We start from the raw sequence: 57,671 nt of genomic DNA, 5'->3' as shown, positions 1-57,671 counted from the left end.
CCTTTAGAAAGAGTACAGGAAATACACGTATGCGGACCGGAGTATAACGAGGAAGAAGGATTAGTCGACAGACATCTCGAAATGTCAGAGCAAGACTACCAGCTGTTAGCCTACACACTCGAGAAAACCTCACCACAGTTTTTAACACTAGAGTATGGTGGCACTGGCAGCAAAATGGAATGGCGTACGGATAAAGAAACAATAAAAAGACAGCTACAGCGACTAGTGAAGCTTTTGGATAGTTAAGGAGTGGAACAAGTGTTCTTGTAAAGGGGAAAGGGTTAACAGTAGGCGTTAACATATAAAAAATGAAGTTGAGAAATACGTAGTATTAATAAACGAATCATAACATTATGTTATGTACGAATGGATGCTAAACATTCTTGGCTGTGTTAGGTGCTAATAGATTATTCTAGAGAATCTATACTATTATAAAAAAGGATACACATGGTTCATTTGAATACATGAATAACCAAGGAAAATACTAAGCAAGAAATAATTAGCAGCAATGGATCAAGAAAGTTCTATCATATCTCAATATCACAAGTATACTTAGGTATTGAGATATGATGGGTTGTTTTTGAATGACTTCCTATAATATATATTATGTAAACTAGAAAATGAAATCGAATATATAGGATCTAATATTAGTTTCTTAATCCTGTTTCTTCTTCCATTACTCTTTCTCTTAAAACTGCATGTTGAGTGGATTCTCCAGGTCCCCTTTGGGATTTGAATCCCTGCTTTAGCAATAGGATGTCGAAATACTAATACCTGTGTCATACCTTCTTTTTGCCTTGTTACGTATCCATTATGCTTTTTTAATAGGTGTCACTTTTTATCTCTCCTCTCAGAAGCTACCAAACCATTTTCATAAAAAAAGCTGCGATAGTGAAAAAAACAACAGTTTATACTGAACAATCGCCCCGTTTCTTTAAGACCTGATTTAGAGATTTCATTGGAAGGCTTTAACTTCCCCCCTTATTTAAACAACACATCTCAATAATGTATCTTGTTGTTTTTCTTGCATAGTTCATTTGCGACACAAGGTGACCAATTTGTGGAGTAAATCCTTTTAATGGCTCTATTTTTACTTCCAATTGTAACAATTCCTTTCCTAGTAGATAATTTCTAGCAAAAGATAACTAATACTTGATTAATTTAACTATTGCCCCCGCTTCTGTAGAACTTAGCTTCAAGATGACTCAATGCTGTGTCATATAAAAGGCTCTTAAATCACCTCAACGGGTACACTAACTGAATGCCATCAATTTTCTTTAGTGATTGTTTATACCAATAATTATGATCGGCACCATGAATACAAAGAATTCTCTTATCTGGATACTCTTTAATTGTATTCTTTACCCTAGCAAGCATAATATAGTGCCTGGAGTTCCAGACGATATTCTGAACATCAGGATTAATAGTCTGAAGCCACGTGTACATCTCGTTAGTAATAATGTCATATTCAGGTGAGTTCAAAGGGATATTACCGTTATTCCAAGTAGAAAGTTGCTTATCATTCCATTTGCTTAATTCATTTTCTAACCTTTTCCTAGTTTCGTAATCGAACTTATCAAACGGTTCTTCTTCAAAGACATCCTCTTCAAACCAATTTATTGGGACGAATTCACAGCCCCGCTCTTCACATAATGGGTAAATCAAATTAGGATATTCATTTTGCGTTTCTCCTAAGATTCCAAAGGGCTCGCCTTCATTTAAATAAAGTTTCCAACTTTCCGGATGTACTTCTCCGCAAATCACATCAGGATTAAATTCTTTAATTAACTCCTCGACCAGAGATAAGGGGTAATTATACTTCTTCTGCAATTCTTTATCATGTGTCATTCCTAAGATACCTACTACTACCAACACAAACACTCCCAGGTTATAGTTGTTTTCAAAACACTCATAATTCCAAAAAAATAAGTCTTCTCAATTATTAATCTTCTTAACAATAAAAGAACCTATATTTTTATAGATAAGCCCGCGTTACTTGAAGACTTGAGATCGAGATAATATAAAGGTTTTATCGATCGTTATCTTTTAAAGCAAAACCTAAGGGGAACAATTGGGATACAAGTCCACACATCCATCCAACTAGTATTGAGTACTCAAAATATTGCTTAAAACCTATTCCACCTGCAATAAAAGCAGCCCCCAGTATAGCAAAAACGACTGCTACCTTTTGATATTTATTAATAATCTTCCTCCAATTCATTAGTTTCGTTCAAAATTATTAAAATAACGCGGACAATAAACTTATTCCCCCTTAGCTATAAATTCTTCAGAAGCTTATATGCATTAACTAATTTGACCCTTTATAAGGAGGATCCCTCAACTTCTCCTAATGTTGTATCTTTATAAAGCTCATGTACATGAATTAATTCGACACCTTTATGAGCACCTGCTGTACCTTGAACTTCAACCTCTCCAAATGCCTTAACTTCAATTTCTATTTTCAAATTCTTCATCTCCTCTAAACCATTTAGGAATTGAATTCTAAAATGTCTCACTACTTGTTTTGTTAGTACAAAGAGCTATAGCCACTGTTCAACTATCGCCCCCCGTTTATGTAAGACTGGGCTTCGAGATATCTAACTGTTCATTTACTTTATCAACTTTTAAATCAAGAATAGATGAGTTAGATTTTTCAATCTTTTTAAGCTGTATTTGTATCAATTGCTGTTCCAACTGTTATTCCAAGAACTAAACCTATACCAGCTCCTATTGCTAGATCATCAAATATAGTTAATCCTACCAACGCTCCTAAAGGTAACCCTATACCAATTCCAACTGCTAGATAAGTATCTTCTGTTTTTTTTAATTTTTGCCCATCTTTTATATTCTCCTCTAATATCTTTAATTACATTTATTCTTACACAATCTTGCTCAGTCAGTTTATAAGCTGTCCTCATGCTTTAGTAATTAGCGATGGTCCTCACTAAAGCATTACCCCCATTAATGGATTTACAACAGGCTTTGAATAAGCACAATGGATATAAATAAAGTAGATAAAGAACCAACAGACAGTAATGTTATCATCTTCCCCCGGCTTATTTCATTTGAAGACTTTGCAGCTTCTTTAGACACCATCACCCATATAGCCATAGATACTATAACTAAGAAAAATATAAATACTTGAGACATATATCACACCACCTTTATAGATATATTACGAACAAGACACTATCAAGTTTCAAAATTATCCATATGTAGCAATTACCTTAAATCTCGTCCTTCAACAAATCTGTCCAAAACATTAAAAAGGAGCCAATTCTTCATTGAAAGAATCGCTCCCTTTACTGAAAGACTCGAATTTGAGGAATCTTAACTCTATATCTTATATTAGCCCTCAATCACCTATAAAATTTTAGTATTCCAGCTTTATAATTCTTTCTTTAATCCCATATTGAATTAAAGCTTCATAAGGGTCCCCAGCAATACCTAATAGCTTACAGAACGCTGGTTCAGTCTTATATCCCTGTTTCTTAAGTTCAATAACTTTTTCTCTAAGCGTTGGATTATCTTTTAATAGTTCATATTCAATAATCATATGCAAATAGGCGTTCTGAAAATAAGTGGATTGGTCTTGGCCAAATAACTCTAAATCAAAGTTGTGAGACGAAAAATTTGCCTTAACAACCTCACGACCTCTTATGGTTGTTCTTTTCATGGTAAAGCCTGGCTTATTACCGTAGAGATTGTCTAGCTTTTTTTCAAAGAATGTTAAATTTTTTACATCCATAACTATATCTAAATCTGAATTATCCAAATCAATGCCAATGGGAATAGTTCCACAAAGCACAGGATTATATATACTCAATTCGTCATATATACAGAGTTCTTTTATAGTTGTATAAGCATCTCTTTGCTTTTTATTACCTATTTTCATCCTCTCGAAAAGATCAAACAACTTATCACCCCTTAAGAATGTACATGTACTCTAGAATATATTATTGAGATATAAGGGCTGGATCTATATCTTGACTATTTAACTAAAGCCCCCTTATACGGAATATTTGAATTTGATTATAATCTTATTTAAAGCACTCTCGGTTACTTTAAGATGAATTTTATTTTTCAGGCATTTTAAAAGTTGTAAAACTACTATTACCCTCTCGAATCTTTATGTATATTTCATTAAGAATTTCTGTTGCTCGTTCGCTCGATTCGTACTTTCCTAGGGTTCTGCTCCACTCGGTAAAGAAACTTCTACCTATAACACCTTGAATGTACTTCCCCTTAACCGAAACCTCTTTTACATTGATTAAACTGTTTTCATTCTGTGTAATAACCCATAGCATGAAAGCCCCACTCCTGTTTGAAAAATTTTAGACTGCTCAGTGGAAATACATCAATATGCTAACCTGCTAACTCCATTAGCAGAGAAATTTGATAGTCTCTTGTTCAAATATGTCCCCTTATATTGAAGCCTCGAAATCAAGGCATTTGCCGGCTGTACTTCCAATAAAATTATTTGTTCATCATACTCTCTATTTTCCCTTTTATTGATGTGTTGTTGGTGAAAAGGATATAATTCTGCTTATTTGTCCTTATAAAAATTCTTTCAGTCGTGGCATATGGATATCCCATTCTTACTGCAGTTTGCTCTTCGCCACCATAAGTATCATCATCAATGACTTCTATAATGTCACTTTTAGTTATTTCCACTTTGCTAAACTGCCACGAAATAATAACATATCCATCTTTCTCTTTTACATTAATTCCAATCATAAATAATCCTCCAGAACATAGACAATATTTGGTTTAAGAACTCATAGTACACGTACGATTTTGTTTCAATTAAGTTTCAAAAGCTAACTATCTCGAAACGGAGTTTTCAACTAACCTCCCTCTATATAGAAGACTCCGCTTGAAGATAAATCAAAAAATCGGTTCCTTTACAACGTTTAGGAACCGATTTTTTGATTTATTCAACTAAAGCCCCCTTGCTATAAGAGGAGCAAGGCGTGAAGGGCGCTAAATAAATCTGTTATATTAACTTCGTCTTTCAAGACTTCTCCATATGCGCTTGGATTTATCTATTTGCTTTTATCTATGAATCGTATTAAAATTGCTACTATGAAAATACCTTATCATCCACCCATAGATAGCGTTCATTTTACTAAAGTGCTTCACGCATTAAGTGAACCAAATAGAGTGAAAATTATCCGTTGTTTAGACGAAAGTATTGAAAATAATTGTACAGCGTACTCCCTTGAGCTAAAGATGCCAAAATCAACAATTTCTCACCACATAAAAGTGCTGCGAGAGGCTGGACTTATTAAAGCTAGAATCGAAGGAAAGGAGCACATTTATTCTCTTAGAAGAGAAGAAATTGATCAGAAATTTCCAGGTTTATTACAAACGGTTACGGAAATAAAAGAAGAAGATATATAAAGTCGATAGAGCCCTGAGTGGCTCTTTTTTTATGCTATTACGTTTATCAAATTATAGCATCATTCTTAAAAATGATTGAAATGGTTGCATTTGAAATAAAACGGTGCTATTATTTTCAACGGTTCGATGGTTTTCGAACTATAAAACTATTGGAGGGAATAACATGAAAAATATATTAGTAATTAATGGACACGAATATTGGTCGTTTGCACCAGGGAGACTGAACAAAACGCTATTTGAGGAGATTGTTAGTAATTTGGAAGGATCATATAACATCAAAACGACTGTAGTTCAGGAAGGATACGATGTAAAAGAGGAACAAGAGAAATTTTCATGGGCTGATACAATCATTTTCCAAACACCGATTAATTGGTTCAGCCTACCAGGTGCTTTTAAATCTTATATCGACGCTGTATATGAACCTGGTCTTTTCTTCGGAGGAGATGCTGAATATGGTTATAACGGAATGATGGGTGGAAGGAAATATATGTTCTCCACAACCTGGAACGCACCCGAGTATGCTTTTAATGATGAGGACAAATTCTTTAAAGGTCAGGATTTAGAAGCTGCACTTGGTCACTTACACAATATGAACAAATATGTTGGTCTTGAGCCACTAAAAAGCTTCGGAGCTCACGATGTTATGAAAAACCCTGACATCCATAAATATCTAACAGAACTCCGTGCACATTTGAAAGAAGTGTTTAACGTCTAATTCACATTGGTCTTGTTGATGAGTATGTATATTCCATCAGCTAACAATCAAAACCTCCTGTTCAAGATGGACAGGAGGTTTTGATTGTTAGTGAAACAGAAGTTTGACTTTGGAATAATGAAGAATCATTATCCTATAACACAGTGCCCTTTCCAATCCAGCGAGCTTTGCACAAAAGCAATGGAAAGTCCCTCCTTCTCCTTATATAAATAGTATGGAAAATGCAGCTACGTCCTAATAATGATAAGCAAGAATTTTGATAACAAAAAACGAGTGAGATATACTTGCGACTATTCAATGGTATTGAATAAATATTGATTAGTTACTATAAATAGAAGCAACAAGGAGTGTGAGAAGATGGAACTATTTAATAACACAGGTAAAGTAGCAATTGTAACAGGAGGCGGCAGCGGAATTGGGAAGACAGCCGCTGAAGCTCTTTCTGAAAGTGGAGCAACGGTTGCCATCATAGGTCGTACGTTAGAGAAAATAGAAATGGCTGCGGCTGAGATTCAAGACAAAACTGGTAATTCAGTGAAGGGCTATCAAGGGGATGTCACGAAGTCAGAGGATATTCAGCGCTTCGTAGCAACCATTTATGAAGACCTTGGTCAGATTGACATTCTTGTAAACAATGCAGGAACATTGGCTCCAGGCTTGATTGACAGTCTTGATGAAGCAGGATGGGATCATGTAATGAATACAAATGCGAAATCCATTTTCTTCACGACTCAAGCAGTAGTTCCTTATATGAAAGAGCAGAACTATGGTCGTATTATTAATACAGCTTCTGTAGCTGGTGAAGTGAGCTTATCCTTTAGCTCAGTGTACGGCACTAGTAAAGCTGCTGCGATTCATCAAACGAAGCAACTCTCTTTAGAGCTTGCGCCATATAACATTACAGTGAATGCAATTAGTCCTTGGTTCTTCAAGACTGAGATGAACGAAAGTGATCTTGAGGATGAGAATTTCCGTACGGCTGTAGAGAATCGTTCTCCAATGAAACGATTAGGACAATTAGATGAATTGAAGTCCTCCTACCTATTCTTTGCGTCACCCGCCTCTAGTTATGTGAGTGGGCAGAACATATTTGTTGATGGTGGTATGACTGTGTACGGTTTATAAAAAAAAGAGTCGCCTTCTCCATGTTCGGAGGGGCGGCTCTTTATGTATTTACCTGTCAGATCTCAAATTATATTTTTATTCTACTACGAATTTAAAGTTCTAAGCTGTATTTTAAACGGTGACGTAAGGTGACTTAAAACTCAGGAACAACACTAGTTATGTAGGTGATTACTGCAGGTTCATATCGAAACCGTCCTGCAGCGTTGTTATTGAACATCTACAAGGAGAAGGGATACCGTTAGCCAAATTCAAAAACGAAACATATAAGAAAAAGAAAAATAGATACGGGATTTAAGGGTCGGTTTCAGTAATGAAACTCCTCTTAAAAAATTGTTTTTAAAAGATCTATTGTAAATAACAAAATAAGCAAGCCTAGGAATATAACTGAAGCTGTTAAACCTGCTCTTGAAAGAAGGTCCTTAGGAAATTTCCACCCTAGAGTAATAGCTATAACTAAAAGAACAATTGAAATAGAAACTTCATGGATATTTACATTGAAGTAATCTACTATGTGTTCTCCTATTAATTTTTTATTTACTGTAAGGAATAACACGATAGTGCTAAAAATAAATAAAATCAACGAAAAACTTCCCCATCCAAAAGACTTAATGTTTTTCTCCAATTAAATCACATCCTCCTTTATTCTATTTTTTTGAATTTAATAAAAAATCCATCAACTGTTTTCTCGTTATTTAAGTAGTATGTAATCGAAATATTAAAAAATAGTATTCCATTGTCTATCTGTTAAACCGTTGTTAGAGTATCTTGTACCTCAATCACCCAGATTTTGTAATTTTCACTTTGCTGCTGCTATTGTTTGAAGTTCTTCTTAAAGCAGCGCCTAGCACCCCTATTAACAATAAGAGCGCTCCACCACTACTAAAGAGCATGGCTGTTGAAAATAGGCCAAGAACGGAACTAAATGCCCCCAATGAAATCGTATCACACGCATAATTTAAGGATGAAGATGTACTAAAGACTTTCCCAAGCATATGGGCAGGAACTTGATCCTGAAGAAGAACTACCCGAGATAAACCTTCTGAGGCTTGTCCCAACCCAATCAAAATAGCAGCTAAATAAATAATCGACATACTGGGAAACATTCCTATAATAAGCAGTCCTATTCCCCATAAGCCCATCCCCATATTAAAAACAAGAAGAGGAGCATAGTTTTTGGTTAAACCTAATGCCATTGAGGTTATAAACGAAGCTGCTCCCATTACACCAGTTATGTATCCAAAAGCAGTAATATCTTTATTTAAGGTTTCTTCAAGATAGATTGGCAGTCCAACCCTCCATAGTCCTGTGTTAATTAAAATAGCAAGAGCTTGAGCTGCTATGATATACAATATCTCACGATTCCCTGTTAGGAATGTTAAGCTTTCTTTTATATCATAGATTGTACTTTTGTATTTTTCTCCTCTTGCATAAAGACGCGTAGAACGATACGTAACCATAAGTTGAAAAACGACAGCTACACCCATTAGGAGGAAAGCTAAACTAAATAGATGAATCTCCGAAAAGAACTTAAGAATGAAGCCAATAGATGCAGGAATTAATATGGATACACCTCGTTGAATGGAATCTAATAAGGCATTTGCTTGGTTTAGTTTCGATCTAGATAGCAATTCAGGAAGTATTGCTCGATAGCAAGGTTCTGAAAAACAACTAAATATGGTTATAGCAACAGTTATGAAAAATAAAGTGAAATAGTTTAATAGACCTGCAAAATTCAGACAAGGGATACTTAATAACAGGAGAGCACTACAAGCGTTACAAATTACCATAACGTGCTTCTTGTTCCATTTATCTGCTTTCGCACCTCCATATATACCGAACATAATAAACGGTAACGTCTCCCCCATCGTCATAATAGATAAATACAAAGGGGAGCTATTAGTTAACTCCATAGTCAGCCAAATGAGTTCTAATGTGAATAGAGTCAAGGCACTCCGTTTGAAAAGCCGGCCTAAAAGTATGAAGGAAAAATTTTTATTAGCGATGATTTCTTTATATAATTCCATTTTGCCATCTCCTGAACATTAATAGTTAATAGCATAATATTAACAGTGTTGATGACAAATTTACCTCAGTGGAAATATGGGTTTGTTCTACAACTTTAGACTGAGAAATTCAGTATAAGATTATGAGAGAAAAAATGAGCGATTATCCATAGGGGAATCGCTCATGTAAAAAAAAGATAATGTATTCTTTTATATTAATCAATCGAAGCATGTTGATTTCTTCAATGAACTTTCTGCATTTCAATCAATCTAATAACCTTTTGTTCATCACCTGTATCAATGTAAACCTGCTTGGTTTGTGTAATGATGTCGTGATAAAAATCCTCTCCGGCAGGGTATTTGCCGTCCCATCGCAACGGAACATTGTAGACATTTATTGTACCGTCCCCATTGCCGCTATAAGTAACAGATCCATCCACTAAGCGCGACCCTGATAACTGGATGACATCTTCTGGGTAGCTCTCACTTGTTTCATCGTCTGGATTAACCTTTTTCCCCTTAGGTATATGCCTAACATTTAGTTCATCGATTTCCTGATTAGCTCCTAGCTGTAACCAAACCCTAGCATACTCTATTTGATTACTCGAATAGTTATCTAGCTCTTCCATATCTAAGGGCACTCCACTATTTTCATGATCCTGATTTTGTTCTTTGGAAGACTTGTCTGCTTCCGTAGAGTTAAATTCCGCTTCCTCCTTTTCATGGGAATCATCAGTAGAAATTGGTTGCGTCTCTTCTTTTGTTTTCGTGCTATCCTGTTCCCCTTCAGCCTGTGAGCAGCCTGCGGCTAAAACCAGTGGTAATGCAAACAACATAACGATAATAGGTTTCCTTTTCATATACAACCATCCTTCATATGTACTTTTATTCAAAATTTGTCATATTTTCCTGATATGTAGCATTAGTCCAAATAATTCAATTAACACTGTAGATGATAATAACGCTTAAGACATTCATGAAACCAAGTACTTGTTCGAAACTCAACATTCCTTGTTCTGTCGTTAAGTGTAAATGCAAAAGGAATATGATTAATTATGCTCTAATTCTTTTTATCGTAACTCAAAACGATTTTAATCGCCTCCTTTTTTAGATGAATATTAATATTCTCAGCCAGTATAGTAAGAAAATGGTTTTTCTATCTATCATTTATTACAATTATTGCAAAACTATCACATAAACACAATCTTTCTCTTTTCAGAACAACCTCATATAAATAAGGGCAACTTCAGGAATGTGGGAGTACACAATGTTAATAGAATAACATCGTAAAAAAATCGGTTACTTTACAAATCAGAAACCGGTTTTCTGATATAGTCTATTAATTTAATGCTAATGAATGCATTTCTTTAATAATAGCTTTCATAATATCAAAGAACGAAAAAATAAAAATAACCCTTGATATAATCATTGTTATATCAAGGGTTATGGAGCAATAACTAATAGAACTTTTTATTTGAAATTTAATAAACACTAACTTTCAAAATCATTTTTTAAATTTTGCAATCCTTATAAATCTAATTTTTTGTTATACTCCTTATTTATCCATTTTATATGTTACAAACCCAGCCGGCATGAAACCATTATAAATACTAAATGAAATACCAGTAAATAATCACCTAGATATTGTTAGATATACTACAAGTTCTCCCCTCAGTTCATAAGTAATATTTATATTATATCTCCCATTTCACTGCCTTTAGTCAAGAATTGAAACACCTTTCGTTGTTCTCTTATACTCCCTAACAAAAAATGAAAACTTATAAATAATGTATTTGATCAGCGTGCTTTTCCATCATTTCTTTGTTATATTCATCCCCTCCGTCAATGTTGGCGCTCCTAAAGATGGGTATGTCTAGTCCTCTTTCTTCCATAATTGAAATCATATAAAGAACAATAGAATGAATAACAAAACTACCAGTAATGGTTGATGTAGGTGCTGCTTTTTGAGGTATCGAGTCAATAGATACAGAAGCATCACCTGGCTCACCTAAGTTGTCGATGATAAAGTCACTAACTTCAAACAATCTTTTTCCAGTAGAATGGCGCGACTCGACTGATTTAGAATAAGAAAGGTTAGTTAAAGCAAGAACTTTCATTTCTTTTTCTTGAGCAGCCAAAGCCATATCTATAGCAACTGGATTTCTTCCAGATACGGAATGGATAAATAATACATCACCTTTTTGAACAGGTTTAGAGTCTAAAAGAATATGACCTTGCCCTTCAAGACGTTCCATTTTAGATGTGGTGGTTACAGGTCTTACATTAAGCATCAATGATGGGCTGAAAATTGGATTAAATAAAGCCATTCCCCCTGCTCGATAAAATGCATCTTCGGTAAAAATACCTGCATGTGACGCACCAAATAAATAAAGAGAATTGCCTGCTTGAATGGTATCTACCATTAAACGAGCGGATTCCTCAAGAACAGAGGCCTGTTTTTCCATCATTTGATCTAGTGTACTCTTAATGTTTTGATGATACTGCCCCACATAATTCATATTTATTTTCCTCCTAGTTGAATACTGATGCTACTTTATCTGAGATGAAGGACCAAAGGGAAAAGTCATTTCCCCCAAAAATTACAATCCAATCTGCAGAGGTTCCATTTAGGACTGGCACGGAGATTCCGACTAAAAGAATCATTACCACTCCAGCAACCGCAGAGCCTGCCACTGCACCTCTTAATCCACCTGTTCCGTTAGCAATAATTGCGGCTGTTCCAATTTCAAAGAAGCAGGTAATCGTTAAAGGCACAATGACGAAACTGAAAACTCCAGTAGCCCCTGTTATAAAAATGGTTATAACAGAAGTAAACATAGATACGATAAATCCAATAAGTACCGCATTTGCACCATAAGGAAATAGAATAGGTGCATCTAGAGCTGGAATTGTGTTAGGTATCAGTTTCTGAGAAATGCCTTGGAAGGCTGGTATAATTTCAGCCAGCATCATACGCACTCCTAATAATAAAATGGTGAGCCCAGCCCCGAACAATATTCCTTGCATAAGACTATAAATGATAATGTTTTGATCGGTTCCAAAAGCTTGGGAGGCATGTTCAAACCCAATTATTAAATTTACAACAATATAAACAAAGAACATGGTTATGGAAGATGTAATACTTATTTCCCTTAGGAATTCCGTGGAATTTGGAAAGTTTATATCTTCTGATGAACGGCCTTTTCTTTTGAATAATTTTCCTACTAAACCTGCAATTAATGACAAAATAGTAGTTGGGTGTCCGATAATAAAATCGTCTGATCCTGTAACTTTTTTTACAAATGGTTTTAGTAGAGCAGGAGCAATTATAATGTAGGCGGCTGTGAATAAAGAAGCAAATATTATTAACTCTAAGTTAGTAAGATCATTTTCAACCCCTACAGAAACAAAAATAAATGGGAACCAGAATAGCATGTGACCTGTTAAAAAAACATGTTTAATTGGAGTGAATCGGGCAACTAGGAGATTAATGACAAAGGCTGCTAACATAGCAATTCCTATTTCTGTACCATAATCATTAATAATGGTATCAGAACCAATTGCTGGTTCTATTTTACTTTCATCAATTTCGTACATTAAATTAAAGCCAGTAGTTAGAGGTTCAATGGAGCTCGTTAATATATTTGTTCCTTGTGTCAGGATAACAACTCCTATAATTGTTTTTGCGGTGCCTGACACAATTGTGGAAAAATCTTTTTTCAACAGTAATAATCCAAGTAATGCTATGATTCCTAGAAATATAGCAGGCTCACGAATAATCTGAATTACGAAATTAAATATAGCTTCCATCTATACCATCCCTTCCTATGAATAGTTGTCCTCTCATATTGACTAGATATTTTCTAGAGCTGCTTGCTTGATTTCATCCTTTGATACAAAATTGTTGATGATGATAACTGGAACAGCGGTAGATGCTTTTAGCTTATCCCCAAGTTCTTTGCTGGTAAAAATGTAATCTGCAGGAGTACTCTGAGCTGAGCTTACATCTCCAGTAAAGACTTCTGCTTCTATTCTTAAATCTTTTAAAACGCTTTCTAAATTCATTTTCAAAACCATAGATGACCCAAGACCAAACCCACAAACAGTCATAATTCTTAATTTATTCATCAAAATTCCTCCCATAGTTTAATAATTGATAGACAATTTCTGGAGAGTCTGCTGTCCTTACCTGAGACAATGTGCTTTCATCTAATAGTATCTTAGATAATCTCTCCATAATGTTTAAGTGTTTGTTGGCGTCAGAAGCTGAAAAGGTAAACACAAGATCAACAGGGTCATTTGTTTCATGCCCAAAATCGACACCATCTGTTAAAATCGCAAGAGATATAGCGTTGTGAAAGACATCCTGACTAGGACGAGCATGAGCCAAGGCTATCCCTGGACCAATAACGATGTAGGGACCATGGTCCTTAACAGATTGAATCATCTGGTTAATATATTTTTGTGAGATATACCCGTTATTGACAAGAAGGTTACCTGAAACTTGAATAGCTTCTTTCCAATCGGATACTTTAACGTGTGTGATAATATTTTCTTTCTTAATATTTTCCTGAACCATAATTATTCTTGTTTCCCTCCTATAGCAAAGAGACGTTGTCTGATCTCTTCTGATTCCAAGTATTGAAATAACTTTAAAAAATCTTGGTTGTGTGGTTCTTTCATAGCTAACACAACAATAATCTTCACCTTCTCTGTATTAAAACTGCCAAAATCCATTTCGTTATCAAAAACGGTCATAGTTAATCCTTCTTCTACAACATTGTCGGGTGCTGCATGGACAAAAGCGATTTTAGGTAAAAGTACCATATAGGTGCCGTTTTGCTCTACAGACATAATCATTTCTTGAACGTACCTCTCACGGATTATTATTGAGTCCAGCAAGGGTTTTGAAGCTTGTTCAATAGCTTTTCGCCAATCATTTGTGCTCGCAGTATAAATTGTTGCACGAAATAAAATGGACTTTAGATCGTTTAAAGGCGTAAGAGATTGATTAAATTGAGCAAGCTTATTTCGGTTAATAATCTTCTGAGTTTCTTGTCGTATTTTATTTTTGTCATTATCATTAAGTAATGGGCTAACGCGAAAGATTTTGGTGTTGTTTGGGGGACTGAAAGAGATCTCCTGGGTAGTTAAAACAAAGTCTATCTCCTTCGTTTCTAATTCATGCTGTAGTTCTTCTGTACTCACCACATTGATTAAGTGCACCCCAACATCCAATTGTGCCAGCTTTGTTGTTAGAATCGAAGATGTAGCTAGACCAGTAGAGCACACTACCACAACTGTAGGAGAAAATTTTTTAGGAGCAACTCGGTCAAGACACGCACTTATATGCATGGTAATGAATGCAAATTCATCATCTGAAAAGAAGTGTCCCATCCCCATTGTCAGTTGTTGAACAATCTCATAAATAGCTCTATATTGAACTTTAATCTCTTCAGTGTAGGGGTTATTAATCCTTCCACCATTTTCTAATATGAGGAAAGTTGCTTTTAAGTGGTGAGTGAGATCTTTAACTATTTTATGATCTTGAAATAAATCCACTTGTAGGACATTTGAGATTTGTTCAACTAGCAAGTGGCTGAATTGTTTTTCTTTTTCATATTCAGCCCATTGCATGAAGCTTTCTTCGTAATGGACAACTTTGGCTTGATTAAATAAATTAACAAGGTATTCTTTCTCTTGATGAAAAATATCTTTATTACCTACCTCAAAATACAACCAATTTAGAATACCTCCTAAATCATAAAGTTCCCTCTCTTCTTCCCAAGAAAAGTGTTCTATAAATCGGTTTTGACGTATGCGAGAAGTCCACCAACATATAAATACTCTTAGAATTGCCAAAGAAGATTCACTATAGAAAATTTGTCGCACTTTTTGAAATGACTTTAACCAATGTCTAACTAAATCAAGGGTATTATTCATTTCATCTGCTACCCATATTTCTGCCCTTTTAACATGGGAAGGACTATTTGAAAGCATATGATAAAGAAACTGTCTCTTGTTCTTTTCCTGACCAGTTACAACTATCCCCTTCCAAGAAAACCTTTTCAATTTTAAGTTATACTCTTCTAGTTTCATTTCAATATCAACTAGATAGTTCTGTACGCTTGAACGACTTATTTGAAACTCATCTGTAAGTTCTTGAATAGTGAGTGATTCTTTCATAACTATAAAAATACTCATCATCTTAATATGAATTGATTTGTCTACAACTTGCTCATTTCCTTCAATAATATGAAACAGTAGCGTCCTCTTACCTTCACTTACTCTAAGTAACACACCCTTTCCAGGAGTACGAGTTAACGAGGCACCCATTTTTTGTAGAATGCTATCAACTGCATCTAAATCGTATCTTATGCTTCGTTGACTAATGTTTTGTAAGGAAGCTAAAAATCCTATGGTTGTGTACTCACTCCGATGTAACAAAGTTGAAAGTAATTCCTTTTGTCTAGTAGAAAGCATTTATGTCTCCCCTTGGTTTCTATAATAAATATAATTTTACACTAATATAAAGTTTGAACTTTGGCACAACTGTGGCAAACAGTTGGATACTTCCTTTTAGGTAATAGAATTTTGAATAAAGAATTCAGAAAAAAACATCTCATTTTATAAACACAAACAAAACCCCCACCTGTAAATCGGTGAGGGTGTACTTAAGACTATATTTATTTATGTATATATATTACAACATATTTGGCTCTTCGCAATAATCTGATACTTCTTTGTATTTGTTTATGATTGACTCTGTCTCGACTATTTAAATGGAAGATGTTATTAGTAAGAACATAAAGTCCCTAATTTATTAAAATCGGAGATAACGATCACCCTCTAAAAGCAGAAGGTTACATATTGTATTGAAGTAAATTTCAAATTACCTCAGCTGTTATTCCTATATACTCAACTCAAATTATATTGTGCTTTTAAGTTATACTTCGTGTTCCCACTTTCAAAAACCCCTTACCTCAAAAATGTCCAAATCTATGCGATTAGAATTGAAATTCACCATCTTTCATTAATAAGGTTTCAGCTCCGCTTTCTTTAATACCCACTACTTTCATATCTTCAGTACCAAAGGCCACATTGACTAACAGGAGGGAAGAATTTAGTCCTGCTTGTTTCAACTCTTTCCCCGATAGATTACTCCCATTTTGGAGGTTAGAAGGGGAGGCGTTACCTATTCCGATATGGCAAGCCGTATTTTCATCAAACAAGGTGTTGTAAAAGAGAGTATCCGCCTGAGAAAGAGGAGAATTGTTAGAGACCAAGGCTATTTCACCTAGATAATGTGAACCTTCGTCTGTTTCAATAAGGCTTTGTAACGCTTCTTCCCCAGTAGTGGCATAATACTCTGTAATCCTTCCATCTTTAAAGGTCAGATGAACATCATCCATGACACTTCCCTCATAAATAAGCGGTTTAGAGGCTACTAGTTTACCATTCACCTCATTTTTCAGGGGAGCAGAAAATATTTCCTCTGTGGGAATGTTCGGAAAAAACGGTATTCCCTTATTATCTACAACACCTCCACCGATAAAGATGTGATGATTAGGCATGCCGACTAATAAATCAGTTCCTCTGCTATTTGTAAAATGAAGAGATTTAAATTGGCTATCGTTTAGAAACCTTTTTCGGGACTCGAAGGCTCTGTCATGATTTTCCCAGTCTATTATAGGATTTTTTCCATCTGCTCGAGCTCCACGTATGATTAATTGCCATAACGATTGCAGGGCTTCTTCTTTACTTAAGTGTGGAAATACTTTAGTTGCCCATGCGTAGTACGGTACAGCTAGAAGACACCAGCGTACCTCATGGGATCTAATCTTTGCGTAATAATCCTTCAATTTGGTGCGAGAGGCCGTTTGGAAGCGCCTTATCCGTTCTGTGGAAACATCCTTAAAGACTTCTAAGTTTTCAGAAACTATATGGATATAAGCAGCACCTGCATCTTCCCACTCCCTAAATCGAGCCTTTTGCCAATCGGGAAAATGATCGATGTCATCCTCTGCTGCATTTAAATAAAATTGTTTGGTGGACTGTTCATCTGTCCAATCCATAACCACATTTGAAGCCCCCGCCTCATAGGCTGCTATTTGTACTAGACGTGCAAACGTTACATTTTTAATGTCACTATGAATAATCACTAATTGATCCTTTTGCACATTTACACCAATTCGTACAGCAAGCTCAGCATACTTTTTCAACTGTTCTTCGCTAACATGATCCTTCATTTCTTCAATCAAAACCACTCAGCTCCTAACTTTTCACCTGTTTATAATAAAATATCTTACTAGAGCTGTCTAAGTACTACTGGGGCTTACCAGAAGACGCTAAAATAATGTAATTCCCTTTTGTAGTACTAGGCTTTAGACTTTATTCTTCTTGTTGGAGAATCGCCCCCGTTTGATTAAGTACATTTGAAACTAACACTTACCCAAAGTAATTATGAAAACACCACACAACAAGGGATATACTCACTACTCCCCAAGCTATGGTACTCCATATCCACCAGATTACAGATTTTGCGTTCGTTGAACTTTCCTCACTTGCTATATTTGCTTTTACAAAATCGACCTTACTTTCCATACCTTTTTTCATAGTAAGGAGAGCAACAAAACCGATTATTATAAAAGCAAAAGTAATCCAGAGTAATAGGTCCATTTTTTATACCTCTTTTTTTGTTAATTCCTTTTCTTTCTATCTTCTATAAATCTCCTCGACTATCCCGAAACAACTGAAGCTGCGCCTTGTTCCAATAAGCTGACTGTTAGCACAACAAGTGATATCTAAGTGCAGCTATTGCCCCTTTTTTGTGGAAGAATTGGATTCAAGATATTAGAATGAAACTTTTTCAAACACACCTGTTATTTGATATGATTCTCGATTTTTATCAGGTAAGAAAATACAATTTGGCTGCTATATTATTTGTTTATTTTAGATCATCCGGATTGATATATTTCTTTAGTGTACTTACGTTTACGAACCGTATTGAAATTACTTCCCCACACTGTAAACAGACAGTTAGTTCTTTTTCAAACTCTGGTACTTTTACAAATGAATCCCCACCACAGCTATTACACTTTTCCATCACATATCTTCCCACTTTCTTAAAGTCTTTCGTTATGTTATAAGTTCCACATCTATATCTTCTACTCAACCTTTAAAAAGGTATGTAGACTGCAAAAATTAAGTAAATCTAGAAATTCCCGTTACTCCCCCCCTCCCATACTGCTCATTTATAAATAGTAAATTTGTCTTTATTGAACCTTTCAGTATTACTGCTCCCTTAGCACAACTAGCAATAGATAATGTGCATGTACTTATCACTTTCATAAAGGAATTTCTCTGTTTAGAGACATGTACTACCTAAAATAATTACTGTTAGACCTTCTAGTATTGATAATAATCATATATACCAAAGGGAAGAAAATTATGGATATAGCTGAAAAGTCTAACAACCCTTTCCAATCCCAATTATCTCTATATACAGAAGATAAAGTAAAATAAATTACAATTCCTAAAAAAATAGCCTCTTATTACTCTCATTTTTAACTCCTTTATTGTTTGAGATCTCCCCTATACTTGAAGAATTTTAGATGAAAAATCATAACTAGGTAAAAGTTTTTGACAGTTCTCTTTGAATCGTATATACTAATCAATCTTGTTTGTTAAGAGTGAAAAATAATTTTTAACAATAAAAGAGGGAGGCACTTAAATGGATGTTAATGTATCTGACTTAGTTGAAGCAAAACGTCAAATTAACTCAACACTACACAAACTTAAAGAGACAGTAAAAACTTTTGAAGCCAAAGAAAATCCTGCTAAATATAAATCTCAAATCACCCTAGCTAAAAGACGGATAAAAGCCTTTAAAATTTCTGAGTATCTTATTGAAAGAGAAATTAACGATTTTCATGAAAAGACTAATTCAAAGTAACTTCTGCTACTAATGCATTTACTTTGTTTAGTAATTGCCCATTATGTGAAAGACTTGGGTTTGAGATATATTGAATTAAACCTTGAACTAACACATCCTTTAGTTTAAGGTTGATTTTCTATATCTTCACTGAAAGTCGTTTTTATCTTCGTAATACTCCAAAATATAATGATTATTTTAACTGGACGTCTACAACTTCTGTATAGGACAACTCGTAAGTATTACGAAAGGTGGTATATGTATTTAAACAATTAAAAATATACGTATTGGCTACTTATGCCCCCATTTTCAATACTTCTACGTGTAATCGTCCCAAGAAGTTTTCCAATTACTAGATTGTTTGATTAATCCCCTCTTTTAAATAACTTAACTACCCTCTTATACCAATGTCCGTCTTACCGTTATATTCATCATAATAATGATAACATTACAACTCTATTCGTTTTTCGTTAAAGACATATACCGTTATGCTTATATATTAGGGATAAACGCTCTATGGACCAATCCAACTTATTCGAAAGAATTCATTTAAGAGTCGTCAGCGCTATCAGACTTCTCAATATACCCCTCATATATCCATTTAAATACAGTTGCAAGGATAGATGTCGCAATTATATTTACATATGTTTGGCTATCTAATGAGAACGTCATTTTACATAAGCACAGTACTACGATCATACTTAAACAAAACCGAAGATTATGTTCCACTATAAACACCTCTATACTCCATCTAATACTTATGAAGAGAAAGTCTCTTGGCTTCCTTCAAATACTATTACTTCTGTTCTCAGTTGTTTTTTGTGCTTTACTATTTTTACAATTAACATAATCACAGAATTATGAAGACTAGGTTTAGAATTTGGAATTCAATATCAAACCAATTTATATCTCCTAAAGATTAACTGTTATCGTGGGTCTTTTAGTGTAACCAGCTGGAATGCCTTCAATAGCTTGGTTCTACTTACTATTCGTCCTAGTTTTTCCCCCAAGTATATCCAAACTTTCCCATAAAATAAAGCACCCCGACTGTAGATAAGATAACTAATAGTGCTATAATAAGTTCCATCATTGCCCTCCAATGCAATTGATTTAAAGTAATACTTTTAATACTAAACAGGTACGTTCCTTTTAAAATACGTAACATCTTTTAAACAAATAGGTGTGAATCCATTATCTATTAGCTCCTATACCAATCATCTAGGAAGTGTGACATAATTATTACCTGCGTTAGCTTAAAGTTAAGCAGCATGTAAATACGTATGAAACAGACCTAGAAATAATAGGTTGTCCTCTTCAAAGTCTTGATTATAAATTTGGTAGTAGGCTTTAAAGGGTGGCTTTATGGAGCTATACCACTCAGCGATGATCGTATCATTTTTTTTAATTCTCGCTTTATCCATTACACCCTTCTCTAATTTATATTGCTCTCCTTTATATGTGAAAGAGGTTACCTCTCCTACATCCAATGCTTTTTCATCTTTGAGGTGAATTGTCTCATGTTTCTTTTCGGTCTTGTATTCTATGTAATATTGACGTTTTTTGAAAATATTTAAATCTCTTTTGGAATGGAACTGTTTAAGTTTAGAATGATCATATACTCTGTAATTACCGATGTAACGCCCTTTCATTAGGACATCTGCGGCTCTTTCCCAGAAATTATTGTAATACTTTTGTACTTCGCCTATCACAGCCCCCTCTTCGTCTTTAATTTCAGCAGGTTTAGTTGAAACGGTAGTGTAAAATCTGTATTCATACATTGTTACGTACTCCTTTTTATACATTTGTTTATTCATGTCATATTGAGAATGTAAGTAAATCGTAAGCTTTATCATACTTTGGTATTATCTCTTGGAAGGTTCTCGTCTATAGTCATATACGAACTCATGAGTTTACAGTTTCACCCTTTTTTTATTTAATTTGGAATAAAGATAATATGAAAATGGATTTCACCTTTCATTCTTGCTGAAATAGTAGCAGATTTGAATGTTGAACTGAATAACATGATTGATTAATCAATCAATATTTGCTATAAGCTACATACTTTCCAATTTAGAATCTTCTTCTTTGCTTTCTTCTCTTTTGGCTGATTGATTAGTAGAAAGGTAGGAATTTACCCTTAAGAAAAGCACTAGCCCCATTACGCCTAAAAATACATACTTCATCCCCATAAGCCACGCTGGCACAAAGCTACTTAGAATGACGCTAAGTGCAGCGACCAACATAGCTATGTATCCAGTGAACTGAAAAACAGCTAAGTAAGAGCTTTTTTTATCGTCTGGTGCTAAATCAGCAAGCATACTTTGTTTAACCGGAATGTACATTAACTCGCCAATGGTTACAAAGGCCATTAATACTATTAATATCCACGGGGATTCCACTATCGTAAACAGAGCATATCCTATTGTATAGGTGATTAAACCTACTAATAAGACAGATTTATTTCTCCATTTTTTTATGAGCCATGTAATGAAGCCTGCAGCGAATACAACGAGAAATGTATTTTCAGAACGTAATATTCCAAGCATTAATAAACCATCCACATTAATATCAATGGTGAAGAGGGTTATTAAATTTTGAGACTCTATATTATTTACAAAATATATCGCTAAAAAGTTGGTTAGCTGTTCTTCAAGGGATGAAATAAATATTCCCGCGAAAAGAAGCATTAGAAAGACTCGATCTTGAAACACAATTTTGTAATTACTCCAAATGCTGCTTTGGATTTTTTGGGTCGTTTGTTTTTCTTGTGGTGGTTTTATGTAGGATTCTGTGATGAAGAGTTTTGTGATGATGGCGGATAGTATGGAAACGGCGGAAATGGCCAAAAACAATTGGAAAAGGTAATGCTGAAATAAGATTGCACCAATTACTCCAGCAATAGCCGATGCCGTGTTCCCAATCCAATATAGTAAAGTAAATACATACCGACGGTTTTCACTAGATGTTACATCCAAGACCATGGCCTGGGATACTGGTCCAATGAGGCCGCCGAAAAACATAGCAAAAATAAAAAGGCTGTATGTTAAATAGGGAGCATCCAGCCATGGAGAGTTTAGCCAGGCAATAATGAAAAAGCTAATGGCTGAGCCTATTTCCGACCAAACCATCAAGCGTTTTCGTCCAATACGGTCGGAAAAGTAACCACCGATAATTCCTCCAGCAATTCCTAAAAAAATAAGGCTGACTACCATTAATCCGGTCACAGTTTCCCCTACTTTCTGCACAAAATATACAGTAAGAAATGGCAAGACCATCATATTGGAAAACTGGGTGAAGAATTGGGTGAAGACCCTGATTTTAACGTTCGGATGGAGCTGTTTATACGACATGACTCTTCCTCCTTTTATATGAGTTTTGGTCCAAATAGCAAATATGCTTGTCTCATAAACATATCCCATGCTTTCTCATTATCAGCTGAATCAGTGAAAGTTAAGCGTGCACCATTTATAAAGGCTAGGTAAGAATCACTGATATCATTTGGTTCAATTTCCATTAATACCCCCTGCTCTTGCCCTTTTACAATAAGCGGTCGAAGTGCCTCCCTAAGTTGGATGGAGAACTGATCTAGTTCGATAAATAATTCCTGAAATCTTTCTGGTTGTCCAATAACATATTGAAGCATACGTGCGTATGTGGTTTGTTGGGCGAAAAAACGAAATTGCTTTGCTATTACTTCTTGAATTTGTTTCGTGGGATCATCAGAAGGCTCAGGGACTGTAAGCATCACAGCTTTAACTTCCTCTAGTGGCTCCAAGACAGAGGCTTTGAATAGATTCTCCTTATTCTCAAAATAAGTAAATACCGTACCAAAGCTTACCCCTGCCTTCTCTGCAACTCCCTTAATTGTTGTATTGGAGTATCCATTCACAGAAAAAGTTTGAATTGCTGCTTGAAGTATTCGCTCTCTTTTTTTCGCAGACTTTTGTATTGCCATAAGTACACTCTCCTACCTGCTATTTTTAAATGATTGACTAATCAATCATTTTCTTTATTATAAAGGTCATCTTTGAAATTGTAAAGTTTACCAATTCAAGATGACCTTAAGGAATTGTTAACACCAGCAAACCACCTATAGTAGATACTAATAGGAGCTTAGTTAGCTATTTTCTAATGAAAAACTAGGCTATTCCTACTGCCCCACCAACGATCTTAAACATTAATCAATTCCACGACATTCACATTTATTTACAGATAACGAGTTATACTATAAGTATTTTTCAAAGTGGTAGATGTATGTTCCTTGCAGGGTTGTATCTTTCCAGCCAACTTTCTGTTTCTTCCTCCATCCAACTTCCGAAACGATTTAAGAAATTCAATATTTGTTCTGAACTTGATACAGGATTGATAGCGTACCAAAGAGCTGTTCTCATTTCTTGCTGTTGTTCAGGATAGTGCTTTGTAAATAGTTGATACGCTGGGAACAGATCTCTTGTGTATGCCTGTTCTTGTACGATAACAAGTGCACCACCAGCTCTTACGATTATTCTCATAATCCATGTACAGCAATCTTTTATATCCTCCAGGTCGTTATTTCCCCTTAAATCCGCCTTAGCTTTATCCAATAACGAGGTTAGGTGAATGAGATGTTCGTTCGCTAAAGAACTATCTGGTTTATAATCAGGGAGCCTGTTTATGAGGTTGTCGCCATAAACACAAATACTATAGGTTTTTAGAATAAATGGAATCATAGAGCAATAGGTTGATTCCATCGCTTCCTGTAAAGGGAAAAATCCTAATTCTACACCATTTATAAAACTATATTGTTGATCAATCCATTGTTCAGTCTCCTCAACCCACTCCAGGTCCATGTTTTGTGGATTCGAATAGGTTACTATTATTACGTCTACATCAGAAACACCTTCTATGTCTAAACCTCTTGGCACAGATCCTCTTAGATAAATGCTGTGAATTTCCTTTGGCAAGTTAGTAAGACAGCTTTCATTTATTAACCGGAGTACTTCATGAAACTTACTATTAATATTGTTAGCATTAGACTCGTTAATGATATAGCCTTCTTCGTTTATAGAACACAAAGACCCTATTTCCTTAATGTCGGTCATATTTTACAGTCCCCTTTTCTTATTTCTTTTTACCCTTGTTACATAATAGAAGCATAGCATATTCAAATCTGGCAATGTGTAATAGTTAATTTTCAACACTAGAGTTACGAAAGAACCGTTACTTATATGATTAAAATATAGGTATGTAGGAGTTGTTCTATAACTTCTATATATATATCAACTACAGCCGCTTCGGTGCTTGCTAGAATCTCTTTTTTTTGGTGTAACGCCTGAGAGGTATTCTTCATAAATAATCATGAATTTATGGAGCACTTTATGTTATTCATTTATTGTTAGATTAACTTAATCTGTTTCTTTCCGCTAAAAAGCAGATAATTAATAGTAGTTAACAAGGCTTACACAAAAGTCCCCATGACTTATTATTAAGAACTAACTTGAAAAATTCCTTCATCCCCCCTTCTTCTAACAATATAGATTAATCTTCAACATTATTAGTAACTATCTCTCTTTCTAAGCTAACATACAAGGAGCTTCACAAATCAAAACATAAAAAAGACGCCCTGTTAAAAGGACGCCTAATACAAACTTTCGAATTAATATAGCTTTTGCATAGCTTCTTTATTAAAGGCTAACATATCATCTGTTCTACCTTCATGGACTTTCTTCACCCATTCAGGGTCCATTAATAACGAACGGCCAATTGCTACAAGGTCAAACTCATCACGGTCAAGTTTATCTACTAAACCGTCAAGACTTGATGTTTCAGCACCTGAGAAATCTGTAAAGACGCTGTCCAAACCGACAGAACCTACAGAAATAACTGGTTTACCTGATATTTGTTTAGTCCAGCCTGCAAGGTTTAAGCTAGAGCCTTCAAACTCAGACTCCCAGAACCTACGAGTGGAGCAATGGAAAATATCCACACCAGCTTCAACAAGTGGTTCTAGGAAGCGCTCCAGCTCATCTGGAGACGAGACCAATTGTGCTTGGAAATCGTTCATTTTCCATTGAGAGAAACGGAAAATGATAGGGAAATCTTCTCCAACCTCACGACGGCAAGCTTCTACAATCTCTACGGCAAACTGTGTCCGCTTCACGAAATCACCGCCATAACGATCGGTTCGTTTATTGGTGTTTCCCCAGAAGAACTGATCAATTAAGTAGCCATGAGCACCATGAATTTCAATAGCATCGAAGCCGATACGCTTCGCATCCGCTGCTGCTTTGGCGTAGGATTCCACCAACGCCTCTACCTCTTCAGTAGATAAAGGTTCATTCACTTTTTCCCCATTGAGGTTTAAGCCTGACGGACCTACAGGTGCCGCTTCCTTATTTGGCAAATCTCCTGTGCTGCGAGTCATTCCCACGTGCCAGAGCTGCGGTGCTATTTTACCACCTGCCTCATGTACTTCCTTGACGACATTGGCCCAGCCGTTTAACGCCTGCTCTCCATGAAATACGGGAATGTTCTCACCAGATACAGAAGCTGGATGATTAATCCCTGTTCCTTCTGTAATAATCAATCCGACTTCGTTCTCAGCACGTCTACGGTAATATGCTGCCACTTCCTCGTTAGGAACATTTCCAGGTGAGAAACCTCGCGTCATCGGCGCCATTACCGTCCGGTTTACAAGATGTAATTTATCACTACTAAATGGTTTAAATAAAGGTTTTGTTGTTTGGTTTGTCATTCTATTGCCTCCTCATCCAACTCTGAATGTAATTATCACAGATGATAGAAGGAAACGAAAGAAATCTGTTTCTATTCCACACACCCATCATGTTAAGGGAAGGGGCGAGTCAGCATTACTGATTGAAAATACGTCATTTCTTACTATATTTTAATTATAGCCAGTTTAGTTTGTTCAACCATTTCCGTGAACAAGAGGAGTCTATGCCATTTTTTTAATTATACCGTTTGAGCAACTTTCGTTTACGCTCATTTAAGTTGTCTGGTTTACATCATCGACCTTCATACCAAGAATAACCCACCAAATGAAAAGGGGCTGAAAGAGCAGCCTAATCCATAAGTAGTAAGGTATTTGCGATTCAAGTCCTCCTGAGAGTAACGTACCATTTAAAGCATTATTTACATTAACGGGAAACACGACGATGAAAAATATGATTAAACTATAACTGCTCACCTTAAGAAACCTATTGAAAACAACCCCAATTCCTAAGAGTATTTCAATTATGCCAGTAAGGTAAACAACCAACGATTTATACGGTATAAAGTCAGGAAGCATTTGTTGAAAAGAAGATGCCATAAAAAAATGACTCATTCCTGTTGTTAATAGCATAGCAAACATAGAGTACCTAAAGCAGTTACTCTTCGAGATGGAGATAACTTTTAACTTCTTCATGACTAGTAAAATAGAAATCGATGATAAGAGAATTATGACTGGTATAATACTACATTCTCCTTTCTCAGTGGTTTCTAATACTTCATCTAAGAGAGCCTATCCTTGAAGCGATACATTAGATTAAGCGGGCAACGTAATTTGCTATTTTAAAAGAGAGTATAGCTGCTCCCTATTTGTAATCAAATCCTGCAATGTGTATTGATCTAATACTGATATAAAAGCATCTAATGCTTCATTTAGGACTCCCTTTAATCGACAAGCACCTGATATAACACATTGATTATTTTCATGATCAAAGCACTCTACTATGTGAAAATTCTCTTCCATATCCCTCACAACGCTTCCGATATTAATAGCTGCTGGCTCTCTCCTAAGTCTCATACCTCCATTTCGGCCACGGATGGTTTCAATATACCCTTCAGTACTTAACCGACGAACAATTTTGATAAGGTGATTATTTGGGATGCCGTAAATATCGGCAACCTCTTTCGAGCGGACAAGCTGATTTTTCTGTCGTGTGCCAAGAAACATTAATAATCTTAACGAATAATCGGTGTAATAAGTTAAATGCATCATACCCACTCCCATATATTGTATTTGTGAACATTTTAGAAAAGTTGCATGTAAAATGTTGTTTTTATTTATAGTTTACCATAGCCTTAATATATAGGAGGAACAAAAAGTGAGCAAACATCAATTAATCTACTAAAAGAGAGAAAGGAAGTAATATTATGTTAGATTCAAGGACAATTGAAATCGTGAAGAGTACTGCACCAGTTTTAGGAGAGAATAGTCATGCTATTGGAGTTCGGTTTTACGAATTACTTTTTTCCAAAGCACCTTCCCTTTATAACATCTTTAACCAAACCAACCAACAAAGAGGAATACAGCAAGACGCATTAGCTTATGCTGTGTATATGGCAGGGGAACACATAGATAACCTGGGGGCCGTAAAAGGAATGGTCGAAAGGGTAACTGAAAAGCATAGAGCTCTTGGCGTGAAAGCAGAACAATATCCAATTGTCGGAGAAACCCTACTAGAAGCGGTCAAGGATGTGCTTGGTGACGGTGTAAATGAGGAAATAATGGAAGCATGGGCACGAGCTTATCAAGAGATAGCAACTATCTTCATTGATATTGAAAGTGAGCTATATAAGCAAGTGGAACAAGAGGTTGGAGGTTGGAAAGGTCTACGTTCCTTCGTTATCGATAGGAAAATTAAAGAGAGCAACGTCATTACCTCCTTCTACTTAAAGCCACAGGATAAAATGCCGTTACCAATCTATCAAGCTGGTCAATATATAACATTGCAGGTTGACATTGAAGGAGATCAATACTCTCATATGCGGCACTATAGTCTCTCTGATGCTCCAGGAAATGACTATTATCGCATTAGTGTGAAACGAGAAGATGGTACGGAAGAAACACCTGCTGGGAAAGTTTCGAATTATTTACATCAACAGGCTGGAGAAGGTGATGTTCTACAAGTTACAGCGCCTGCTGGAGAATTTACTGTAGCTACTGAAAGCATGCCTCTTGTCTTAATAAGCGGAGGCGTAGGGATTACACCAATGATGAGCATGCTTAAAAATGCAATTCACGAAAACCAAGCACGGGAAATCACTTTTATTCACGCGGCACAGAATGGCGAGGTGCATGCTTTACGGGAAGAAATCTTAGAGATAACTAGGCAGCATGATAATGTAACATCTTATTTCATTTACTCTAACCCAACAGAACAAGACAGGCAGGATGGTAATTTTGATAAAGAAGGATTAATAGAGAAAGAATGGTTTGAAACTATTTTAGATGATAATAGGAAAGACTTTTATTTCTGTGGACCCATTCCGTTTATGAAGGTAGTAAATAACGCACTACAAGAGTGGGGAGTTCCAGATCAGCATCGACAGTACGAAGCATTTAGCCCCGTCAGTACGATTGAAGAGTAATATACATCTGTTATAGGAAAAAGACGTATTACTTGTAAAGGTAATGCGTCTTTTCGTTATTTCAATAGATTCATTTGGAATTAAAATAATAGATGGCTTCAAAGTTGTATCCATTGTCGAAATGGATGTCAATAAGTGTAATAGGTATGTACGCTAACACTTTTTAAAGGCTGTATAATTAAAGAAATGGGCCTGATATTTTACTTGCACATTATAAACTTATTTTTCTTTCAACATTGCATACTGTCGATAAGTTTTATAATAAAATATACTGAAAAAGATTACCATAAGCCCAGGAAGCAACTTAACTAGGACAAATGGAGTTTCAAAGAAAAATGCTTTCCAAAATAAGGAGCCATTCATTCCCCAAAGATCTCCGTGATATAATCTTGTATCCTTGTAAATCATAGAAGAATAAGCTAAACAAAGCATTCCCGGCCAAAATGAGTAACTTAATAATCTTTTATAATAATTACTCTGTGATTGGCGATCAGAGAAGATTTCATTTTGACCATCATCTTCTTTTTGCCAAAACCTTTTTCCGCCGAGCCAAGGACCCTTAATATAGTTCCAGCCAAAATCCTCGTAAATCCCTTTGTATTCCTCGAATGCTTCCTTAGATAATTTATCTTGATAATCAAGTCGAATAATATATCTCTTATCAGTTTTTTCAAATGTGTACATCCCATATCCATTAACCTGTGTACATCGAAAGCCTTTCTGTAATTGTTCGTTCAGCCATTGCTCTTCTTTTTCAATATTAAAAAATACCTTAAACCTCTTCATCCGATTCACCTTCCTCATACAAGGATAACATATGCATTAACCTTTCTTTTTCTGATTTCAAAATGGCGCTTCCTTCAGTGGTTATCCTATATATTTTTCTGCGACCTGAACTCCCTACAGGTTCAATCCAGCCTTGTTTATTCAAGTTGTCCATTGCACCGTACAATGTACCAGCAGCTAAAATGACTGAACCATTACTCATTTTCCCTATCTTTTGCATTACTGCATATCCGTGAAGTGGCTCACGGAGAGCTAATAAAATATAATGCATGGTTTCAGACAGCGGCAGTAATTTATGCTTCATACTTTCACCTCATATTCAGTTGAACTATATAGTGGGGCTTTATATAAACTTAATACAGTTCAACTGAATAGTCAATAGCATTTGATACATTTATGAAAGTAGTGTAATGAAAACTATCGTAATGGGGGAAAATCTCCGATTGTAAGAGGAATATTATTTCACTGAAATAGGCTTAGACTTTTTACTTTATTTCAACGTAGTTACCCAATTAGTAAACATAAATTACATTTCGACCTTTAGCTTAATTTTGGTAGCATTTTATAAGTTTATATTATGGTTTCCATTCCAATCGCTTCAGTGACATTAAGGAAGTATATAGATGCCTAAAGTTATTAAGGTTTTAATAGCTACATAAGTATTTTAGTAGCTTTTTATTCATTTATCTCCGGAAACTATGAAATATTAATGCCATCATTAGTACAGTTGGTTACTGGTTTTATTATTGGTGCAATGGCTGTCTGGGGGATTCTTGAATTGAATAAGAAAAGAAAAGGAATCGGTTTCCTTTTCTTGTTCGCTACTATGATGATAGCCATACCGTTAATTAAGACGTTTCTCATGAAAATATCCTAAAAAGCATTTATCACGCATTGAGACATACACATGCGAGCTTGTTGTTTGCGGCCGGTGCTTGTATTAAAGATGTTCAAACTCGACTCGGTCATATTCAAACTACGATGGACATTTTCATGTGACTGAGGAAACTAAGGAAAAAAACAGCGGAAATGTTCCAGGTGTACATAAAATTTTACTCGGGGTATTCAAACCTATGTTCGCATATTAAAAAACCCCTCTTTGGAGCATAGAGGGTAAACGCTTGGCATACAAGGTTTTGATAATTGAGGCGCGACGTGCACCTTTAAAGACCGTATTTCTTACGCTTTTAATACGCCTGTCCACGACATGACTTTGTTTAAATTATGTAATAGCATGACTCTTCGGTACATATTTCCCATTAATAGTATCGAACATCTATCCAGCCATCTCCTACCCCATCATACATCCCTGTGTTTAAATAAAAACAAAAAGGGAATCCAACATCTAGTAAAAGCTTCTTTCTCCTTAGAGAAACCTCCTAAATATTTTGGAGAAAACAAGAATTTTTCTCCTTGTATGCTAGAGGTAGTTTTTACACTAATAATCATTTGTGCCAACGTAAGGAGGCAATTTTTTTATGAGTCGTTTTACTATTCCGCGTGATATTTATTTTGAAGAAAATGCCCTTGAGGTATTAAAGTCTTTTGAAGGGAATAAGGCCGCTCTTGTTATTGGAGGAGGTTCTGTTAAACGTAACGGAAATCTCACTAAGATACAAGAAAACCTGGCCGCTGCCAATATAGAAACAGAAGTACTGGAGGGCTTCAATACCGAGCCAACCTTTGAAATGGTCAAGCAGGGTGCAAAGGATCTGGAGCAGTTCCAGCCTGATTGGATTATTGGTATCGGCGGCGGATCTGCAATGGATTCAGCTAAAGCTATCTGGCTCTATTATGAGCATCCGGACCTTGATTTTAAAGATGCAATTAAGCCATTTGAATTGCCGCGTCTTCGCAATAAAGCAAAGTTTGCTGGTATTCCGACTACAAGCGGAAGTGGTTCTGAAGTATCCAACCTTTCAGTTGTAGCAGATGAAACTACGAATGTGAAATATCCAGTAGCTGACTTTGAACTAACACCTGACGTTGCTATAATTGATCCGGTTATGATTGAAGAGCTTCCAAAGCACATTGCTGCATACACTGGTATGGACGCATTCACACACACTATCGAAGCTTATGTAGCAAAACCGCGTACAATGTACACGGATATCCTGTCACTAGGCGGAGCTGAAGTAATAAAAAATAACCTTCTTGCCTCTTATCAAGGCGACCAGCAAGCTGCTAAGAAGATGCACACAATCCAAGCAATGGCAGGCATGGCCTTTGCTAACGCTGTACTTGGTAACGTGCACAGCCTTGCTCATAAAAGTGGTCCAACGTTCGGCATTCCGCATGGCTATGCTAATGCAATCTACCTCCCTTATGTTATTCAGTTTAACAGAGAGGTTGTGGAAGATCGTTTTGCTGAAATTGCCCGTCGTCTTAATCTAGGAGGAAATAACGACACAGAATTGACTGATTCCCTTGTCGATTATATTTATCAATTGAACAAGGATCTTGGTCTTGCTACTACCCTACAAGACTACGGTGTAACCGAAGAAGAGTTTAATAAGCATGTTGACACAATGGCTGAAAATGCAATGGAGGATCCGTGCACAGGCACTAATCCACGTGAAACTAGTCTAAAGCAGATGAAGGATTTATTTAAAGCTTCTTTCTATGGCAAGGAATCTTTAGTAAAAGCGTAAATAATTAGAACCAGAAAGAAACAAAGCTCAGAAATAGAATTAAGTGCCCTCTATAGAGTAGACAATTTGAAAAAGTCTACTTTATAGGGGGCTTTTCTTACGTGGAGAAGAGAATTCTACTCTTAATGTATATTTCAAGTCCATTAGTCTATTAAGGACGCCAATCATATTTCAAAGGGGACCTTCCATTACGATAACTTATCATCATCTGTAGTCTTTAACAGTTCCATTGAAAAAAGATGACCGCGGTACAATACCGTAATCATCTTTAAAGGCTTTGTATTAAACTGTCTTAATGGAGGATATTTCAGTATAAGCTTCGCTCGTTTTTCTATCATTTACCTAGAAGGCTGGAGACCACGTAGTCTCTCTGCTTGCGTCCAGTCGGATCGGCTTCGGTTTTAAATTTGGTGAAGTTCTCGGCCCATGAGGATGTGCGAATGCGAAGCGGCAGTTCGTCTGCGTTCAGTTGTTCGAATATTACTTCTGCCACCTCTTCCGGTGTTTGGAAGACGCCTTCTTCGCGACCGATGCGTTCTCCCGTGTAATCGTTAAATACTTGCTCATAATCCCCTTTAGGGAATCCCCCATGTTTCTCTAAATCGGCAATAATGGAATTCACGAATTCAGATGAGATGCCTCCGGGCTCAACAATCATAAACTCGACACCGAAATATGGTGTGATGTACGACGCGAGGCTCTCGTAATACCCCTCAAGCGCGAATTTGGATGCGCAGTAAATTTCATTGAGTGGCTGTCCAACAAGGCCTCCTACTGAAGAAATCGATACGATACGCCCCTGTTTTTGTTCTCTCATGTGCGGTAGGACTGCTTTGGTCGCGCGGATCTGTCCAAAGGTATTAATATCGAACACGTTCTGATACTCTTCTTCTGTCAACTGCTCGGTTGTCTTAACGAAGCCGATACCGGCGTTGTTGATGAACAGATCAATTTTGCCGTCCTTATCTATAACCGTCTGAATGGCCTGGTCAATTGATTCCTGTGCTTGCACATCTAGCTGCAGCAGTTCAATATCAAATCCTTCTTGCTGCAGGTCGTGAATTCCACCTGCTTTTTCAAGATTTCTCATCGTTGCGTACACTTTCCACCCAGCTTTTGCTAGTACTTCTGTCATCCCTAGTCCTAATCCTGTTGAAGTTCCTGTTACTACTGCAATTTGCTTTTGCATAGTCATCCCACCTCTTCTTATTAATAAATCTGCCAACCTAACCTTATCCTGTGATGTCTTGTCATACTCAACCATTCTTTGATTTTAGCTGGGCGTTTTATCTGTTTTGTCTTCTCATCTGGCTGATAAATAATACTATAGAGGTTGAAGTGCACTTTAGCGCAAGGGAAACAAGAAATATTTTTAGAGATATAAAAATGTGGACGGTATTATAAAGTTACATTGGAGGTTCCAACATAGTGCTTATAAATTCCTTATTCTACTTTAATAGAAAAAGAATATTTTCCATCCCCTTGTTCCCAGTTAGCTGTTATGAGGTAAAAATAGGTTCCTTTTTGGGAGGGAGCATGTAACTTACTATGGTTAAGCTTAACCTTCTCAGAGGATCCCCCTTCTATCCATCGTTCTATCTTTAGACTATTTTTAGTAGGCATCGTATCAAAGGTAATTTTAATTGTTTGGTTCGGCATTACATCTGTTGGTTCATGTTGTTTCCCCATTTCTATAGGGTTGGCGTAAACTTTATCTACACAATTAGCAGATAAAGGGCCTTCCCAACAATAAGAACCCTCTGTTACAGGTACGCTAATTCCATCTGTTTTCACATGTGGAATTGGATGTTCTGGAGGTGTTAACAAATAAAGAAATGTACCTATGGCAGCTACCAATAATAATACAAGTCCTATGACTGCTGATGTTTTTTTAATAATAATACCTCCCCTCTCTGGTAATAAGACGATTATTTAATATGAACGTTACTATTCAGGGCGTAATGATTACACTACATAATTGCCTCCTTTTACTGAAAACTTAAAACCAGCCAAAGTCTCATTCCTATACCTGCCAAAAACAGAATTATAGCTATTGATCATAGGAATTTTCTGTTATATCATATTTCAAAAGTTGTCGGCTGTCGTAAACTTTCTCGTATATGATTCCTAAGCAATAGTAAAACAGGAGCCCAAAGCTAATATGAAGAAAGGTAAATTTAACCCCGAAAGAAGATATTTCATAGATTACTACTGGTAATTTAGCAGTTGTCCAGACTCCTAAAAAGAACACGATATATCGTAGATTCGCTCCTTTTTTCAAAAGCAACACTGCAATCGGAAATGCTACATAGAGAGGTCCAGCAGCAATCCCTCCTAATAGTAGCCCAAAGATTATACCGTATATTCCAGAGTTTTTCCCCATGTATTTAATCATTGTCTCTTTTTCTACCCATTTATCAAGGAGACCTACGAAAATCAATACTGGAGGAAGTAGAAATAGCATATCTACCATGCTTTTCCCAGTTAATTGAAATGCTTGCCACCCGATTGGCTGGTTTATCCATGTTATAACAATAAGCACGAATAACAATATGAAAAAGAAACGATATTTTTTTAATACATCCATGTCATCACCAGCCAAACAATAAGTGCAAATAGGATAGACATCATTACAGATGCAGCGTTTCTAGTGTAAGCAAAGCTTCGTCCAAATATCTTTTGTTCCATTTGTAATGTTACTATTCCCACACACATTAACGATGACATCATTGCAGCAACTTGAGGAAGACCAGCGCCATTTTGAACTAACGTAGCACCAAGTGGATAAACCACGAAACTTGGTATCAAAGAAACAGAACCAATTAGGATAGAGTAAATAACTCCGATTATTCCGGACTGTTCACCTATAATAGAGGAAATAAGGGATGGAGTTAAAATAGATAAAGAAAGACCGACAAACAGCATGATAGATAGAACATCAGGAATAATATTTCTGAACATCCTCCATGCTTTATACAAAGCTTCATTAGTTTTAGTTTTATCTTTCTTAAAGGATATAAGAGTTACAATAATTGCTGTTACATAAAGAATTACGCCACTAATCATGTTTAGACTCATCATTCCATTGATTATATTTATCCATGAAAAAAGTTAAATTTTTAATTTTTGATTCAATATCAACTTGGAAATCGACTAATTTCTTCTTTCCTATTGTAGTAATCCTGTACTTTTTAATTGGTTTATCATGATTACTTGTGTCCAAATACGATTCCACTGCACCTTCTGTCTCTAATTTTTTTAATGTGCGATAGATAATTGCACTATCAATTGGGTTTACTGGAAGCTCCTTCTCGCACTTCTGTAGAAGCTCTCCCCCGTAACGATCTCCATCTGTTAAGAATAACAAAAGAAATGCATCTGTATGTCTCCCTGTATGCTTCATAACACACCAGACCTCCTAAATAAGAATTATTTTGATTCATATTATGTTACTGTTAATGACAGTGTACTGTTATTAACAGTAAAAAGTCAACAACAACTTTGTAGGAGAGCTTAAACATATATCGTTATTCATAAAGTTGTGTTTCCTATATAAATCAAGTTACTGTTTCAACAACAGAAGGTGGTCCTAACAAGGGAATGTATTTATGTATAAGTTTTGATAAAATTAAACTTTTCTAATAAATGGTCTTGAAGCACAAATACTCTTGTGTTTTTGATAAAGATAAGCTAATGATAGCTCCATAACAAATAATGCTGTATTTGGCATTTATTCCATAATGAAATGGCATTATATTTTTTGAATATAAAAAGACCTTAAATATTTTCATCAATGTATAAAATGATGCATATTTAAGGTCTTTTTGTTCGCGAAGTTTGTTAAAGTAAAGCCCTTGTTTGTGGAAGAATCAGTTTCGAGACTTCTGTTGAGTGGATGGGGGCTGCGAGGAATAGCTCGCTTTCCGCGGGAGCGCGGTGAGCCTCCTCGGACTCCGTCCTGTGGGGTCTCACCCTGCACTTTTTCCCGCAGGAGTCTCGGCATTCCCCTCCGCCCCTCGGTCTAATACATATCTTGAAATCACTTTCAGAATTAGGTGCATTCTATACGTATAGGAACTGTAACACAAAGCTTCCATTGTATGGATAGAGCTCATAACCGCTTGGAATAGAGCTCTTTCTTGCTATAGGTAGTGATGGTGGGTAATACACCTTCCTGGTATAGGGGTTCGTTTCTCACATAATTGAAGGGGTGGTTGGGAAGCTGCGAGACTCCCGCGGGAATGGATTGGCTGGCGAGACCCCGCAGAGCTTTAGCTCGAGGAGGCTTGCCGTCATCCCCGCAGGAAAGCGAGTGGCTTCCCAACCACCCCTTACTCTCCAATCAGCAACGAACCCCGTAAAGTCTCGAAACGGAGTCTTCCACAATCCTTTCCTTTACTTAAAGACTCAGTTTCAAGATAATTGCCAAACATTGAATGATAATACACGTTAATGCACTGTATAACGCGTTTATTTATACACCTTGTCTAATAACATGTTGCCAAAACCTACAAAAAATAAATGCCATATACAATAATGCATAATGCAGGCATTAAAAGAGTCTCCCCTGCCTTATTCTTCATACCTTTCCTATTACTTAAATATGAGAAAAGATCCTGCCAACCAAATAATAAATATCACACCTAAAAAAATGGTTCTAAGTATTTTGTGGACCTTGGTTTGAGCTAAAAATTCACTTTCTACATATCTAAGAAAACTCCCAAAACAAATAAAGCCTACAATTGCTACATATATACCTCCTAACTCATCTGTAACTAATAGATACCTTAACAGGGAAACTATAATTAAACAGTATCCTATATATCCAATGCTCAAGTAAAAATATTGCTTTTTTATTTCTTCTGACATAATTTCCTCCTGATAATCGTTGATTTATATACAAACATTTCGTCTTGTTTTGAATTGTTCGTTCGCGTAACAACAATCTATTATCAAACGATTGTAACAAATAATCCTCGCCCCCTCTTGTTAAAGACATACAATCTAATTTCCTTGCCTACTAACAATTGAGTGTGAAATTGTTTTGCCCTGGAATACCCACACAAGTCTTGATTATAAACTTTGAATATGAAATGGAATATTAATACCGTATTTATTGTGAATCAACTATTACTTACAATTATTTCAACATCATAAACCTTTCTCAAGTGTAAAATGTAAAGGGAAGATGATGCCTACAATAGAAATAGAACGAATCCTAATGTAAGGATTCGTCCTAGTACAGAGACTCAGTCAAAAAGCTTTTTACAACACATTTTCAATTAGTCTAAAATCGAAACAACAAAAAGAACGAATATCATTACTAGTAGGATGAAGGGAGTTATCGCTCGCCTTATCTCCTCTTCTCCGTCAGCTTCTAACGCCCTCTTCCTTAGATCCTTCCAAGAAGCATAGCAACTAAATAAAATTAAGGCTGACATGACGTACATTTCACTAGATGGGAAGTTAATAATTAGTAACAATCCGAGTATTATCGTTGGGGTTAGAATAGCATAATACTGCTTATTACTCATATAATCCCCCTTTAATCACTCATTATTGACTCCATTCTTCACCAAATTCCTTCCATTAATAGAATACTATTTAGTAATCCTGCATGCATGCTTATATGTATTGTTTTGTCCAGATAAATAATCCTCAAATACTTTGATGCTAATTATTGATTACATTCGTTGCTAGTATTACGAAAATTATAATGGTCATAAGGTAGGAAGAGCCAATATATATAGACTTCGCATAGGTTGGCTTGAGCCTGCTTATGAGTACTTCAATAAAGAAAAAAGCACAGCCACTATGATCGAAAAGAAGCTCATTCCATATAGAGGTAGTGCATAGATGACACTGAATATTAATGCTACCATTATATAAATAATGAATTTATACGCCCAAATATTTTCTTTCATTTGAACTTTGCTTAACAATATATTCGTAAGTAGTGATAGTGGAAAAGCTAAAATAAAAACCCCAAGAAACAAGAGGTAGGAAATCACTGAAAAACTAGTTATGATACTATGAAAAGAATTAAAGTCTGTATTTACAAATTCTGTCGGACTTATTATGCCAAATATAAAAAAACATGAAATACTAAATGTCATAATAGTACTGTTTAAACTGTCTTTTATCAACTTTATCACACCTAACATAATGAAACTTTGCTAATACGCTTCACGAAGAATTGGAGTTAATGTCACCAGAAATTTAATAGAGAGACTTCTATTTAGCGCTTGCGGTATATCACAATGTACACTATTCTTTTCCAGATAACATATCTCCTTCAATTGTATAATAACAAATTTTCTTTTTCTCAAACTTCTCATGTAATTGGAATCCATATCTCCATTAAATATGTGTCTGTTTCTTCTTTACCGAGCATATCAGTTTTAACCATTTCTATTTCAGGCATTCCCTTTATAATCCTCTTTCTAGTACTATTAGGCAAAAAAAGAGAAAGCCTTCTCCCATAATGCATTAACAGTAATAATACATTAGCGAAAGAGGCTTTCTCGTCTGGATTATGTTATTTTGTTTTAGATGCTGTACCTGCATCTGCAGGGTGGACTCCATGTCGATAGAAATCGGCATGGATTGGATCTAATGGTTTTCGTCCAAGAATTAGGTCTGCTGCTTTTTCCGCCAACATTAAAACAGGTGCATGGATATTACCGTTCGTCACATAAGGCATGGCTGAGGCGTCTACCACTCTTACATTGTCGAGTCCGTGTACCTTCATGGTGTTAGGGTCTACTACAGCCATTGGATCTGAAGCAGGTCCCATTTTAGCTGTACAAGATGGGTGGAGTGCCGTTTCTGCATCTTCCTTTACCCATTCTAAGATTTCCTCATCCGTTTGGACGGAAGGGCCCGGTGAAATTTCGCCAGCGTTATAGGATTTCATTGCTGGTTGAGACATAATTTCTCGAGTAATTCGGACGGCTTCCACCCACTCACGTCGGTCTTGCTCTGTAGAAAGATAGTTATAGACCATGCTTGGATGCTCTTTAGGGTCTGTGGAGCGAATTTTTAAGGATCCACGGGCATCGGAGTACATTGGTCCAATGTGCACTTGAAATCCGTGTTTTGTTTCTGCTTTTTGGCCATCGTATCTTACCGCTACAGGGAGGAAGTGGAACATTAAATTCGGGTATTCCACTTCTTCGTTTGAACGCACAAAGCCTCCTCCTTCGAAATGGTTAGTCGCTGCTGGTCCTGTTCGTCCAAGCATCCACTGCAAACCAATCCAAGGCATACGTACTTTACTTAAGTTCGGTTGTTCGGAAACCGGCTCTGGACAAGCATGTTGAATATACACTTCAAGATGGTCCTGAAGGTTTTCTCCTACACCTGGTAGGTCTACAACTGGCTTAATACCAAGTGATTGAAGGTGTTCCGCTTCTCCCACTCCTGATAGCTGAAGAAGCTGTGGGGTGTTGATAGCACCACCTGCAAGGATGACTTCCCCTGCTTGTACCTGATGAATTTGTCCGTTTCTTTGATACGTCACGCCTTTAGCACGAGTTCCGTCGAAATCAATACTCTTCACAAAAGCACGAGTTTTCACGGTCAGGTTCTCCCGGTCCATTACTGGGTGGAGATACGCTCTTGAGGCGGACATACGCTGGCCTTTGTACACATGCTTATCAAATGGACCAAAGCCTTCTTGGCGAAAGCCATTAACATCAGGAGTTCGGGAGTAACCTGCCTCTACTGCTGAGTCAAAAAAGGCCTGGAACAAAGGATTTTTGGCTGGGCCTCTTTCTAATTTTATAGGTCCATCGTGACCGCGAAGGTCGTCATTCGGTGACCCTAATGCATTTTCAAGGCGTTTGAAATAAGGAAGGCAGTGGGCAAAATCCCAGTTGTCCATGCCTTCATCAGCTCCCCAACGTTGGTAATCCATTGGGTTTCCTCTTTGATAAATCATCCCATTGATGGAGCTGGAGCCCCCAAGTACTTTTCCTCGAGCATGTTTAATTCTCCGTCCGTTCATGTGTGGCTCCGGATCTGACTCGTACTTCCAATCATAGAGACTTTTCCCGGCAGGAAATGGCAAAGCTGCCGGCATTTGAATTAATAGGTCCCAGGAATAATCATGACGTCCTGCTTCTAATACCAAAACACTCTTATTTCCATCCTCACTGAGACGGTTGCTGAGTACAGACCCTGCGCTTCCGCCTCCGACGATAACAATATCATATGATTCACTCATTATCTGTTCCCCCTTGTGTCGTAGTTGCAATGGAAGGGTTTCAATCTCTAAGAGAAGACTTACTTCCCCTTATTACCTTTACAAATTTAGATATTTAAATGTGATGATATATTGTTTTACTTACAAAATGTCTTCTATGATTCATAGATTGGTAGCTTAAAACCAATGAAGAGGCTCCGGTTTTAGGTTTTGGAATATATGTTTTGTTTCAGTATATTCTTCTATCCCTAGCTTACCTAGCTCACGTCCAATACCAGATTGTTTATACCCACCCCACGGTGCGTGTGGGAAATAAAGGTTAAATTCATTAATCCAAACAGTCCCCATGCGCATCTTTGCAGCACAGCGTTCAGCCTTGGCTATGTCGTTTGTGAAAACTCCGCCAGCAAGTCCATAAATAGAGTCGTTTGCCAGCTTCACGGCTTCTTGTTCTGAACTGAATTTTTCGACTGTGATTATCGGCCCAAATGCTTCTTCCTGAACAATGTCCATATCAGTTGTACAGTTTGTGAAAATGGTAGGTAAGTAGAAAAATCCATTCTGTAATGCTGGATTCTCTGGACGCGCTCCACCAACAGCTAGTGTAGCGCCTTCTTTCATACCTGTTTCTACATACTTTTCTACTTTTGCCAGATGTTCAGCTGAAATGAGTGGTCCCATTTGAGTTCCCTCCTCAAATCCACTTCCCAGCTTGAATTGCTTTACCCGTTCAACGAGTGCGTTCACGAATGTATCATGGATGCCTTCTTCAACAATTAATCTTGTGCCTGCGGAGCATATTTGTCCTGCATGGAAGAATACTCCATTCATCGCTTGATCAACAGCCAGGTCCAGATCCGTGTCAGCAAAAATTATGTTAGGGTTCTTTCCGCCAAGCTCAAGGGCGAGCTTCTTTACATTCCCGCTTGCTGCTTGCATAATTTTCTTTCCAGTTTCAATGCCACCTGTAAAAGAAATAAGGTCTACATCCACATTGCTGGATAATTCTGCTCCAACTGTAGCACCTGCTCCAAGAACGAGATTTGCAACTCCAGCCGGTACTTCTGCCTCCTCTATTAGTTCAAATACTTTAATAGTAGTAAGCGGTGTAATCTCACTCGGCTTCATGATCAACGTATTTCCTGTAGCGAGAGCTGGGGCGAGCTTCCAGGATGCTTGCAGTAAAGGATAATTCCAAGGTGTGATCTGGCCACAAACACCTACTGGTTCGTGAACCACTTTACTTATAGAATTTGGCACTGGAGAATCAATCAACTCTCCCCCATCTTTGTCAGCGAGCTGGCCATAATAGCGGAACACTCCTGCAATATCAACCATGTCTCCTCTGCTTTCTTCTACTGTCTTACCAGTATCTAAAGATTCTAATTCAGCCAATTCTTCTTTATCTCTTTCAATCAATTCAGCAATCTTCGTTACAATCGCTCCTCGTTCAGTTGCCGGGGTCGTTGCCCATTCTCCGTTATCAAATGCCTCTCTTGCAGCAGCAATTGCTGCTTTTGCCTCTGATTCATTGCCTTCTGGAACAACTGCAATAATTTCTTGGTTATATGGATTTATTATTTGTCGTTTATTTTCGGATTCTGCACCTATCCATTCCCCATTAATGTAGTGCTGTAGGTTGAGATTCATTGTAATCAACTCCTATTTTGTGTCTGAGTTAAGTTTATTAAGAATTTATTTAACAAATTAAACGTTACCATGTCTTCTCAAACATGTCAAAAACGAGAGTATATATTTTCAGAGCTTAAAGAAATATATAAATGGTTACGGTTTGTAGGGTGATGGACATTTTCAACTCCTAAATTTAAGATTTGCATTTGACATTTTATTTATAAGCGTTAACATAAGTTCGTGAAGAATATTTGAAAAATATTTAACATGATTTACTGTATGTTGAAGGAGCGACCTTATGAGTGAATCTACTGAAAGACCTAGCACGAAATTAGCTGAAGCCCAGGATAAGGTTATTGGCGCCATTGCAGAGACAATGGATTTATATGGAGTAACTCCAGCTGCTGCAAACTTATATGCGACTATGTACTTTAAGGATCAGATGACACTAGATGAAATGCGGACAGAGCTCGGGATGAGCAAACCGAGCATGAGTACTAGTGTTCGCAGGCTGCAAGAAATCGAAATGGTTAAAAAAACATTCACACGCGGTTCAAGGAAACATACTTATGTAGCTGAGAAAGATTTCTTCCGTTCCTTTATGGCTTTTTATTGTCAAATGTGGGAACGTGAGGTGAAAATGAATATGAGTGCTATTGAGGAAGCGCAAGAAGATTTCATCAATGTTATAAAGGACCCTAACAGCACACCAGGTATTGTGGCTGAAGCAAAGAAATACTATGATCAATTAGAGGAATCAAAAACTTACTATCACTGGTTGAGTGAGTTAGTGGAAAGTATAAGAAGCGGAAAGATCTTCGAGTTCTTACCGAAAGATTAGGCACAAATCGGTTTCGGGTAGTCTATAGGAAGAAACGATAGACTACCTGAACATATTGGATAAATTCACTTTGAAAGAATAAGATATTTTTTTAGCATCTTCATTAAATTTTTTCTTAACAAATTTAACGTTACTAATACGTTGAATAGATTATCACAGAATAAAGGAGAGGTTTTACATTGAATATGTGGAGAAGAAGATTTAGTTTTATGTTAGCGGTACTACTAATCACAGTGCTTACAGCATGTGGGAGCGCTAATGAGGAAGCAAGCAGTGATCAATCCAGTGGAGATTCAGAGGAAGGCAGCAAAGAGCTAGTAATTGGCCAAATTAATTGGGCAGAAAATATTGCGGTAACAAACATGTGGAAGGTCATTTTAGAAGATAAGGGGTATAGTGTTGAATTCAACAATTTAAATATGGGTACTACGATGAGAGCACTGGAAACTGGCGATTTAGATGCTAGTTTGGAAATATGGCTGCCAGTTCAGGATGCTAATTATTTAGAAAAATATCAAGATACGGTGAATTTCTCAGATGCTACGTGGTATGACACGGCTAAAGTGGGACTAGTTGTTCCAGCTTATTTAGAAGAAGTGAATAGCGTAGAAGACTTGAAGGAACATAAAGAAAAATTTGAAGGTGAAATTGTAGGATTTGATCCTGGCGCAGGTACGATGGAGGTTACGGAACAACTAATTAAAGATTATGAGCTTGATTATGAATTACTATCAAGCTCCGAATCTGCGATGATAACTGAAATAGGAGAAGCTATTGAAAACGAAGAACCAATCGTAGCACCACTTTGGAGCCCACACTGGGTATTCTCCAAATATGACTTGAAATTTCTAGAGGATCCTCAAAACACATTTGGTGGTGTAGAAAAGATTCACCATGCTACTAAACAAGGATTTGCAGACGAGTATCCAGACGTAAGCGAATGGTTTAAAAATTGGAAGATGAATGACGATCAAATCGGTCAGCTTATAGAATATGTACAAGATGCCGAGGAGCCTATAAATGGAGCCGAAAAATGGGTGGAAGAAAATCAAGATGTAATTGATGAATGGGTTAAATAATCGCATAACCATGTGGCATAAACAAGCTAGTCTTTCTTCAATGAGAGGCTAGCTTGTTTTGTTGAGGCATAAATAGCAGCTTGAAGCTGGATTGAATCCCAACTAAACAGATCTTCCTCATAACCTCACTTATCCTTAAACCAATCAGAAATTAAACTAAATGCCTAATGTATGTTTTTATTATGAATGTTGACATTAACCTTCCCATTAGCATAATAAAAAGTAATTTACATCATAGAGTCGCATAACTCTACATGAACATTTGAAGTATGTGCGGGGTCGTTATTTTCTTGGTACAGTTCTATATTCCAACTATGATTAGAACGGGGATACTCATTACATTCCATCCATTTATGTAATTCTGCATAGCTGGATTGTATCTGATTGTTTGGTCCTTTGTGTAGTATAGATGCATACTTTTGTGATGGAATGGTTAAGGTTATCATATTAGAAGGGATATTATCATATTTGCTGACTGGAACCCCAATCCAATATCCATCTTTATCTGGTGTGGGGGTATCAACAATGAATGCTCCTATTTGTTGAACAGGGTGTACGATATTACTAATTTCTGTTGTTCTTTCTTTTAACTCCGAAGCAGCTTTTGGGATTTCTTCGATATATTTTTCCCCATCGCAAAGTACTCTAAAGCCTACTAATTGTACTTTTCCAAAATGTTTAATAGACTTCCCTCTTTCCATTTTCTGATGCATATCCTCATGCCTCCCTATTTGTATGGTTACTATTCATTTTAGTAGTTATTTTCATTGGCTTATCCCTTTTGTAGGCGATACGCGTCAATGAAACCATTAAAAACACTGTGATTGTATAGAAAACCATGTTTTTCATAAAACTTTCCTACTGTCTCATTGCCGTTTGCTACATAAACCCATAAATCCTCTACATCGTTATGGCTGTTTAGCCACTTCATAATCATACGGGTTAAACGGTCTCCAATATGATGCGTTCTATAATTAGCATCTACGTATAGCAATTTGAAAGTTCCTATAGTTTTCGGTACTTTATAGGTTTCTGGATAGAACCCAATCCCTTCCAGTTGCTCTGCCCAAGGAGGTCTAACTTGTTTATTTTTCTCTGTTACCAATCCGATTGTGGCAAAAGCAAACCCAACCGGCATTTCTTTATCAAATGCTACTACCATATGCTTCCTTGTGCTGTTCTCATAATCTATTTTCAATCTGTTATTGAAATCCATGCTAGCCAATATATCAGGGCGTATAGTTGCATGGTCTGCTTGGAATGTCATTAATTTATTGCATAATTCCTCTAAGAAATCTATATTGTCCTCTGTAACTATGTCATACTTGATATGCATCATGTTTTTCTCCTTGTTCCTATTATACCAAGGAGAAGTGTACCCCCCGTTCTTTCAGTATTGTAATTTTACTTACCTTATCCCTTAAGACTGCTTGATATAAACATGGAGGCATCTTGATTCTTCTGGTAGAGTTAAACCCTATTTCGATTAAGCTTGACCTTTGTGCTAATTCAACTCTCTCTTCTGAGTCATATTGTTTAGCCAGCTTTTCAAATACATTATCCTTATCCTCCATGTTTTCCTCCTAAATCGTTAGTGTTTTGTGTTATAAATAGCGTTTATAGTGAACGAACTTTACAGCTTCGCCATTCATTTCAAATCTCTCATCGTTATGTTCCACTTTACTAAAATCATTTTTCTCTAAGATCCTCTGGGAAGCTATATTATTAGTAGTAGTCTTTGCATAGACCAAGGAGATCCCTTTATGTTTTATTGTATTCATGAATAGAAGTAAGGCTTTCTGCGCAACCCCTTGCCCTGTATGCTCCTCTCCCATTCTATAGCCTATGTATCCTGTATGGTGAATTCGGTCAATGTTCACTAAGTTCATCCTGCCTAAAATGTTACCTCCTCTATCCTTAATTAAATAGAAATAAGCTATTCCTTGCTCTTGTTCATGCAATATAGCTATTTGCTGCTTTAGAAAGGTCTCATATTGATAGTAAGTATTTCCGCGACTAGGGACCATCTTCTCAAAATAAGCGCGATTATTATATTCAAAATCAAATAATGGTTTACTGTCTTCGTACGTTAAAGAATCAACTGTAATGTCCATCTTATCATCACCTGTTATTTTTATATTAAATAATTTCTCTCCTATCCTCTCTACTTCATTTCAATAGAATAAGTATATTCCTTTAAAAAATATACTCTATAAACTCATTATATACTATGGAGTATAATAGAGTTCGTTTTGGAGAAAGACGTGTTTACCATCATCATCATTCCACTTGTGTAGTACTTTATCATGATTATTTCTCAAGTACATTATCATCATCTAATGCAACTTTTTCTTATACCCAATACTATTGGAAGGATAATGAGGCAAATTAATATTGTACAAAAAACACCATATAATTTTATGTATAAAGAAATCTAGTAAATATATTCAATTAAATCAGAAAGACTATTATCAATCATAACGCATATTAAAATCTGGACTTAATTCACTCCAAACGTCAAAAGCATTTCCGTCTGGATCATAAAATACAAAATTATAGCCAGGATGCCCTCGGTCTTCTATTTTTCCTACTGATATACCTGCATTTATTAGATAATGGTGAAACTTTCTTAGTTGATCCATTCCATCTACCTCAAAGGTGAATGGACAATGTTGCTTTCCACTGTTATCGAGAAATTGTAAGTTCTGTCCTTCTTGAGATTTTATGAGAAAGAAACTCTGATTTGCGAAGGCAAGAATTGCTTTATCATCTGAACGGAAATTTTCGATGGCATCTAAATGTTCTTGATACCATTTTGATGATGCTCCTACGTTTGATACTGGTAAATAAGCGGTGCCTATCCTTTTCAAAAAAGAATTCATAACATTCCACCTCCTTTATAATATGGCTCTTTTCATGCTGTAATTGATTTTACTGTATGCTTCCACTCCTCTTTCCCCCTACAACGTGGGAAAGGACGGTGTTGCTAATGGATATAACGATTTTAGCGGAACAACCCTACTTTCGTATATTTATTTCATAGGCAGTCCTTACCCCCGATTCAATGGCACCCTCTATCCAACCGTGGAATGAGGATGTGTGCTCCCCTGCAAAATGGAGTCTGCCTTCTGGTCGTTTTATCACATCTGAGAAATCCCTTCCTTGACCTGGAAGAAACAATGTAAAAGCCCCTGCAGAAAATGGATTATCCATCCAATTATAGGCGAATGCATTCATGTATTGGGTATATACAACGGTACCATATATTCTGGCTAAATCATCTAACAGCTCTCGGACTAATTCCTTTTTGGGTAAGCTTCCCCAAATAATAGCATCTTGTCCCCAGCTATAACTTGCTAATAATACTGCTGCTCCATTTGTTCCAAGCCCATGACTGGGGATATAGGAAAAACGGGAAGGAAAATCTGTTATAGCATTCCCTACTCTTGCTTTTTCCCAAAAGCGGCTTTTAAATTCTATGCCAACTTTTATGGCAGGAAGGTTAACAAGTTCTCTAATAATCTGCCATTTATCAAATGAAATGGAACGATAAGGATAGACATCTATAAGCTGAAAAACGGGAAACGGGATTGTGATGATGGCATAATCCCCTTCATAATGATGCCACCTTCCTGAAATTAGATCTTTCGCTTGAATGTGTACACTATCTTTGTTCTGATAGATTTTGTCCACTTTACGGTTCAAACGAATATCAGATCCCAGTTGGTTTTGGAATGATAAAGGTAACCGATCATTCCCTCCTTCAATTTCAAAGAATTTTACTTGTTTACTGAATATCGGAAAGATAATGTCAGTCAGAATGTCCACGAACGAGAATTCTGGAAACCCCTCAAGTCCAAGCATTACACCAATACTTCTTATAGCATTTTTTGATAACGGTTTTCCGAGCGGATTATATTCGAGATATTCCCCCATTGAATATTCAGAGAATTGTTCTCTTAGTTTTTCTTGTTCTTTAGTAGTACTGTTGGCATAAAGATCGAGAAATGGCTGAGTAGCTTCTAGAAAAAGCTCTGTAGCAGTCTTTCCCTTCTCATTGTCATTTACGGGAAATTCTAAAATATCTGGATTTCTCTCGTATTCTTGTCTTGTAGTTAATATGTTATTTACGTAGATTAAATCTACAGGCGTAGAGTTAAGGAAGTGGTTGAGCGGTAATTGAAAACGTCTTATATATTCGAATACTAACGGATGTGTATCAGGAATTCTCATAGCTCCTACATCCAGATAATTCCCTGATGTGAAAGGGTTTCTGACCGTATATACTCTTCCCCCAATACGAATATTACCCTCTAATATTGTTACCTGATGTCCAGCTTGCTTCAGTAATGATGCCGAAACCAGTCCAGACATTCCACCCCCAATAATGAGCACCTTTTTTGGTGATGATTTATATGTTAAGCCGTGTTGAATGATATGTAGCATTCCCTCTGGATAATCTAGGTGTTGGTTTGTGGAGCTATTCAACGTGGATTCCTCCTCTCTTTTCCATTTATGTATATGTAACATAATGGAAAATAGAAGATTGGAGATATAGTGGCCGCTTTTGTTAGACTAATTCTGTCTTTACGGAGTTTAATAGTTTGCAGTAGTGTGCTGCATCTATTTTTGTATTGGTAAGGGGGCTTGAGGGTTCCTTTGCTTTAAACCCCTTCTTCTTTGTTAATAATTATTAGCTAAAGAACAAGGAGTAGATTACAAACCCGATTATAGCAACAAGCAGTACTATTCCTGTACCCTTCCACCCTAAGCCTCCTACTAAATCCACGAGACTGCCGTTACTGGACCGATGGAATCCATCTGTTACATTACTGGCAGCATTATTGTTTCTTTCTTTTTGTCTTAACCGCTCTCGACTGTTGTCTGGCATTTCCTTTTCTTTATTATCATGGTACATTGCCAATTCAACCCTTTCGTACACAGTGTTCATACCTTACCTTGCTTACTAGTCTCACCTTTCTTCCACCCTTATTTTTAACAGTAGATTAGCACTGTCTTCCTCGAGTAGCTGCTCTAGCTGCTCCTTCTCCCGAAAATCAAAATTTCTCATAGCATTTTCAGCCTTACGATAAACGGCTAATATTTCTGTTTCGCCGATTTCTAGTTCCATGGGATCTTCCTTATTCGCATAGCGCCAGCTACCCATGCCATCCATGGTGACTGCGTTAGCAGGAACTCTCTCAGGTGCAGACCTAGTCTCTGGTCCGTATAGAAAGAACAAGGTATTCCCTTCATTCGTGTTAATGATACCAAAGCCTAGATGGCCTTGTTCTGATTCGTTATGACTCAACCCGTAGGAAAGCTCTGATAAAGGCTCTTCTTCCTTCACTCCATCTTTATAGCTCTCCACCCAGAGCCTAACCCACCTCTGGTCTGCATTAGGTAAAGTGAAATGAAAATCAAACAACGGTCCAAGAGATAATTCGTTAAAGGTATTAGAATAAGTAGAATCTGGGCGAGCTTCAATAGTAATGTTATCATCTGTAGATATACTACACCCTGCCATGATCCATAAAATGAATGCTAACATAAGTGATAAACGAATCAGCTTCATAACCAAGTCCCTCCCTTTGTTATATAGTAAACTGCTTACAATATATGACTTCCACATTTACTAATAAATCCCTTTCTTGTGTACATTTCTTTTGTGAACCTTATCTACATTTCGCTTGGATAAAGTCATAACATAACAAATAGCCCCTGGCTAAACATGCCAGGGGCTATTTGTTATCATTCTATTTATCCAAACGTGTAACCATCGAATACCTTTAAGCCTTCTTCATTTAATACTTGTTGGACAACGGAAGGCTTTAGCGGGCTCTTTTCAAATACCTCTAGACATGGGATCATTATGTTATCCCCTGCAATATGTGCTAGTTGGTCGTGTGTAACGCTATATACCATTTTACCAAGATTAGACCAAACCATTGCACCAGAGCACATCACGCAAGGTTCGCAGCTCGTATATAAAGTATAATCTCCTAAATCAAATAGCTGATTTTCTGAACAAAAATCTCTAATCAACCCTATTTCAGCATGATAAGTAGGGTCAGAGTGGGTATGTACTTTGTTCTCGGCTATTTTTACAATCTTTTTATCTTTGACCAAAATGGCACCGAAAGGTTCGTTTCCTTCTGCTCTTGATTTTGAAGCCTGTTCAATTGCTATTTTCATGAAATATTCATCGTTGTACGTCATAGAAGCACTCCCATTTCCTGTTGTTGATTTCTTTCCCATTATAAAGGAAATTCTTCTCGCTTACCATCCAGTTCTCTATTCAACAGAAATTATTTCACCCTGCTTTTTCTTGAAACTGCAGTGGTCCGTAAAAATGAGCATACGTTTTCAGTAAATCGAACGCTTCTTGTAGCCGTTCTCAGAAAAAAATTTATAAACTCACCATTAATATGAGGCTAATTTAGCTACATTGTAAAGATATAAATAGGTGAAATGGCGCGGGCCTTCATAATCAAAAGCACCCCCCCATTACTATGCCAAATGTCAACCTCCTTCTCTATGAAAGAAACAATGGCAAATCCCTTTTGAGGGGGATATTTAACAACGGTATGAAGAGGATTAACATATCAGTCATGTCTTCACTAATATTTCAGCTCTTGCATGTGTTTATCTTCATATGCACCACATGGCAGGGTAGGCTACACTCTTGTTCTAAACGCAAGGCCTCTCTTATCATTAGGACTCTAACATGATAGCTTTCCAATGGTGTACAAGCGCTTCTATTCGATGGTGGGTATTTCAACCCATTCCTTCTCTAAGCGAAAATAGGAAGTAGTAAACCAATCTATTTACCTATTGGAGCACTCTCTTATTTTCTATATGATTACATATTGTAATAGTCAGAAAATTCTTAATAGGAGAGTGTTATATCATGAAAGGTTTAGTAAGTGTCTGTTTGGTATTATTTTTCTTTGTTTTTATGTCACAAGAAAGGAAAGCGGTTACATACGCGGCTGCAAACAACGATTACCCCATCATTCTCGTTCACGGAGTAGCCGGATGGGGGAAAGAAGAAATGAAGAATTTCTATTATTGGGGCGGTATAAATGACGTGGAGGGTCAGTTGAATCGAAATGGGTATGAAACGTATGTTGCTTCTATGGGGCCACTTTCTAGTAACAGGGATCGTGCTGCGGAATTATATGCATTTATCAAGGGGGGTACAGTAGATTATGGTGCTGCTCATGCCGCTAAGCACAACCACAGCCGATTTGGTGATACCTATCCTGGTGTGGAACAGCATGCTGGTGCAGGTAACAAGGTTCACTTAGTAGGACATAGTATGGGCGGACAAACTGCCAGAATGTTAGTGGAGATGCTGAAAAGCGGCAGTAAGGAGGAGAAAGACTATCATGCTAATCACCCATCTGAAGAACCTATCTCTCCGCTCTTTGAAGGAGACCAAAGCTGGGTTCATAGTGTGACAACCATAGCTACTCCCCATAATGGTTCCCCGGTCTCTAATCAATCAGAGGACTTTATACCATTTCTAAAAGGATTGGTATGGAAATACATTACTTTAGCAGAATCCCATACCGGCGAGCAGATCAATTATGATTTTGATTTAGATCATTGGGGACTGAAAAAGAAAACGAATGAATCTGCATTCTCCTATATGGACCGCTTGTTCCACCATCCATTCTGGGAAACAGAGGATACAGCCCAATATGATTTGTCTCTAGAAGGGGCCAAAGAGTTAAATCAACAAATACACACCTATGAAGATATCTATTATTTCTCCTATACTGGTGACGCCACTAACCCTTCTGTGTTTACAGAATATAGACTTCCAATTGTAACGATGAATCCTATTTTTTACTCGACGGGGTTTTATGTAGGACGGTATAGCAATTCTGCATTTGGAATAGATCAATCATGGTATGCAAACGATGGATTAGTCAGTGTTCCATCCTCTCAGCATCCACTTGGTCATCCATCCACCAAGAATATAAGTAACCAGCCAACTAAAGGAGTTTGGAATGTTAACCCTACGCAGCGAAGGTGGGATCATCTTGATTTTGTAGGAATCGATGTAGCTGATAGTGTGGGATGGAGCGATATTAATGCTTACTATCGAGAAATTGCCTCTAAGCTATATAATTTGCCTGCAAACTAGTATCTAGCAGACTGTAATTATCATTTTTTACACAAAGATTCTTTAAAGACCAATGTGATCAAGCCAAAATCATTACATTATGATGTATGAATAGTAGACGATTGTACATGAAGTGGGATGAAATTACAGGTACCCTCCCTTATTTATTGAGTAGAGTTTTACACAAAAAAGAAGCATCCTATCCATCTGGATGCTTCTTTTAGTGAAATAAATATATAACTATTCTTCTCCTTCAGGAATGCCAGGCTGTTGCTCTTTTGTCCATGTGCTTTTTGCAGGAATTTTTGAAAAATCTGCACGATAAGCATATTTCTGAGCTACTTCTGTCACTTCCTGTAACAATCCTGCCTCTAGCGTTGTCGGATTAAGACCCTTGGATAAGAAGAGATCGTTTTTAACGTGCAGATCATTCTCTGGCGCTTCTTTCCGTGGATTCGAAACATAGGCTATTTCCCCACCTGATAACTCACTGACGAGTTTAGCGAGATCATTTACACGATGTGTCTCTGTCATTTGATTAAAAATCATCACACGCTCTTCGATTTGTGGAGGGTTCTCAATAGCTAGCTCAATACAACGGACGGTATCCTGAATATGGATAAAGGCCCTAGTCTGTCCGCCAGTACCATGAACCGTAATTGGATAACCAACCGCAGCCTGCATCAAGAATCGGTTTAGAACAGTGCCATAATCTCCGTCATAATCAAAACGGTTGATTAGTCTCTCATCCAACTTAGTCTCCTCCGTATTGGTACCCCAAACGATACCTTGATGAAGGTCTGTGATACGTAAACCGTCATTTTTATTATAGTAATGGAATAATAATTGATCCTGTGTTTTCGTCATATGATAAATGGAACCAGGATTAGTTGGATACAGAATTTGTTGTTCAATTCTCTCTCCAGTTTCAGTCTTCACTTCAATATCCAGATATCCTTCTGGAATCTTCATTCCAGCAGTACCATATCCGTAAACACCCATAGTTCCCAGGTGAACAAGGTGAATATCTAATCCAGATTCAGCTATCGCACATAGTACATTATGAGTTGTATTAATATTATTGTTAACAGTATAGCGCTTATGTTTTGGAGATTTCATGGAATAAGGTGCAGAACGCTGTTCAGCAAAATGAACAATAACATCTGGTTTCTCTGTATGTAGCGTTTTCAGCAAATCATCGTATTCCTCAGCTATGTCGAGATTAATGAAGTCAATCTTCTTGCCTGCAACCTCTTCCCATACCTTCAGCCTAGTACCCATTGGCTGAATAGGTGTTAACGATTCTGCCTCTAGTTCATTATCGATATTACGTCTGGACAGATTATCGATAATTACTACGTCATGGCCCATATTTGATAAATGAAGGCTGGTTGGCCAACCGCAGAAACCATCTCCTCCTAGGACGATTATTTTCTTCTTTGTTTGTACATGTTTTCTTTCTAAATCCATTTCGATACACCCTTTATCAGTTAGTCTCTCATTTTCTTAGGAAAGAAAAAGTATAGGGATAACTTGTCCTTTTATTACTATGATGAACAGTAAAAACGAGAATGATGTTGTTGTCCTATTTACAACAACCACTTTTTCATCATATCTAAAGGGGGCATGCAGTGCAACCATATTCAAAAGCATCACTATACTTTTTTTATTATATCATTCCCTTCCTATGCTTTTCACACCTCCCTTCCACCCCAGTATTTTCCTTATACAATAGAGAAGCTTCGTTCAAGAAACCGTATCTTTGACTATTTAGAAGAAGTTTATTAAGGTTATAATGATAAGATTTCTGAACATTCAAACGAAATGTGCGTCAGCAATTACGTTAAGGAGGACGAATGATGAAGGTGAAGAAATTAGAGGACATAATTGGAACAGAGAAAGAAGTTAGTGACGATAACTGGGTCAGTAGACGCTTGTTATTGCAGGAAGATAATGTAGGCTTCAGTTTGCATGATACTGTGTTAACAGCTGGTACAGAAACGTACATATGGTATAAACACCATATTGAAGCAGTGTATTGCATTGAAGGCGAAGCTGAAATAGAAACAGTGGAAAATGGTGAGACATACCGCATTACCCCAGGTACAATGTATTGCCTAGATAACCATGAAAAACACTATGTTCGTGCTATAACGAATTTCCGAGTAGTCTGTGTCTTTACCCCTGCTTTGATCGGGGACGAAGTCCATGATGAGGAAGGAGTTTATCGAGCACCTGAATGATTACCCAAAAAGGCACCTTAATAAGGTGCTAAGGCTGTCGAGAAAGTCTCGACAGCCTTATTTATTTCTTTTTACTTTCATTATTCACCGCGTTAATTTGTTACATTAGTTATATATTCTCTAACGAAAGGTGATTCGATGTTTCAATCCAAAAAAGAGCGTCAAAATGAAATCGAAATGATCACGATTGAAGAGCTTGTTCCTGAAGACCATCTCCTCCGTAAAATCGATCGGTACATAGACTTCTCCTTCATTCCAGAAAAAGTGCGATCTTACTATTCCGAAGACAATGGTCGTCCTTCACTTGATCCTCAAGAAGATTGCCCTTCACCTATCAAGGGTGTGTTAGGTGAAGGAGAGTCTTTTTCGGTGAAGGGCTGGCAAATACCAGGAGACTCCTGCGGAAAAACGGGCGATCCGAGACCCCCGAGTGTGGGTTTCACGAGGAGGCTCGGGCGTTCGTCCGCGGAAAGCGAGTGGTATTTGCCAGCCCGCATACATGAAAAAAGCTTGTAGGAAACAAGGGGGGGGTTTCTCTACAAGCTGGGCACCTTATTAAGGTGCTCCTTTTAGTGTTCTTCAAGTTAGCTCATATTACATAAAAATACATTTATTGAATATCATAGTCCTGGATGGTTAGTCCCCTTTTTATAAAATAAGCAAAAAAGCATGCTAAATTCCCACTCAAAAACTGGTGAATTATAACCTTGATGTACCTCCTCTATTTTTTTATAGTATAGAAGATTCAAAAAATTTTAGGAGGTTACTATGAAAAGACTCTCGTTTACGTATGTACTTGTTTTTCTATTAATGTTCTCTTTTGCTGCCCCTGCTGAAGCTGGTAAGCTTGGAAAGGGTGACCCTAATGGAACGCCTGGGGAATGGTTTACTGGTGAAATACCTAATCAAGTAAAAGACGGATCCTACCCACTTGTTTTTGTTCATGGCTTGAATAGCTCTTCTAGTACTTGGATTGACGATAATAACATGGATGAGATTACATACAACAAGAATTATTGGACAGCTTATATTAATTTATATCCTACTAAAAATATGTGGGATAATGGAAAATTGCTATCAGATAAGTTAAAAGAAATGTATGAGCATTTCGGCCAAAAGGTTATCTTGATTACCCACTCCAAAGGTGGTGTAGATGCCCAATCTGCACTAATACACCACGATGCCTACCAATATGTAGAGAAGGTCATTACCCTCTCCACACCCCACCATGGTTCACAACTAGCAGATTTAGCTTATTCCAGCTGGGCTGGATGGTTAGCTGAAATCATTGGAAATAAAAATGACGCAACCCACTCACTTCAAACTGGATATATGAGTTATTTCCGAGACATTACCGATAGCGACCCTAATCGATCTCTCACTCCGTACTATACATTTGGAGGTACAGATTGGGGCAGCTTTGGTGGTTCCTTATACTGGGGTGGTCTTTACCTCAGCCAATATGGAAAGAATGATGGAGCCGTTACTGTAGCAAGCTCTAGATTGTCCTATGGTAATGAGATTAAAGTAAGTGATTGGGATCATTCCTCCATTAAAGAAGGGAGTTCCACTTTTCCCTTGTTTGAACCCTATTTATCTACGAAACAACCTACCATACAGCCTTTGAAAAAATCGTTTATTACACCAGAAGTAGAAATTGCCTCTACATCAAGGGAAGAACAATCTAGTGAGGAAGCAAATATTCTAGTCCGCGGAGGACAATATTCCGGTCAAACAGAGGAGTCCTTCTCTGTTGAAGGAGGAACGGATACGATTATGCTAGATTGGATGTCACAATACGAGAACTCTAATATAACATTAATAGGACCAGACAATCAGGAGTACACTCCCTCTTCTGTGTTTAAGGATGAAAGCATGTTCAAGGGTGCTTATCATCACCAAATAAAAGTGAATAATCCTTCCGATGGACAGTGGACATTATTTGCTAAACACAACCAGTCAGAGAGTTATCTAATGCAGGTCTCCTTCGAAAGCGATTTGAATGACGAAATGAAATTGGATAAGCAAGCCCTCACAGCCAAAAAAGTAGAAGTTGAAACAGATAATAATAAAATTAAGCGGGATACGATAAAGGGAGATATTATCATTCAATATAGTAAGAATGGCAAGACGAAACAGCAAAGACTGACCAAGGAGAAATTCAATAAACTGGAAGAACTGCCTATTAAAAATGCTGGACAAGGTGTGTACCATATCATGATGGATATTGAAGGGGACACTACAGATAATAAATCATTTGAGCGCACTCTTCTTCATACGATATACATTGATGAAAAAGGAAAGGTCCACCGTCCATAAAATAGTTCTAAAAAGTAAATGGTGGTGAATAAACAAGACCCTGCAGCTTCACCTTTCTCTATTACAAGCTGTAACCACCCTTACTTGCAATCAAGCCTCCTCAGCCGGAAAAAAACACCGATGAGGAGGCTTGATCATTTCTATATCATCATAACGAAAACCTTACCTTGAAATATGCAGTGAATAGATCAATATTGTAGAGATGTCCTTACTAACTATTTCAATAGTATAGTTGAACTTCATTATTTAGAATTATCAATAAATGTATTACTACATAAATATTATCCTGTCTTCATACTAAATAGACTCTTTTATCACTAGCTCCATTCTTATTCATTAAGATAGATTACCTAGAAGCGTTACAACTTCTTTAATGCTCGCATTTTTGAGTTAAGTGCATTTCGATACTGCACGGCTTCTTTTGTTCCGGGCGCCAATGTGAGCATTTCCTTAAAGCTTTGTAAAGCCAAGCTATATGCTTCTATTGCGTTTAGCTTATTTTGTTGTTTTTCGTAAGCTTCTCCCCATGCATAATAGGTCTTCCCAAGGCTATTCTGGCTATAGATGTATGTAGGCGTGTACCTCAACGTTTCTAAATGCTTCATTTTTGCTTGTTCAAATGAGGCCATAGCCATATCCCATTTTTCTTGCCGTGCGTAAAGAATACCTAGTTCCCGATAAGCTGAGGCTAGTCTGTTACGGGATCCTCCTTGAGTTGGGGAAAGCTCTAGCACTTCTTCAAAGGCAGCCTTTGCAAGCTCAAAGCTGTTGATGGCCTTATCCCATTGGTTATTGCATACTTGTGCCTTCATGCAATCAACGGAGGCATGTCCTTTCTTTTCGAGCACATCTATTAGACACGGTGACAATTGAAGTACTTGATTATAAATAGCAATAGCCTGCCCATAAATAGATATGGCCTTCTTCCATTGTTGTTTCTCATAATAATGTTCCGCTAATCTTTTATAGGACAATCCTAACTGTTTCATGGTCAGCACTTGATCGAAGCTATATTCCTTCTGTACAGCTTTTTTTAAATAAAGTATAGAACGTTCATACAACTTCTCTTGTTGTGAGTCAGAAGGGTCAGCTGCACATTCTCCCAGTTTTTCATATGCGATACCTTTTATCACATATGTCAACTGTACCTCTTCTACTTTGTCGCATAATTGAAGGGCTTCTTTATAGTGATGGACAGCTTGAGAATAGTCTCCGAACCTCACTATTAATTTCCCTAGATGCAGAT

The 57,671-nt window shown here is 36.9% G+C and carries 60 protein-coding genes and 1 pseudogene (2 of these 61 cut by a window edge); 14 read left to right on the top strand and 47 right to left on the bottom strand.

The genetic code is table 11. From position 1 onward, the window contains the following. Positions 1 to 246, top strand: partial view of a multinuclear nonheme iron-dependent oxidase gene (locus ACFFGV_RS15305; RefSeq protein WP_377349572.1) — the end only. The gene continues 537 nt to the left of window position 1, outside the view; the window shows 246 of its 783 coding nt (coding positions 538–783); its start codon lies beyond the left edge, outside the window; its stop codon occupies positions 244 to 246. 990 nt (positions 247 to 1,236) lie between these two features. On the opposite strand, the gene ACFFGV_RS15300 is transcribed toward ACFFGV_RS15305, so the two are convergent. The 8 genes from ACFFGV_RS15300 to ACFFGV_RS15270 all read right to left on the bottom strand — a co-directional run bounded on the left by ACFFGV_RS15300 (position 1,237) and on the right by ACFFGV_RS15270 (position 4,737). Further along, positions 1,237 to 1,872, bottom strand: coding sequence for a hypothetical protein (locus ACFFGV_RS15300; RefSeq protein WP_377349569.1), 636 nt, complete (start codon positions 1,870 to 1,872; stop codon positions 1,237 to 1,239). Positions 1,873 to 2,029: 157 nt separating this feature from the next. Beyond that, positions 2,030 to 2,221, bottom strand: coding sequence for a hypothetical protein (locus ACFFGV_RS15295; RefSeq protein WP_377349567.1), 192 nt, complete (start codon positions 2,219 to 2,221; stop codon positions 2,030 to 2,032). Between the two features lie 100 nt (positions 2,222 to 2,321). Beyond that, positions 2,322 to 2,465, bottom strand: coding sequence for a hypothetical protein (locus tag ACFFGV_RS15290; protein WP_377349564.1), 144 nt, complete (start codon positions 2,463 to 2,465; stop codon positions 2,322 to 2,324). Positions 2,466 to 2,662: 197 nt separating this feature from the next. Further along, positions 2,663 to 2,845, bottom strand: a complete 183-nt coding sequence (locus ACFFGV_RS20885; RefSeq protein WP_512700589.1) for a glycine zipper domain-containing protein — start codon at positions 2,843 to 2,845, stop codon at positions 2,663 to 2,665. Between the two features lie 125 nt (positions 2,846 to 2,970). Next, positions 2,971 to 3,150 carry a hypothetical protein gene (locus tag ACFFGV_RS15285; protein ID WP_377349562.1) on the bottom strand — a complete coding sequence of 60 codons (180 nt, stop codon included), beginning with the start codon at positions 3,148 to 3,150 and terminating at the stop codon, positions 2,971 to 2,973. A 223-nt stretch (positions 3,151 to 3,373) separates the two neighbouring features. Then, the gene (locus tag ACFFGV_RS15280; protein ID WP_377349560.1) at positions 3,374 to 3,916 is read right to left on the bottom strand and encodes a DUF4269 domain-containing protein; all 543 of its coding nucleotides are present in this window, start codon (positions 3,914 to 3,916) and stop codon (positions 3,374 to 3,376) included. A gap of 160 nt (positions 3,917 to 4,076) precedes the next feature. Continuing rightward, on the bottom strand, positions 4,077 to 4,307 hold the full coding sequence (locus ACFFGV_RS15275; protein WP_377349557.1) for a hypothetical protein: 231 nt from the start codon (positions 4,305 to 4,307) through the stop codon (positions 4,077 to 4,079). Between the two features lie 169 nt (positions 4,308 to 4,476). Beyond that, positions 4,477 to 4,737: a SunI/YnzG family protein gene (locus tag ACFFGV_RS15270; protein WP_377349555.1), complete on the bottom strand. Its 261-nt coding sequence runs from the start codon at positions 4,735 to 4,737 to the stop codon at positions 4,477 to 4,479. Between the two features lie 312 nt (positions 4,738 to 5,049). Here ACFFGV_RS15270 and ACFFGV_RS15265 point away from each other — a divergent pair, with 312 nt between their 5' ends. The 3 genes from ACFFGV_RS15265 to ACFFGV_RS15255 all read left to right on the top strand — a co-directional run bounded on the left by ACFFGV_RS15265 (position 5,050) and on the right by ACFFGV_RS15255 (position 7,243). Then, positions 5,050 to 5,403 carry an ArsR/SmtB family transcription factor gene (locus tag ACFFGV_RS15265; RefSeq protein ID WP_377349552.1) on the top strand — a complete coding sequence of 118 codons (354 nt, stop codon included), beginning with the start codon at positions 5,050 to 5,052 and terminating at the stop codon, positions 5,401 to 5,403. 163 nt (positions 5,404 to 5,566) lie between these two features. After that, positions 5,567 to 6,118 (top strand): NAD(P)H-dependent oxidoreductase, encoded by a 552-nt coding sequence (locus ACFFGV_RS15260; RefSeq protein ID WP_377349549.1) that lies wholly within the window; start codon positions 5,567 to 5,569, stop codon positions 6,116 to 6,118. A gap of 357 nt (positions 6,119 to 6,475) precedes the next feature. After that, the gene (locus ACFFGV_RS15255) at positions 6,476 to 7,243 is read left to right on the top strand and encodes an SDR family NAD(P)-dependent oxidoreductase (protein ID WP_377349547.1); all 768 of its coding nucleotides are present in this window, start codon (positions 6,476 to 6,478) and stop codon (positions 7,241 to 7,243) included. Positions 7,244 to 7,565: 322 nt separating this feature from the next. On the opposite strand, the gene ACFFGV_RS15250 is transcribed toward ACFFGV_RS15255, so the two are convergent. The 10 genes from ACFFGV_RS15250 to ACFFGV_RS15205 all read right to left on the bottom strand — a co-directional run bounded on the left by ACFFGV_RS15250 (position 7,566) and on the right by ACFFGV_RS15205 (position 17,925). Then, a complete protein-coding gene (locus tag ACFFGV_RS15250) occupies positions 7,566 to 7,865 on the bottom strand; it encodes a hypothetical protein (RefSeq protein ID WP_377349545.1) in 300 nt (99 codons plus the stop codon). Positions 7,866 to 8,019: 154 nt separating this feature from the next. Next, positions 8,020 to 9,267 carry an MFS transporter gene (locus ACFFGV_RS15245; RefSeq protein ID WP_377349543.1) on the bottom strand — a complete coding sequence of 416 codons (1,248 nt, stop codon included), beginning with the start codon at positions 9,265 to 9,267 and terminating at the stop codon, positions 8,020 to 8,022. A gap of 221 nt (positions 9,268 to 9,488) precedes the next feature. Then, positions 9,489 to 10,106 carry a YdeJ family lipoprotein gene (locus ACFFGV_RS15240; protein WP_377349540.1) on the bottom strand — a complete coding sequence of 206 codons (618 nt, stop codon included), beginning with the start codon at positions 10,104 to 10,106 and terminating at the stop codon, positions 9,489 to 9,491. A 918-nt stretch (positions 10,107 to 11,024) separates the two neighbouring features. After that, positions 11,025 to 11,765 (bottom strand): SIS domain-containing protein, encoded by a 741-nt coding sequence (locus tag ACFFGV_RS15235; protein ID WP_377349537.1) that lies wholly within the window; start codon positions 11,763 to 11,765, stop codon positions 11,025 to 11,027. 13 nt (positions 11,766 to 11,778) lie between these two features. After that, a complete protein-coding gene (gene ulaA / locus ACFFGV_RS15230) occupies positions 11,779 to 13,056 on the bottom strand; it encodes a PTS ascorbate transporter subunit IIC (RefSeq protein ID WP_377349534.1) in 1,278 nt (425 codons plus the stop codon). Positions 13,057 to 13,098: 42 nt separating this feature from the next. Next, entirely contained in the window at positions 13,099 to 13,374 is a 276-nt protein-coding gene (locus ACFFGV_RS15225) for a PTS sugar transporter subunit IIB (protein ID WP_377349532.1), read from the bottom strand. Continuing rightward, positions 13,367 to 13,825, bottom strand: a complete 459-nt coding sequence (locus ACFFGV_RS15220; RefSeq protein WP_377349529.1) for a PTS sugar transporter subunit IIA — start codon at positions 13,823 to 13,825, stop codon at positions 13,367 to 13,369. Before ACFFGV_RS15220 ends, ACFFGV_RS15225 begins: the two co-directional genes overlap by 8 nt. Before the next feature lie 2 nt (positions 13,826 to 13,827). Beyond that, positions 13,828 to 15,729, bottom strand: a complete 1,902-nt coding sequence (locus ACFFGV_RS15215) for a BglG family transcription antiterminator (RefSeq protein ID WP_377349527.1) — start codon at positions 15,727 to 15,729, stop codon at positions 13,828 to 13,830. A 524-nt stretch (positions 15,730 to 16,253) separates the two neighbouring features. Then, on the bottom strand, positions 16,254 to 17,507 hold the full coding sequence (locus tag ACFFGV_RS15210) for an aminopeptidase (protein WP_377349525.1): 1,254 nt from the start codon (positions 17,505 to 17,507) through the stop codon (positions 16,254 to 16,256). 187 nt (positions 17,508 to 17,694) lie between these two features. Then, a complete protein-coding gene (locus tag ACFFGV_RS15205; RefSeq protein WP_377349523.1) occupies positions 17,695 to 17,925 on the bottom strand; it encodes a hypothetical protein in 231 nt (76 codons plus the stop codon). Between the two features lie 1,054 nt (positions 17,926 to 18,979). Between ACFFGV_RS15205 and ACFFGV_RS15200 the strand changes: the two genes are divergently transcribed. Next, positions 18,980 to 19,201, top strand: coding sequence for a hypothetical protein (locus tag ACFFGV_RS15200; RefSeq protein WP_377349521.1), 222 nt, complete (start codon positions 18,980 to 18,982; stop codon positions 19,199 to 19,201). Between the two features lie 1,238 nt (positions 19,202 to 20,439). Here ACFFGV_RS15200 and ACFFGV_RS15195 read toward each other — a convergent pair. The 7 genes from ACFFGV_RS15195 to ACFFGV_RS15165 all read right to left on the bottom strand — a co-directional run bounded on the left by ACFFGV_RS15195 (position 20,440) and on the right by ACFFGV_RS15165 (position 27,158). After that, entirely contained in the window at positions 20,440 to 20,958 is a 519-nt protein-coding gene (locus tag ACFFGV_RS15195) for a tubby C-terminal domain-like protein (RefSeq protein WP_377349519.1), read from the bottom strand. A gap of 276 nt (positions 20,959 to 21,234) precedes the next feature. Beyond that, a complete protein-coding gene (locus tag ACFFGV_RS15190) occupies positions 21,235 to 22,530 on the bottom strand; it encodes an MFS transporter (protein WP_377349518.1) in 1,296 nt (431 codons plus the stop codon). 14 nt (positions 22,531 to 22,544) lie between these two features. Continuing rightward, entirely contained in the window at positions 22,545 to 23,135 is a 591-nt protein-coding gene (locus tag ACFFGV_RS15185; RefSeq protein ID WP_377349516.1) for a TetR/AcrR family transcriptional regulator, read from the bottom strand. A gap of 283 nt (positions 23,136 to 23,418) precedes the next feature. Beyond that, on the bottom strand, positions 23,419 to 24,261 hold the full coding sequence (locus tag ACFFGV_RS15180) for a nucleotidyltransferase domain-containing protein (protein WP_377349514.1): 843 nt from the start codon (positions 24,259 to 24,261) through the stop codon (positions 23,419 to 23,421). 554 nt (positions 24,262 to 24,815) lie between these two features. Then, positions 24,816 to 25,913: an NADH:flavin oxidoreductase gene (locus ACFFGV_RS15175; RefSeq protein ID WP_377349511.1), complete on the bottom strand. Its 1,098-nt coding sequence runs from the start codon at positions 25,911 to 25,913 to the stop codon at positions 24,816 to 24,818. Positions 25,914 to 26,165: 252 nt separating this feature from the next. Further along, a complete protein-coding gene (locus tag ACFFGV_RS15170) occupies positions 26,166 to 26,531 on the bottom strand; it encodes a DoxX family protein (RefSeq protein ID WP_377349508.1) in 366 nt (121 codons plus the stop codon). A 195-nt stretch (positions 26,532 to 26,726) separates the two neighbouring features. Next, a complete protein-coding gene (locus ACFFGV_RS15165) occupies positions 26,727 to 27,158 on the bottom strand; it encodes an Rrf2 family transcriptional regulator (protein ID WP_377349766.1) in 432 nt (143 codons plus the stop codon). Between the two features lie 158 nt (positions 27,159 to 27,316). Here ACFFGV_RS15165 and hmpA point away from each other — a divergent pair, with 158 nt between their 5' ends. Continuing rightward, positions 27,317 to 28,534, top strand: coding sequence for an NO-inducible flavohemoprotein (gene hmpA, locus ACFFGV_RS15160; protein WP_377349506.1), 1,218 nt, complete (start codon positions 27,317 to 27,319; stop codon positions 28,532 to 28,534). 219 nt (positions 28,535 to 28,753) lie between these two features. Here hmpA and ACFFGV_RS15155 read toward each other — a convergent pair whose 3' ends face one another. Then, positions 28,754 to 29,320 (bottom strand): DUF2812 domain-containing protein, encoded by a 567-nt coding sequence (locus tag ACFFGV_RS15155; RefSeq protein WP_377349504.1) that lies wholly within the window; start codon positions 29,318 to 29,320, stop codon positions 28,754 to 28,756. Beyond that, positions 29,307 to 29,624: a PadR family transcriptional regulator gene (locus ACFFGV_RS15150; protein ID WP_377349501.1), complete on the bottom strand. Its 318-nt coding sequence runs from the start codon at positions 29,622 to 29,624 to the stop codon at positions 29,307 to 29,309. The genes ACFFGV_RS15155 and ACFFGV_RS15150 overlap by 14 nt, the downstream gene beginning before the upstream one ends. A 405-nt stretch (positions 29,625 to 30,029) precedes the next feature. Here ACFFGV_RS15150 and ACFFGV_RS15145 point away from each other — a divergent pair, with 405 nt between their 5' ends. Both ACFFGV_RS15145 and ACFFGV_RS15140 read left to right on the top strand, forming a co-directional pair. Next, positions 30,030 to 30,197, top strand: a complete 168-nt coding sequence (locus ACFFGV_RS15145) for a hypothetical protein (RefSeq protein ID WP_377349498.1) — start codon at positions 30,030 to 30,032, stop codon at positions 30,195 to 30,197. Positions 30,198 to 30,798: 601 nt separating this feature from the next. Next, complete coding sequence (locus tag ACFFGV_RS15140) at positions 30,799 to 31,971, top strand: iron-containing alcohol dehydrogenase (RefSeq protein ID WP_377349495.1); 1,173 nt, start codon at positions 30,799 to 30,801, stop codon at positions 31,969 to 31,971. A 334-nt stretch (positions 31,972 to 32,305) separates the two neighbouring features. Here ACFFGV_RS15140 and ACFFGV_RS15135 read toward each other — a convergent pair whose 3' ends face one another. From ACFFGV_RS15135 to betB, 9 genes are all read right to left on the bottom strand, one after another. Next, positions 32,306 to 33,235 carry an SDR family oxidoreductase gene (locus tag ACFFGV_RS15135; RefSeq protein WP_377349493.1) on the bottom strand — a complete coding sequence of 310 codons (930 nt, stop codon included), beginning with the start codon at positions 33,233 to 33,235 and terminating at the stop codon, positions 32,306 to 32,308. 179 nt (positions 33,236 to 33,414) lie between these two features. Continuing rightward, the gene (locus ACFFGV_RS15130) at positions 33,415 to 33,828 is read right to left on the bottom strand and encodes a hypothetical protein (protein WP_377349491.1); all 414 of its coding nucleotides are present in this window, start codon (positions 33,826 to 33,828) and stop codon (positions 33,415 to 33,417) included. A gap of 193 nt (positions 33,829 to 34,021) precedes the next feature. Further along, the gene (locus ACFFGV_RS15125) at positions 34,022 to 34,558 is read right to left on the bottom strand and encodes a permease (protein WP_377349488.1); all 537 of its coding nucleotides are present in this window, start codon (positions 34,556 to 34,558) and stop codon (positions 34,022 to 34,024) included. Then, positions 34,546 to 35,037: a hypothetical protein gene (locus ACFFGV_RS15120; RefSeq protein WP_377349486.1), complete on the bottom strand. Its 492-nt coding sequence runs from the start codon at positions 35,035 to 35,037 to the stop codon at positions 34,546 to 34,548. The genes ACFFGV_RS15125 and ACFFGV_RS15120 overlap by 13 nt, the downstream gene beginning before the upstream one ends. Then, a complete protein-coding gene (locus tag ACFFGV_RS15115; protein WP_377349484.1) occupies positions 35,030 to 35,374 on the bottom strand; it encodes a PadR family transcriptional regulator in 345 nt (114 codons plus the stop codon). Before ACFFGV_RS15115 ends, ACFFGV_RS15120 begins: the two co-directional genes overlap by 8 nt. 1,190 nt (positions 35,375 to 36,564) lie before the next feature. Beyond that, positions 36,565 to 36,840, bottom strand: a complete 276-nt coding sequence (locus ACFFGV_RS15110; protein ID WP_377349481.1) for a hypothetical protein — start codon at positions 36,838 to 36,840, stop codon at positions 36,565 to 36,567. A gap of 413 nt (positions 36,841 to 37,253) precedes the next feature. Next, positions 37,254 to 37,505 (bottom strand): hypothetical protein, encoded by a 252-nt coding sequence (locus tag ACFFGV_RS15105; RefSeq protein WP_377349478.1) that lies wholly within the window; start codon positions 37,503 to 37,505, stop codon positions 37,254 to 37,256. 1,004 nt (positions 37,506 to 38,509) lie between these two features. After that, a complete protein-coding gene (gene betA, locus ACFFGV_RS15100) occupies positions 38,510 to 40,198 on the bottom strand; it encodes a choline dehydrogenase (protein ID WP_377349476.1) in 1,689 nt (562 codons plus the stop codon). Positions 40,199 to 40,354: 156 nt separating this feature from the next. Further along, on the bottom strand, positions 40,355 to 41,827 hold the full coding sequence (gene betB, locus ACFFGV_RS15095; protein WP_377349473.1) for a betaine-aldehyde dehydrogenase: 1,473 nt from the start codon (positions 41,825 to 41,827) through the stop codon (positions 40,355 to 40,357). A gap of 280 nt (positions 41,828 to 42,107) precedes the next feature. Between betB and cudC the strand changes: the two genes are divergently transcribed. Continuing rightward, positions 42,108 to 42,650: a choline uptake/conversion transcriptional regulator CudC gene (gene cudC, locus ACFFGV_RS15090; RefSeq protein WP_377349471.1), complete on the top strand. Its 543-nt coding sequence runs from the start codon at positions 42,108 to 42,110 to the stop codon at positions 42,648 to 42,650. A gap of 185 nt (positions 42,651 to 42,835) precedes the next feature. Beyond that, positions 42,836 to 43,729, top strand: a complete 894-nt coding sequence (locus ACFFGV_RS15085; RefSeq protein ID WP_377349764.1) for a glycine betaine ABC transporter substrate-binding protein — start codon at positions 42,836 to 42,838, stop codon at positions 43,727 to 43,729. Between the two features lie 227 nt (positions 43,730 to 43,956). Here the strand turns inward: ACFFGV_RS15085 and ACFFGV_RS15080 are convergent, their stop codons facing one another. From ACFFGV_RS15080 to ACFFGV_RS15040, 9 genes are all read right to left on the bottom strand, one after another. Beyond that, positions 43,957 to 44,442, bottom strand: a complete 486-nt coding sequence (locus tag ACFFGV_RS15080) for a GyrI-like domain-containing protein (RefSeq protein WP_377349469.1) — start codon at positions 44,440 to 44,442, stop codon at positions 43,957 to 43,959. Between the two features lie 59 nt (positions 44,443 to 44,501). Beyond that, positions 44,502 to 45,068 (bottom strand): GNAT family N-acetyltransferase, encoded by a 567-nt coding sequence (locus ACFFGV_RS15075; protein WP_377349466.1) that lies wholly within the window; start codon positions 45,066 to 45,068, stop codon positions 44,502 to 44,504. A gap of 19 nt (positions 45,069 to 45,087) precedes the next feature. Next, positions 45,088 to 45,303 carry a hypothetical protein gene (locus tag ACFFGV_RS15070; protein ID WP_377349464.1) on the bottom strand — a complete coding sequence of 72 codons (216 nt, stop codon included), beginning with the start codon at positions 45,301 to 45,303 and terminating at the stop codon, positions 45,088 to 45,090. Positions 45,304 to 45,333: 30 nt separating this feature from the next. Further along, the gene (locus ACFFGV_RS15065) at positions 45,334 to 45,843 is read right to left on the bottom strand and encodes a GNAT family N-acetyltransferase (RefSeq protein WP_377349461.1); all 510 of its coding nucleotides are present in this window, start codon (positions 45,841 to 45,843) and stop codon (positions 45,334 to 45,336) included. A 357-nt stretch (positions 45,844 to 46,200) separates the two neighbouring features. Continuing rightward, on the bottom strand, positions 46,201 to 46,611 hold the full coding sequence (locus ACFFGV_RS15060; RefSeq protein WP_377349458.1) for a VOC family protein: 411 nt from the start codon (positions 46,609 to 46,611) through the stop codon (positions 46,201 to 46,203). Positions 46,612 to 46,747: 136 nt separating this feature from the next. Further along, positions 46,748 to 48,217, bottom strand: a complete 1,470-nt coding sequence (locus ACFFGV_RS15055) for a flavin monoamine oxidase family protein (RefSeq protein ID WP_377349456.1) — start codon at positions 48,215 to 48,217, stop codon at positions 46,748 to 46,750. A gap of 205 nt (positions 48,218 to 48,422) precedes the next feature. Then, positions 48,423 to 48,680: a DUF6366 family protein gene (locus tag ACFFGV_RS15050; RefSeq protein ID WP_377349454.1), complete on the bottom strand. Its 258-nt coding sequence runs from the start codon at positions 48,678 to 48,680 to the stop codon at positions 48,423 to 48,425. 21 nt (positions 48,681 to 48,701) lie between these two features. After that, positions 48,702 to 49,304 (bottom strand): hypothetical protein, encoded by a 603-nt coding sequence (locus tag ACFFGV_RS15045; RefSeq protein WP_377349452.1) that lies wholly within the window; start codon positions 49,302 to 49,304, stop codon positions 48,702 to 48,704. Positions 49,305 to 49,489: 185 nt separating this feature from the next. Then, positions 49,490 to 49,948, bottom strand: a complete 459-nt coding sequence (locus ACFFGV_RS15040) for a nucleoside deaminase (protein ID WP_377349449.1) — start codon at positions 49,946 to 49,948, stop codon at positions 49,490 to 49,492. Between the two features lie 691 nt (positions 49,949 to 50,639). On the opposite strand from ACFFGV_RS15040, the gene ACFFGV_RS15035 reads away from it, so the two are divergent. Beyond that, complete coding sequence (locus tag ACFFGV_RS15035; protein ID WP_377349447.1) at positions 50,640 to 51,884, top strand: esterase/lipase family protein; 1,245 nt, start codon at positions 50,640 to 50,642, stop codon at positions 51,882 to 51,884. Between the two features lie 219 nt (positions 51,885 to 52,103). On the opposite strand, the gene ACFFGV_RS15030 is transcribed toward ACFFGV_RS15035, so the two are convergent. After that, a complete protein-coding gene (locus ACFFGV_RS15030; RefSeq protein WP_377349445.1) occupies positions 52,104 to 53,333 on the bottom strand; it encodes an NAD-dependent epimerase/dehydratase family protein in 1,230 nt (409 codons plus the stop codon). A gap of 389 nt (positions 53,334 to 53,722) precedes the next feature. On the opposite strand from ACFFGV_RS15030, the gene ACFFGV_RS15025 reads away from it, so the two are divergent. From ACFFGV_RS15025 to ACFFGV_RS15015, 3 genes and pseudogenes are all read left to right on the top strand, one after another. Further along, on the top strand, positions 53,723 to 54,106 hold the full coding sequence (locus ACFFGV_RS15025) for an ectoine synthase (protein WP_377349443.1): 384 nt from the start codon (positions 53,723 to 53,725) through the stop codon (positions 54,104 to 54,106). Positions 54,107 to 54,244: 138 nt separating this feature from the next. Beyond that, a pseudogene (locus ACFFGV_RS15020) lies at positions 54,245 to 54,418 on the top strand (transposase); the annotation flags it as partial. Between the two features lie 456 nt (positions 54,419 to 54,874). Then, a complete protein-coding gene (locus ACFFGV_RS15015; protein ID WP_377349440.1) occupies positions 54,875 to 56,425 on the top strand; it encodes an esterase/lipase family protein in 1,551 nt (516 codons plus the stop codon). 359 nt (positions 56,426 to 56,784) lie between these two features. On the opposite strand, the gene ACFFGV_RS15010 is transcribed toward ACFFGV_RS15015, so the two are convergent. After that, on the bottom strand, positions 56,785 to 57,671 hold the 3' end of the coding sequence (locus ACFFGV_RS15010; protein ID WP_377349438.1) for a tetratricopeptide repeat protein. The gene runs 1,813 nt beyond the window's last position; the window shows 887 of its 2,700 coding nt (coding positions 1,814–2,700); the start codon falls outside the window, past its right edge; it ends in the stop codon at positions 56,785 to 56,787.

Source organism: Pontibacillus salicampi (genome assembly GCF_042434395.1).
Taxonomy (GTDB): Bacteria; Bacillota; Bacilli; order Bacillales; family BH030062; genus Pontibacillus; species Pontibacillus salicampi.
This window is presented reverse-complemented; position numbering and strand designations above follow the sequence as displayed.

Bases quoted from the DNA above. Each gene is read 5' to 3' on its own strand.
- ACFFGV_RS15045 (WP_377349452.1), bottom strand. From the start codon at position 49,304: ATGAAGCTGATTCGTTTATCACTTATGTTAGCATTCATTTTATGGATC.
- ACFFGV_RS15140 (WP_377349495.1), top strand. From the start codon at position 30,799: ATGAGTCGTTTTACTATTCCGCGTGATATTTATTTTGAAGAAAATGCC.
- ACFFGV_RS15110 (WP_377349481.1), bottom strand. From the start codon at position 36,840: ATGTCAGAAGAAATAAAAAAGCAATATTTTTACTTGAGCATTGGATAT.
- ACFFGV_RS15260 (WP_377349549.1), top strand. From the start codon at position 5,567: ATGAAAAATATATTAGTAATTAATGGACACGAATATTGGTCGTTTGCA.
- ACFFGV_RS15245 (WP_377349543.1), bottom strand. From the start codon at position 9,267: ATGGAATTATATAAAGAAATCATCGCTAATAAAAATTTTTCCTTCATA.
- ACFFGV_RS15285 (WP_377349562.1), bottom strand. From the start codon at position 3,150: ATGTCTCAAGTATTTATATTTTTCTTAGTTATAGTATCTATGGCTATA.
- ACFFGV_RS15180 (WP_377349514.1), bottom strand. From the start codon at position 24,261: ATGACCGACATTAAGGAAATAGGGTCTTTGTGTTCTATAAACGAAGAA.
- ACFFGV_RS15240 (WP_377349540.1), bottom strand. From the start codon at position 10,106: ATGAAAAGGAAACCTATTATCGTTATGTTGTTTGCATTACCACTGGTT.
- ACFFGV_RS15115 (WP_377349484.1), bottom strand. From the start codon at position 35,374: ATGAAGCATACAGGGAGACATACAGATGCATTTCTTTTGTTATTCTTA.
- betB (WP_377349473.1), bottom strand. From the start codon at position 41,827: ATGAATCTCAACCTACAGCACTACATTAATGGGGAATGGATAGGTGCA.
- ACFFGV_RS15050 (WP_377349454.1), bottom strand. From the start codon at position 48,680: ATGAACACTGTGTACGAAAGGGTTGAATTGGCAATGTACCATGATAAT.
- ulaA (WP_377349534.1), bottom strand. From the start codon at position 13,056: ATGGAAGCTATATTTAATTTCGTAATTCAGATTATTCGTGAGCCTGCT.
- ACFFGV_RS15120 (WP_377349486.1), bottom strand. From the start codon at position 35,037: ATGATTAGTGGCGTAATTCTTTATGTAACAGCAATTATTGTAACTCTT.
- ACFFGV_RS15190 (WP_377349518.1), bottom strand. From the start codon at position 22,530: ATGTCGTATAAACAGCTCCATCCGAACGTTAAAATCAGGGTCTTCACC.
- ACFFGV_RS15175 (WP_377349511.1), bottom strand. From the start codon at position 25,913: ATGACAAACCAAACAACAAAACCTTTATTTAAACCATTTAGTAGTGAT.
- ACFFGV_RS15165 (WP_377349766.1), bottom strand. From the start codon at position 27,158: ATGCATTTAACTTATTACACCGATTATTCGTTAAGATTATTAATGTTT.
- ACFFGV_RS15170 (WP_377349508.1), bottom strand. From the start codon at position 26,531: ATGTTTGCTATGCTATTAACAACAGGAATGAGTCATTTTTTTATGGCA.
- ACFFGV_RS15145 (WP_377349498.1), top strand. From the start codon at position 30,030: ATGCCATCATTAGTACAGTTGGTTACTGGTTTTATTATTGGTGCAATG.
- ACFFGV_RS15085 (WP_377349764.1), top strand. From the start codon at position 42,836: ATGTGGAGAAGAAGATTTAGTTTTATGTTAGCGGTACTACTAATCACA.
- ACFFGV_RS15015 (WP_377349440.1), top strand. From the start codon at position 54,875: ATGAAAAGACTCTCGTTTACGTATGTACTTGTTTTTCTATTAATGTTC.
- ACFFGV_RS15150 (WP_377349501.1), bottom strand. From the start codon at position 29,624: ATGAAGCATAAATTACTGCCGCTGTCTGAAACCATGCATTATATTTTA.
- ACFFGV_RS15075 (WP_377349466.1), bottom strand. From the start codon at position 45,068: ATGATGCATATCAAGTATGACATAGTTACAGAGGACAATATAGATTTC.
- hmpA (WP_377349506.1), top strand. From the start codon at position 27,317: ATGTTAGATTCAAGGACAATTGAAATCGTGAAGAGTACTGCACCAGTT.
- ACFFGV_RS15220 (WP_377349529.1), bottom strand. From the start codon at position 13,825: ATGGTTCAGGAAAATATTAAGAAAGAAAATATTATCACACACGTTAAA.
- ACFFGV_RS15215 (WP_377349527.1), bottom strand. From the start codon at position 15,729: ATGCTTTCTACTAGACAAAAGGAATTACTTTCAACTTTGTTACATCGG.
- ACFFGV_RS15125 (WP_377349488.1), bottom strand. From the start codon at position 34,558: ATGGATGTATTAAAAAAATATCGTTTCTTTTTCATATTGTTATTCGTG.
- ACFFGV_RS15200 (WP_377349521.1), top strand. From the start codon at position 18,980: ATGGATGTTAATGTATCTGACTTAGTTGAAGCAAAACGTCAAATTAAC.
- betA (WP_377349476.1), bottom strand. From the start codon at position 40,198: ATGAGTGAATCATATGATATTGTTATCGTCGGAGGCGGAAGCGCAGGG.
- ACFFGV_RS15195 (WP_377349519.1), bottom strand. From the start codon at position 20,958: ATGTATGAATACAGATTTTACACTACCGTTTCAACTAAACCTGCTGAA.
- ACFFGV_RS15035 (WP_377349447.1), top strand. From the start codon at position 50,640: ATGAAAGGTTTAGTAAGTGTCTGTTTGGTATTATTTTTCTTTGTTTTT.
- ACFFGV_RS15025 (WP_377349443.1), top strand. From the start codon at position 53,723: ATGAAGGTGAAGAAATTAGAGGACATAATTGGAACAGAGAAAGAAGTT.
- cudC (WP_377349471.1), top strand. From the start codon at position 42,108: ATGAGTGAATCTACTGAAAGACCTAGCACGAAATTAGCTGAAGCCCAG.
- ACFFGV_RS15270 (WP_377349555.1), bottom strand. From the start codon at position 4,737: ATGATTGGAATTAATGTAAAAGAGAAAGATGGATATGTTATTATTTCG.
- ACFFGV_RS15155 (WP_377349504.1), bottom strand. From the start codon at position 29,320: ATGAAGAGGTTTAAGGTATTTTTTAATATTGAAAAAGAAGAGCAATGG.
- ACFFGV_RS15040 (WP_377349449.1), bottom strand. From the start codon at position 49,948: ATGACGTACAACGATGAATATTTCATGAAAATAGCAATTGAACAGGCT.
- ACFFGV_RS15105 (WP_377349478.1), bottom strand. From the start codon at position 37,505: ATGAGTAATAAGCAGTATTATGCTATTCTAACCCCAACGATAATACTC.
- ACFFGV_RS15235 (WP_377349537.1), bottom strand. From the start codon at position 11,765: ATGAATTATGTGGGGCAGTATCATCAAAACATTAAGAGTACACTAGAT.
- ACFFGV_RS15060 (WP_377349458.1), bottom strand. From the start codon at position 46,611: ATGAATTCTTTTTTGAAAAGGATAGGCACCGCTTATTTACCAGTATCA.
- ACFFGV_RS15255 (WP_377349547.1), top strand. From the start codon at position 6,476: ATGGAACTATTTAATAACACAGGTAAAGTAGCAATTGTAACAGGAGGC.
- ACFFGV_RS15070 (WP_377349464.1), bottom strand. From the start codon at position 45,303: ATGGAGGATAAGGATAATGTATTTGAAAAGCTGGCTAAACAATATGAC.
- ACFFGV_RS15295 (WP_377349567.1), bottom strand. From the start codon at position 2,221: ATGAATTGGAGGAAGATTATTAATAAATATCAAAAGGTAGCAGTCGTT.
- ACFFGV_RS15030 (WP_377349445.1), bottom strand. From the start codon at position 53,333: ATGGATTTAGAAAGAAAACATGTACAAACAAAGAAGAAAATAATCGTC.
- ACFFGV_RS15185 (WP_377349516.1), bottom strand. From the start codon at position 23,135: ATGGCAATACAAAAGTCTGCGAAAAAAAGAGAGCGAATACTTCAAGCA.
- ACFFGV_RS15065 (WP_377349461.1), bottom strand. From the start codon at position 45,843: ATGGACATTACAGTTGATTCTTTAACGTACGAAGACAGTAAACCATTA.
- ACFFGV_RS15275 (WP_377349557.1), bottom strand. From the start codon at position 4,307: ATGCTATGGGTTATTACACAGAATGAAAACAGTTTAATCAATGTAAAA.
- ACFFGV_RS15225 (WP_377349532.1), bottom strand. From the start codon at position 13,374: ATGAATAAATTAAGAATTATGACTGTTTGTGGGTTTGGTCTTGGGTCA.
- ACFFGV_RS15205 (WP_377349523.1), bottom strand. From the start codon at position 17,925: ATGGACCTATTACTCTGGATTACTTTTGCTTTTATAATAATCGGTTTT.
- ACFFGV_RS15135 (WP_377349493.1), bottom strand. From the start codon at position 33,235: ATGGTTGAGTATGACAAGACATCACAGGATAAGGTTAGGTTGGCAGAT.
- ACFFGV_RS15080 (WP_377349469.1), bottom strand. From the start codon at position 44,442: ATGCATCAGAAAATGGAAAGAGGGAAGTCTATTAAACATTTTGGAAAA.